This is a genomic window from Microbacterium sp. JB110 (genome assembly GCF_003335195.1).
Taxonomy (GTDB): domain Bacteria; phylum Actinomycetota; class Actinomycetes; order Actinomycetales; family Microbacteriaceae; genus Microbacterium.
The window spans coordinates 1-56,225 of sequence record NZ_QPGM01000005.1; the positions used below are offsets into that span (position 1 = coordinate 1).

The 56,225-nt window shown below is 69.1% G+C and carries 52 protein-coding genes and 3 tRNA genes (1 of these 55 running past the window's edge); 33 read left to right on the forward strand and 22 right to left on the reverse strand.

Annotated features, from left to right (window positions below; translation table 11 throughout):
* Positions 1 to 113: 113 nt before the first annotated feature.
* On the reverse strand, positions 114 to 1,007 hold the full coding sequence (gene trhO / locus CIK77_RS09890; protein ID WP_087054272.1) for an oxygen-dependent tRNA uridine(34) hydroxylase TrhO: 894 nt from the start codon (positions 1,005 to 1,007) through the stop codon (positions 114 to 116).
* A 203-nt stretch (positions 1,008 to 1,210) separates the two neighbouring features.
* On the opposite strand from trhO, the gene CIK77_RS09895 reads away from it, so the two are divergent.
* The 4 genes from CIK77_RS09895 to CIK77_RS09910 all read left to right on the forward strand — a co-directional run bounded on the left by CIK77_RS09895 (position 1,211) and on the right by CIK77_RS09910 (position 5,769).
* Entirely contained in the window at positions 1,211 to 1,738 is a 528-nt protein-coding gene (locus CIK77_RS09895) for a thioesterase family protein (protein ID WP_087054273.1), read from the forward strand.
* Between the two features lie 242 nt (positions 1,739 to 1,980).
* Positions 1,981 to 3,567: a variant leucine-rich repeat-containing protein gene (locus CIK77_RS09900; RefSeq protein ID WP_087054158.1), complete on the forward strand. Its 1,587-nt coding sequence runs from the start codon at positions 1,981 to 1,983 to the stop codon at positions 3,565 to 3,567.
* Between the two features lie 178 nt (positions 3,568 to 3,745).
* Positions 3,746 to 4,855: a hypothetical protein gene (locus tag CIK77_RS09905; RefSeq protein ID WP_140403497.1), complete on the forward strand. Its 1,110-nt coding sequence runs from the start codon at positions 3,746 to 3,748 to the stop codon at positions 4,853 to 4,855.
* On the forward strand, positions 4,852 to 5,769 hold the full coding sequence (locus CIK77_RS09910; RefSeq protein ID WP_087054160.1) for a hypothetical protein: 918 nt from the start codon (positions 4,852 to 4,854) through the stop codon (positions 5,767 to 5,769). Before CIK77_RS09905 ends, CIK77_RS09910 begins: the two co-directional genes overlap by 4 nt.
* 332 nt (positions 5,770 to 6,101) lie before the next feature.
* Here the strand turns inward: CIK77_RS09910 and CIK77_RS09915 are convergent, their stop codons facing one another.
* A complete protein-coding gene (locus CIK77_RS09915; RefSeq protein ID WP_114347248.1) occupies positions 6,102 to 6,875 on the reverse strand; it encodes a DNA-formamidopyrimidine glycosylase family protein in 774 nt (257 codons plus the stop codon).
* Between the two features lie 235 nt (positions 6,876 to 7,110).
* On the opposite strand from CIK77_RS09915, the gene CIK77_RS09920 reads away from it, so the two are divergent.
* The 3 genes from CIK77_RS09920 to CIK77_RS09930 all read left to right on the forward strand — a co-directional run bounded on the left by CIK77_RS09920 (position 7,111) and on the right by CIK77_RS09930 (position 8,565).
* Positions 7,111 to 7,839 (forward strand): DUF4287 domain-containing protein, encoded by a 729-nt coding sequence (locus CIK77_RS09920; protein ID WP_220224447.1) that lies wholly within the window; start codon positions 7,111 to 7,113, stop codon positions 7,837 to 7,839.
* Positions 7,840 to 8,020: 181 nt separating this feature from the next.
* Positions 8,021 to 8,290: an antitoxin of toxin-antitoxin stability system gene (locus CIK77_RS09925; RefSeq protein WP_087054163.1), complete on the forward strand. Its 270-nt coding sequence runs from the start codon at positions 8,021 to 8,023 to the stop codon at positions 8,288 to 8,290.
* Positions 8,287 to 8,565 (forward strand): type II toxin-antitoxin system RelE/ParE family toxin, encoded by a 279-nt coding sequence (locus CIK77_RS09930; RefSeq protein ID WP_087054164.1) that lies wholly within the window; start codon positions 8,287 to 8,289, stop codon positions 8,563 to 8,565. Before CIK77_RS09925 ends, CIK77_RS09930 begins: the two co-directional genes overlap by 4 nt.
* Before the next feature lie 19 nt (positions 8,566 to 8,584).
* On the opposite strand, the gene CIK77_RS09935 is transcribed toward CIK77_RS09930, so the two are convergent.
* On the reverse strand, positions 8,585 to 9,415 hold the full coding sequence (locus CIK77_RS09935) for an EamA family transporter (RefSeq protein WP_087054165.1): 831 nt from the start codon (positions 9,413 to 9,415) through the stop codon (positions 8,585 to 8,587).
* Positions 9,416 to 9,739: 324 nt separating this feature from the next.
* The gene (locus CIK77_RS09940) at positions 9,740 to 10,678 is read right to left on the reverse strand and encodes an oxidoreductase (protein ID WP_087054166.1); all 939 of its coding nucleotides are present in this window, start codon (positions 10,676 to 10,678) and stop codon (positions 9,740 to 9,742) included.
* A gap of 96 nt (positions 10,679 to 10,774) precedes the next feature.
* On the opposite strand from CIK77_RS09940, the gene CIK77_RS09945 reads away from it, so the two are divergent.
* Positions 10,775 to 11,446: a helix-turn-helix transcriptional regulator gene (locus CIK77_RS09945; RefSeq protein ID WP_087054167.1), complete on the forward strand. Its 672-nt coding sequence runs from the start codon at positions 10,775 to 10,777 to the stop codon at positions 11,444 to 11,446.
* Between the two features lie 60 nt (positions 11,447 to 11,506).
* Here the strand turns inward: CIK77_RS09945 and CIK77_RS09950 are convergent, their stop codons facing one another.
* The gene (locus CIK77_RS09950; RefSeq protein ID WP_087054168.1) at positions 11,507 to 12,310 is read right to left on the reverse strand and encodes a CPBP family intramembrane glutamic endopeptidase; all 804 of its coding nucleotides are present in this window, start codon (positions 12,308 to 12,310) and stop codon (positions 11,507 to 11,509) included.
* 235 nt (positions 12,311 to 12,545) lie between these two features.
* On the opposite strand from CIK77_RS09950, the gene CIK77_RS18135 reads away from it, so the two are divergent.
* A complete protein-coding gene (locus CIK77_RS18135; protein ID WP_087054169.1) occupies positions 12,546 to 12,962 on the forward strand; it encodes a DUF2255 family protein in 417 nt (138 codons plus the stop codon).
* Positions 12,963 to 13,065: 103 nt separating this feature from the next.
* Positions 13,066 to 13,497 (forward strand): MepB family protein, encoded by a 432-nt coding sequence (locus CIK77_RS09960; RefSeq protein ID WP_087054170.1) that lies wholly within the window; start codon positions 13,066 to 13,068, stop codon positions 13,495 to 13,497.
* 102 nt (positions 13,498 to 13,599) lie between these two features.
* On the opposite strand, the gene CIK77_RS09965 is transcribed toward CIK77_RS09960, so the two are convergent.
* The 3 genes from CIK77_RS09965 to CIK77_RS09975 all read right to left on the reverse strand — a co-directional run bounded on the left by CIK77_RS09965 (position 13,600) and on the right by CIK77_RS09975 (position 13,916).
* Positions 13,600 to 13,672, reverse strand: a tRNA-Phe gene (locus CIK77_RS09965).
* Between the two features lie 69 nt (positions 13,673 to 13,741).
* Positions 13,742 to 13,815 (reverse strand) — tRNA-Asp (locus CIK77_RS09970).
* A gap of 28 nt (positions 13,816 to 13,843) precedes the next feature.
* A tRNA-Glu gene (locus tag CIK77_RS09975) sits at positions 13,844 to 13,916 on the reverse strand.
* A 216-nt stretch (positions 13,917 to 14,132) separates the two neighbouring features.
* On the opposite strand from CIK77_RS09975, the gene CIK77_RS09980 reads away from it, so the two are divergent.
* A complete protein-coding gene (locus tag CIK77_RS09980; protein ID WP_258861466.1) occupies positions 14,133 to 15,557 on the forward strand; it encodes a peptidoglycan DD-metalloendopeptidase family protein in 1,425 nt (474 codons plus the stop codon).
* A 264-nt stretch (positions 15,558 to 15,821) separates the two neighbouring features.
* Here CIK77_RS09980 and ppa read toward each other — a convergent pair whose 3' ends face one another.
* Positions 15,822 to 16,313, reverse strand: coding sequence for an inorganic diphosphatase (gene ppa / locus CIK77_RS09985; protein ID WP_087054171.1), 492 nt, complete (start codon positions 16,311 to 16,313; stop codon positions 15,822 to 15,824).
* A gap of 90 nt (positions 16,314 to 16,403) precedes the next feature.
* Here ppa and tilS point away from each other — a divergent pair, with 90 nt between their 5' ends.
* From tilS to lysS, 11 genes are all read left to right on the forward strand, one after another.
* Positions 16,404 to 17,390, forward strand: a complete 987-nt coding sequence (gene tilS / locus CIK77_RS09990; RefSeq protein ID WP_087054172.1) for a tRNA lysidine(34) synthetase TilS — start codon at positions 16,404 to 16,406, stop codon at positions 17,388 to 17,390.
* Between the two features lie 89 nt (positions 17,391 to 17,479).
* On the forward strand, positions 17,480 to 18,031 hold the full coding sequence (hpt, locus tag CIK77_RS09995) for a hypoxanthine phosphoribosyltransferase (RefSeq protein WP_087054173.1): 552 nt from the start codon (positions 17,480 to 17,482) through the stop codon (positions 18,029 to 18,031).
* Positions 18,032 to 18,167: 136 nt separating this feature from the next.
* Positions 18,168 to 20,174, forward strand: a complete 2,007-nt coding sequence (gene ftsH, locus CIK77_RS10000) for an ATP-dependent zinc metalloprotease FtsH (RefSeq protein WP_087054174.1) — start codon at positions 18,168 to 18,170, stop codon at positions 20,172 to 20,174.
* A gap of 3 nt (positions 20,175 to 20,177) precedes the next feature.
* Positions 20,178 to 20,780, forward strand: a complete 603-nt coding sequence (folE, locus tag CIK77_RS10005; RefSeq protein WP_087054175.1) for a GTP cyclohydrolase I — start codon at positions 20,178 to 20,180, stop codon at positions 20,778 to 20,780.
* Positions 20,780 to 21,988, forward strand: coding sequence for a dihydropteroate synthase (gene folP, locus CIK77_RS10010; protein ID WP_170934066.1), 1,209 nt, complete (start codon positions 20,780 to 20,782; stop codon positions 21,986 to 21,988). The genes folE and folP overlap by 1 nt, the downstream gene beginning before the upstream one ends.
* 7 nt (positions 21,989 to 21,995) lie before the next feature.
* Positions 21,996 to 22,535 carry a 2-amino-4-hydroxy-6-hydroxymethyldihydropteridine diphosphokinase gene (gene folK / locus CIK77_RS10015; protein ID WP_087054275.1) on the forward strand — a complete coding sequence of 180 codons (540 nt, stop codon included), beginning with the start codon at positions 21,996 to 21,998 and terminating at the stop codon, positions 22,533 to 22,535.
* Positions 22,532 to 23,020 (forward strand): DUF3180 domain-containing protein, encoded by a 489-nt coding sequence (locus tag CIK77_RS10020; protein ID WP_087054177.1) that lies wholly within the window; start codon positions 22,532 to 22,534, stop codon positions 23,018 to 23,020. Before folK ends, CIK77_RS10020 begins: the two co-directional genes overlap by 4 nt.
* Positions 23,021 to 23,273: 253 nt before the next feature.
* Entirely contained in the window at positions 23,274 to 23,798 is a 525-nt protein-coding gene (locus CIK77_RS18145) for a PH domain-containing protein (RefSeq protein ID WP_441898351.1), read from the forward strand.
* Entirely contained in the window at positions 23,795 to 25,576 is a 1,782-nt protein-coding gene (locus CIK77_RS10030) for a PH domain-containing protein (RefSeq protein ID WP_249268490.1), read from the forward strand. The genes CIK77_RS18145 and CIK77_RS10030 overlap by 4 nt, the downstream gene beginning before the upstream one ends.
* Positions 25,576 to 26,277 (forward strand): DUF2520 domain-containing protein, encoded by a 702-nt coding sequence (locus CIK77_RS10035; protein ID WP_087054179.1) that lies wholly within the window; start codon positions 25,576 to 25,578, stop codon positions 26,275 to 26,277. The genes CIK77_RS10030 and CIK77_RS10035 overlap by 1 nt, the downstream gene beginning before the upstream one ends.
* Before the next feature lie 201 nt (positions 26,278 to 26,478).
* Positions 26,479 to 28,014, forward strand: a complete 1,536-nt coding sequence (gene lysS / locus CIK77_RS10040; RefSeq protein WP_087054180.1) for a lysine--tRNA ligase — start codon at positions 26,479 to 26,481, stop codon at positions 28,012 to 28,014.
* A 54-nt stretch (positions 28,015 to 28,068) separates the two neighbouring features.
* Here the strand turns inward: lysS and CIK77_RS10045 are convergent, their stop codons facing one another.
* Complete coding sequence (locus CIK77_RS10045; protein ID WP_087054181.1) at positions 28,069 to 29,253, reverse strand: DUF4192 family protein; 1,185 nt, start codon at positions 29,251 to 29,253, stop codon at positions 28,069 to 28,071.
* Positions 29,254 to 29,428: 175 nt separating this feature from the next.
* On the opposite strand from CIK77_RS10045, the gene CIK77_RS10050 reads away from it, so the two are divergent.
* A complete protein-coding gene (locus CIK77_RS10050; RefSeq protein ID WP_087054182.1) occupies positions 29,429 to 29,608 on the forward strand; it encodes a hypothetical protein in 180 nt (59 codons plus the stop codon).
* Between the two features lie 78 nt (positions 29,609 to 29,686).
* Here CIK77_RS10050 and CIK77_RS10055 read toward each other — a convergent pair whose 3' ends face one another.
* The 4 genes from CIK77_RS10055 to CIK77_RS10070 form a co-directional block, all read right to left on the reverse strand.
* Positions 29,687 to 30,352, reverse strand: coding sequence for a hypothetical protein (locus CIK77_RS10055; RefSeq protein ID WP_087054183.1), 666 nt, complete (start codon positions 30,350 to 30,352; stop codon positions 29,687 to 29,689).
* A 94-nt stretch (positions 30,353 to 30,446) separates the two neighbouring features.
* Entirely contained in the window at positions 30,447 to 30,725 is a 279-nt protein-coding gene (catC, locus tag CIK77_RS10060) for a muconolactone Delta-isomerase (protein WP_087054184.1), read from the reverse strand.
* Positions 30,726 to 30,787: 62 nt separating this feature from the next.
* Positions 30,788 to 31,891, reverse strand: coding sequence for an enolase C-terminal domain-like protein (locus CIK77_RS10065; protein ID WP_087054185.1), 1,104 nt, complete (start codon positions 31,889 to 31,891; stop codon positions 30,788 to 30,790).
* A complete protein-coding gene (locus CIK77_RS10070; protein WP_140403498.1) occupies positions 31,888 to 32,811 on the reverse strand; it encodes a LysR family transcriptional regulator in 924 nt (307 codons plus the stop codon). Before CIK77_RS10070 ends, CIK77_RS10065 begins: the two co-directional genes overlap by 4 nt.
* Before the next feature lie 316 nt (positions 32,812 to 33,127).
* Between CIK77_RS10070 and CIK77_RS10075 the strand changes: the two genes are divergently transcribed.
* Positions 33,128 to 34,678 carry an SLC13 family permease gene (locus CIK77_RS10075; protein WP_212647448.1) on the forward strand — a complete coding sequence of 517 codons (1,551 nt, stop codon included), beginning with the start codon at positions 33,128 to 33,130 and terminating at the stop codon, positions 34,676 to 34,678.
* Positions 34,679 to 34,871: 193 nt separating this feature from the next.
* Positions 34,872 to 36,275, forward strand: coding sequence for a cardiolipin synthase (gene cls, locus CIK77_RS10080; RefSeq protein WP_087054278.1), 1,404 nt, complete (start codon positions 34,872 to 34,874; stop codon positions 36,273 to 36,275).
* A 12-nt stretch (positions 36,276 to 36,287) separates the two neighbouring features.
* Here the strand turns inward: cls and CIK77_RS10085 are convergent, their stop codons facing one another.
* Genes CIK77_RS10085 through CIK77_RS10095 form a run of 3 tightly spaced genes read right to left on the reverse strand, consistent with a single transcriptional unit; the run spans position 36,288 to position 39,234 of the window.
* Positions 36,288 to 37,319, reverse strand: coding sequence for a diacylglycerol/lipid kinase family protein (locus CIK77_RS10085; RefSeq protein WP_087054187.1), 1,032 nt, complete (start codon positions 37,317 to 37,319; stop codon positions 36,288 to 36,290).
* Positions 37,320 to 37,372: 53 nt separating this feature from the next.
* Entirely contained in the window at positions 37,373 to 38,041 is a 669-nt protein-coding gene (locus CIK77_RS10090) for a ThuA domain-containing protein (RefSeq protein ID WP_087054188.1), read from the reverse strand.
* Complete coding sequence (locus CIK77_RS10095; protein WP_087054189.1) at positions 38,038 to 39,234, reverse strand: ROK family protein; 1,197 nt, start codon at positions 39,232 to 39,234, stop codon at positions 38,038 to 38,040. The genes CIK77_RS10090 and CIK77_RS10095 overlap by 4 nt, the downstream gene beginning before the upstream one ends.
* A gap of 128 nt (positions 39,235 to 39,362) precedes the next feature.
* Here CIK77_RS10095 and CIK77_RS10100 point away from each other — a divergent pair, with 128 nt between their 5' ends.
* From CIK77_RS10100 to CIK77_RS10120, 5 genes are all read left to right on the forward strand, one after another.
* On the forward strand, positions 39,363 to 40,883 hold the full coding sequence (locus tag CIK77_RS10100; protein ID WP_087054190.1) for a sugar ABC transporter ATP-binding protein: 1,521 nt from the start codon (positions 39,363 to 39,365) through the stop codon (positions 40,881 to 40,883).
* Positions 40,880 to 41,902 carry an ABC transporter permease gene (locus CIK77_RS10105; RefSeq protein ID WP_170934053.1) on the forward strand — a complete coding sequence of 341 codons (1,023 nt, stop codon included), beginning with the start codon at positions 40,880 to 40,882 and terminating at the stop codon, positions 41,900 to 41,902. The genes CIK77_RS10100 and CIK77_RS10105 overlap by 4 nt, the downstream gene beginning before the upstream one ends.
* A 51-nt stretch (positions 41,903 to 41,953) precedes the next feature.
* Positions 41,954 to 43,006 (forward strand): substrate-binding domain-containing protein, encoded by a 1,053-nt coding sequence (locus tag CIK77_RS10110; protein WP_087054191.1) that lies wholly within the window; start codon positions 41,954 to 41,956, stop codon positions 43,004 to 43,006.
* 99 nt (positions 43,007 to 43,105) lie between these two features.
* On the forward strand, positions 43,106 to 44,278 hold the full coding sequence (locus CIK77_RS10115; RefSeq protein ID WP_249268491.1) for a Gfo/Idh/MocA family protein: 1,173 nt from the start codon (positions 43,106 to 43,108) through the stop codon (positions 44,276 to 44,278).
* 92 nt (positions 44,279 to 44,370) lie between these two features.
* Positions 44,371 to 45,369 carry a sugar phosphate isomerase/epimerase family protein gene (locus CIK77_RS10120; RefSeq protein ID WP_087054192.1) on the forward strand — a complete coding sequence of 333 codons (999 nt, stop codon included), beginning with the start codon at positions 44,371 to 44,373 and terminating at the stop codon, positions 45,367 to 45,369.
* Positions 45,370 to 45,429: 60 nt separating this feature from the next.
* Here CIK77_RS10120 and CIK77_RS10125 read toward each other — a convergent pair whose 3' ends face one another.
* Genes CIK77_RS10125 through CIK77_RS10135 form a run of 3 tightly spaced genes read right to left on the reverse strand, consistent with a single transcriptional unit; the run spans position 45,430 to position 49,395 of the window.
* Complete coding sequence (locus tag CIK77_RS10125; protein ID WP_087054193.1) at positions 45,430 to 46,878, reverse strand: aldehyde dehydrogenase family protein; 1,449 nt, start codon at positions 46,876 to 46,878, stop codon at positions 45,430 to 45,432.
* 22 nt (positions 46,879 to 46,900) lie between these two features.
* Positions 46,901 to 48,058, reverse strand: a complete 1,158-nt coding sequence (locus tag CIK77_RS10130; protein ID WP_087054194.1) for an acyl-CoA dehydrogenase family protein — start codon at positions 48,056 to 48,058, stop codon at positions 46,901 to 46,903.
* Positions 48,055 to 49,395, reverse strand: coding sequence for an aminotransferase class III-fold pyridoxal phosphate-dependent enzyme (locus CIK77_RS10135; protein WP_087054195.1), 1,341 nt, complete (start codon positions 49,393 to 49,395; stop codon positions 48,055 to 48,057). Before CIK77_RS10135 ends, CIK77_RS10130 begins: the two co-directional genes overlap by 4 nt.
* Positions 49,396 to 49,496: 101 nt before the next feature.
* On the opposite strand from CIK77_RS10135, the gene CIK77_RS10140 reads away from it, so the two are divergent.
* Positions 49,497 to 50,627 carry a PucR family transcriptional regulator gene (locus CIK77_RS10140; RefSeq protein ID WP_170934067.1) on the forward strand — a complete coding sequence of 377 codons (1,131 nt, stop codon included), beginning with the start codon at positions 49,497 to 49,499 and terminating at the stop codon, positions 50,625 to 50,627.
* 24 nt (positions 50,628 to 50,651) lie between these two features.
* On the opposite strand, the gene CIK77_RS10145 is transcribed toward CIK77_RS10140, so the two are convergent.
* Together CIK77_RS10145 and CIK77_RS10150 are read right to left on the reverse strand one after the other, a co-directional pair.
* Complete coding sequence (locus CIK77_RS10145) at positions 50,652 to 51,803, reverse strand: CaiB/BaiF CoA transferase family protein (protein ID WP_087054197.1); 1,152 nt, start codon at positions 51,801 to 51,803, stop codon at positions 50,652 to 50,654.
* Positions 51,800 to 52,807: a LacI family DNA-binding transcriptional regulator gene (locus CIK77_RS10150; RefSeq protein ID WP_170934068.1), complete on the reverse strand. Its 1,008-nt coding sequence runs from the start codon at positions 52,805 to 52,807 to the stop codon at positions 51,800 to 51,802. The genes CIK77_RS10145 and CIK77_RS10150 overlap by 4 nt, the downstream gene beginning before the upstream one ends.
* A 164-nt stretch (positions 52,808 to 52,971) precedes the next feature.
* Here CIK77_RS10150 and CIK77_RS10155 point away from each other — a divergent pair, with 164 nt between their 5' ends.
* Positions 52,972 to 54,975 (forward strand): primary-amine oxidase, encoded by a 2,004-nt coding sequence (locus tag CIK77_RS10155; RefSeq protein WP_087054199.1) that lies wholly within the window; start codon positions 52,972 to 52,974, stop codon positions 54,973 to 54,975.
* Between the two features lie 137 nt (positions 54,976 to 55,112).
* On the forward strand, positions 55,113 to 56,225 hold the 5' portion of the coding sequence (locus CIK77_RS10160) for an ABC transporter substrate-binding protein (protein ID WP_170934069.1). It continues 498 nt past the right edge of the window; 1,113 of the gene's 1,611 nt are visible here — the first part of the coding sequence; the start codon lies at positions 55,113 to 55,115; its stop codon lies beyond the right edge, outside the window.

Genomic DNA, 56,225 nt, shown 5'->3' on the forward strand with positions numbered 1-56,225 from the left:
ATTCTTCATTTCTGGCACATCTCATGGGGCGCACAGCACCGGAAATGTGCCAGAAATGAAGAATTGAACCCGGTGACTTCAGGTCGATGCCGCGCTCCGGAACGTGGTGACGGCTACGCCTGCAGCGCCGCGGCGTGCTCGCGGCAGGCGGCGCGTTCGCCGCAGCTTTCGCACAGCACCACCCTGGCGCGACAGGCGTCGTCGGCGCAGTCGATCATCCGGTCGCTCGCCTCGCCGCACGAGGCGCAGCTGCCGATCACCTCGTCGCCGAACGCCAGCGACTCCCGACCGTCGAACACGTACAGCGAACCGCGCCACAATGCGTCGTTGCCGAACTTCTCGGCATAGCGCACGATGCCGCCGTCGAGCTGATACACCTCGCCGAAACCGCGCTTCAGCATCAGGCTCGACAGCACCTCGCACCGGATGCCGCCGGTGCAGTAGGTGACGATCGGCTTGTTCTTGAGATGGTCGTACTTGCCCGAGTCGAGCTCGGCGACGAAGTCGTGCGTCGTGGCGACGTCCGGAACGACCGCGCCGTCGAACCGGCCGATCTCGGCCTCGAACGCGTTGCGGCCGTCGAAGAACACCACGTCGTCGCGCTCGTCGACCAGCCGGTTCAGCTCATCCGGGGCCAGATGGGCGCCGCCGCCGACCACGCCCGCCTCGTCGACGACCAGCTCATCCGGAGCTCCGAACGACACGATCTCGTCGCGCACCTTCACCGACAGCCGTGGGAAGTCACGGCTCGCGCCGTCGTCGTCGAGCCCGGTGCCCTCCGACCACTTGAAGTCGATGCCCTTGAACGCGGCGTACTCCTTGGTCTTGCGCACGTACCGTTTCAGCGCCGACATCTCGCCGCCGAGGGTGCCGTTGAGCCCGTGCCGCGAGATCAGCAGGCGCCCGCGCAGCCCCAGCGACTCGCACAGGTCGCGCTGCCACAGCCGGATCGCGTCGGGGTCGGCGATCGGCGTGAAGACGTAGTAGAGCAGGATCTTCGCGTGCACGCTCCCAGAATACGAGAGCCGGATGGGCGACGGGTGTGACCGGATGAGACGGTCCGTCGGGCGCTCGAGCCGGGAGCGGGGCGCTGCTTCGTGCAGATCGTTGGTGCCGCGCAGACGGCTCTTCGCGTGCGAGCCGGGCACGATTTGTGCGACCTCGACGACGGCCGCACCGGATGTCGTCCGCTGCTGATGTACTGAGCGGTGTGAATCTGTACTTCCGGCTGCTCCTGCTCACCCTCCGTCTGCGCCGAGCGCCGCGCGTCTCGCTGTGGAGCCAGACGCGCACCCCGTTCCGGGTGTGGCCGACCGATCTCGACCCGCTGCTGCACATGAACAACGCCCGCTACCTCGGCCTGATGGATCTGGCGCGCACCGATCTCACGGTGCGATCCGGATACATGCAGGAAGTGACCCGGCGCGGCTGGTACCCCGTCGTCGGTGCGCAGACCATCACCTACAAGCGCTCGCTGAAGCTGTGGCAGCGCTTCGTGGTGACCACTCGCGTGCTCGGATTCGACGAGCGTGCGGCGTACATGCAGCAGGAGTTCCGCCGCGGCGGGAAGCTCATCGCCCGCGCCGTCGTGCAGGCGCGGTTCCTCAAGCGCTCGGGCGGAACGGTCAGCACGGCCGAGCTGCTGGAGGCGTCTGGCGATGCACCCGCCGACATCGAGCTGCCGTCGTGGGTCGCGGACTGGGCCGCATCCGTCCGGATCTCCTCGTCGGAGAGCTGAGCGCGCCGAGTTGCTCGGGTGCGGCATCCTGCCGCAGTGCCCGAGGCGTGGCGGCGATTCCTCGCACCGGAGCGGCTGGAGGTGCGGGGCTGTCGGGGCGTGGGGAGTTCTGCCCCTCCATGGCGTTGTCTGTGGGGCGATAGGCTTGCGGCGTTCGCCGTGCCCTCGGGTGCGGCGGTCGGCCGGTTCAGCCTCCGGTCGCAGCACGACCTGGGGGAATGATGCCTGACCAAGACCTTTCGATGTACACCGAGCAGGATCTGCTGCGTGACCCGCAGTTCGATCAGGCCACGCTCGGCCAACTCGCCACGGCACGGCCCGACCTGCGCCCTGCCGTGCTCGCGCACCCGAACTGCTACCCCGCGCTCGCCGACTGGCTGAGGGCGCACGGCGTGCAGGCGGCGAGCGCGCCGCAGGCAGAGACCCCGCCGGCGCAGCCGGCATACGGGCAGGCTCCGGATGCGGCAGCAGCCGAGGCGCAGAACGCGCAGTCGGCAACGGGCTACGGACAGCAGTCGCCGTACGGGCAGCAAGGCGCGTCTGGTCAGCACCCTGCGCAGCAGCAGAACGATGCGTCCTATGGCGCGGCAGCGCAACCGGGTGCCGCGCCACAGCAGCAGTGGGGCGGACAGCCGGGCTATCCGCCCCAGGCTGCGCCGGGCACCGCCGGTGCACCGCAGCGGCAACCGCAGGGCGAGCCGGGTAAGTCGCCGTACGGACAGCAGCCTGCACCTGGTCAGCCTTCGTACGCACAGCAGCCGACGCAGGGCGGTCAGCCGCCGTACGCGCAGCAGCCGACAGCGGGGCAGCAGCAGCCCGAGCGTCCGGGACCCATCAGCCCCGACCAGTGGGCAGAGGACTTCCGCCAGCGTGCGGGTCGTGACCCGAGCACGGCCGAGTACCAGGCGGCGGTCGCCGCCGGCCAGATCGGCCAGCCGCGGCAGCGGGACGAATCGTGGGAGAAGGTCTCCGCGGGTGCTCAGCAGATGGCGTCCGGCGCGAAGGACTTCTTCCAGCAGCGTGTGGCCCCGGCGGCACAGGGCGCGGCGAGCGACTTCCAGAAGGCCGTGAACGAGAAGAACACCACCCCGATGGCGAAGCTCGTCTCGATTGCGGGCTTCGTGCTCCCGGCGCTCGCGCTGCTGTCGATCATTCCGATCTTCCTGCCCGCCGTCTCGGTGTCCGCCGCGGGGATGTCACAGAGCGTCAACCTGTGGGAATCCGGCGGCGACGGCGTGCTGCTGCTGGTGGTCCTGGTGCTCGTGATCGCGGCAAACGTCGTCGCCATCGTGATGAAGGCGACCTGGGCCCGCATCACGGCAGCGGCTCTGGGCATGCTGGCTGCGGTGATCGGCATCATCGACTCGATCGCGGTGTTCAGCGGTGCAGGCGAAGCGGCCGGTATCGGCCTCGGCGTGAGCGCCGACGTCGGCTTCGGCGTGTACCTGCTGCTCATCCTGTCGATCCTGATGCTCGCTGCGGGCATCGCCATGGTGATGCCGACGCAGAAGAAGCAGCCGCGCTCGCCGCAGCCGTACCCGGTGCCAGGCCAGCCGGGAGCGGCGGCCTTCGGACAGCAGCCTGGCCAGCCGTATGCGGGACAGCCGCCGTACGCGCAGGGCGGTCAGGCTCCTGTGCAGCCACAGCCCGGCCAGCAGCATGGCCAGGCGCCGTACGCGCAGGGCGGTCAGCCGTATCCGGGCGGGGCGCCCTACGGCCAACCGGGTCAGCCTCCCGCTCAGCCGCAGGGAGAGCCGGCGCCGTACGGCCAGCAGCCCCCGCAGCAGCAGTACCCGCAGCCGCCGCAGAACCCGTACGGCCAGCAGTAGACCGCGTTCCGCAGAAGCGCCTCGCCCGATCATCCGGGGTGGGGCGCTTCCGCATTCCTGCGGCGCCGATCATGCGCTCGACTGCGGGCCCAGTGCCTGCTGACAGTGGACCCGGGGACTGCTAATCTCAGCCTCAAGACCGGTGGATTGCGATACTCCGGTATGAGAGGAACCGATGATGAGCGTTTCAGCGAGTCCATATCGCGGAATGTCCCCCGTTGCTCGCCGAAAGCGCAAGCGGGGAATGTTCATCTGGGGCATCGTCCTGCTGGTCGTGTGGTTCCTGTGCTCCGCGGCTCTTGCGAGCTTCCTCTCCTCCGCGCCGGAGGCGCCGCCCTTCGCGCAGACGTTCCTGATGAGTGGTTTCTTCGGCGGGCTGTTCTTCCTGCTCGGGCTCATCTTCTTCGTCATCGGGCTCGTCGCCGAGCTGCGGGCACGGGCGTTCGATCGCGAGGACCGCAGGCGTTCCATCGCTCTCACCCAGGCGATCGGTCAGCTCCTGAATCGTTCGCGCTCCGAGGCCTACGCGTCTGACGGCTCGCTCACGCACGTGAGCGGCGCGACAGTGATCGAGGTCGACCGGCACTTCGACCAGGACACGCAGGGGCAGGTGCTCACCACGATCAACACCACCACACGCACGTTCGGTGTGACGCACTCGTCGCAGTCCGGCACCGCGGTGCACGGCACAGGAGGTATGGGCACGAGCAGCGTGGCGCAGTCGAACTACTACGGCAGCTCCACAGGAGTGACCGACTCCACGAGCCGCACCACGGGCACCGAGGAGTCGGTGCTGTCGCAGACCACGCGGGCGAATCTGATGGGCGACGCATTGTTCTCGGTGTTCGAGACGACCGACGCATCCGGCCAGCGCGACACGATCCGCGCCATCTCGTTGTCGCGGCCTGCTGCGGAGGGCGTCATCCGGGATCTCGTCGGCGCCGTCTGCTATCGCGTGGGAGGCCCGGAGACGCACTCCGGTGGTGCCGTGTGGGCGTACGTCGAGAACGTCGTCGCGCAGTTCGCGCCCGGTGACATCTCGTATGTCACAGATCGCCTCAAAGCGATCCATTCCCGACCGATAGGCGAGCGGGAACCCGTTGCCATCGCGGGGATGGTGATGGGGCGCAATGCGCTTCTCGTCACGAGCCTCAGCATCAACGGTGCAGCCCGCCTTGAGACGTACCCGGCGCGCTTCCCCGAGATGCTCGCGCAGGCGCTGAGCGCGGCGACCACGGCCCCGTTGGCGGCGGCGGATCCGCGTGCGGCGATCGGAGCGGGGCGATGACCGGCGGCAGGCGCGCGGCCGCGCTGCTGGCGATTGCGGGCTTGGCGGTGGGGCTCGCCGCCTGCGCCGACACGGGGACGGGAAGTCAGGACCCGGATGAGAGCACGCCGACGCCGACGGAAGCGGCACCCACTGCGACGGCCGAGACCGAGCCCACCGGTCCCACAGAGGATGAGCTGCGCGCGGTCGTCGCGGACGCGGAGTGGCTGTACTCACCGGAGGGTCTGCGCGAACCGATCGCGGTGACGATCGCGGCGGGCGCCGCCACGGATGACATCGGCCGGATCTACACAGCGGGCGAGGAGGACGTGCCTGCCGACCTCAACGGCGACGGTCTGCTCGACCTCGCGGTGACGATCGACCAGCTCGACGGGAACGGATTCGAAAGGCTCTGGTATGTCTGGCTCGGGGCAGAGGACGGTTCCGCGTCTCAGCTGGAGTACCCGATAGCGCGGGCGTCGCGCTGCGGCGACTCGATCACGAGCGTGACCGCTGTTGACGAGGGGCTGCGCATCGAGGGCACGCTGTACGATCCCTCGCTCGGCATCGACGTGTGCGCCGACGGCAGCTCCGAGGAGTTCGCCCGCACCGTCGACGTGCGCGAGTTCGGCGGGGAGGCCTATCCGGTGCAGAGTGAGCCGATCGCGGCGTGGGGCGGGCACTGCCCGCGCAGCTCTTGGCAGGACGGTGAGGCGATGACCGAGACCGACGTCACAGTGGCTCCGGTCGAGGGTGCCGACACGGCCGTGGCCGCCGACAGCTGGTTCCTGCCGCTCGGTCTCTCCGATGCGCCGCGCGACGACCTCGCGCTGGTGTGGTCCGACGAGATGTCGTTCTTCGCGTTCATGCACGTCGAGCCTGATGGTGCCACTGCGTTCGGCGAGCAGGCCTGCGGCTTCACGGCTGCGCCCTGACGAGCGGATCGACGGCGGACAACGCTCGCACGAAGATCCGGATGCCGCGGGCCGGGTGCGAATCGGCCGCGGCATCCGGAGTCGAGGCGCGGGATGCCGCCCGATGCCTCAACACATAGTGATGTCGATCGCGCTCCACTCTGACGCAGCCCACGCCCCTCCGCAACCGCGCCGTCACGCGGCGCAACACGACGTGTGCGCGCCTTCAGGCGCAGCGGATCGTACTTCCCGGCGTCGCCGACCGCCTCCGGTGTGCCAAATTGCTCCAAAACCGCGGCGGTGGCGCACTTTCGGGAACCGGAACGTGCACGCCGCTCACCGCAGCCGCCCGATCACCGCTGGCAGGCTGGACACCAGAACACACGGCGCTGCGCATCAGGCCGAGCGCCGAGCGCGATCTCCTCGATCAGGGTGCCGCAGCGTCGGCACGGCCGGCCCCCGCGGTCGTGGATCCAGCGCCCCTGGCCACGGCGAGTGTCGCCGGTGAAGGTGCGCACGCGGCGGTCGAGATTGCTCCGGATGGCGCGGGCGCCGAGGTCGACGAGCGGCGCGACGTCGACGGCGGTCATCGGGGTGCGGGGGTCGATGCCGCGCAGGAACAGCAGCTCGTTGGCGTACTCATTGCCGAAACCGGCGACGTTGCCCTGGTCGAGCAGCGCGACGTGCGCGGGGCGAGGGTCGGCGCCGAGCCGGCGGACGGCCTCATCCGGGTCCCACGCGTCGTCGAGGGGGTCGGGGCCGAGGCGGTCGGTGATCTCGTGCTCGCGCTCGCGGGGGAGGAGTTCGACGATGCCGAGGTCGAAGACGACCGTGCTGCGCGTTGCCGTGTCGAGGATCGCTCTGGCCCGGAAGCCAGGCCGCCGCCAGCGCTCGCCCAGCCGGTGCACGTGCCACTCGCCCTCCATCTTGAGGTGAGTGTGCAGTACGGTGCTCCCGATCCGGTGCAGGATGTGCTTGCCCACCGCGCGCACGCTCTCGACGCGCTCGCCGCGGAGGTCGGCGGTCGCCACCCGGGGCACGCGCAGATCGAAGCGCGTGAGCACGTCATCCGCGAGAGCGGCGTGCAGCGCCCGCGCGGCGCGATGCGCACTGTCGCCCTCCGGCATGGTGGCTCCTTCCCCGGTTCAGCATAGGGCGAGGTCCCTACGGGCCGGCCTCGTCGTTTCCGTTGCCGTGCCTGTGGCGGTCCAGGTGCTTTGCTGGAGATCTCCTTGTGCGGTCTGCTGCTGCGGCTCTACTCTGAATGCAGGGCGGCGCGTTCCGCCCGACCTCCGACCCGGTGCTCGCGCCTCCGGGGCCGCTCCGGCGGCGGAGGCAAAGGGGATCTCGAATGCTCGACGTGTGGAACATCGAACCGTGGGCGATGCGGTGTGCCGGGCGCGAGTCGGTGACGGCGTCGCGGAACACGGAGTGATGATGACCACGCAGGAGAGCTTCAAGAAGCGCATTCGAGCCCGGATGGCCAAGACCGGCGAGCGGTACAGCGCCGCGCGCCGGGCGCTGATCGAACAGACGCAGGGGCCTGCCGCCTGGGTGTCGCAGCCGGAGGCGAGCGAGGAGGCCATCCGGAAGAGCACCGGTCACGGCTGGGACGAATGGGTCGCACTCGTCGACGCCGGCCCTGGGCGCGACGCCGGGCACACGGCGATCGCGACATGGGTGCGCGATGAGCACGGCGTCGGGTCGTGGTGGGCGCAGAGCGTGACGGTCGGCTATGAGCGGATCACCGGCATCCGGCTGCCGGGCGAGATGACCGACGGCACATTCACGGTGAGCCGCACCCGCGTACTCGATCTCGATGCTGCCGACTTCCGGGCTGCGCTGCTCGATGACGCGCGCCGGGGCGAGCTGATTCCGGATGTCGCCACGACGCTGCGCTCGAAGTCCACGGCGAAGAGCCTGCGCTTCGACGCGGCGCACGATGACGAGCCGGTGGGCATCGTCGCCTTCGCACTCGACCCTGCGAAGGACAGGGTGCGACTGACCGTGACGCACGAGAAGCTGCCGACGCCGGATGACGGCGAGCTGTGGAAGGCGCGCTGGGCGGACTGGCTCGCCGGGCTGGGCTGACGCGGGGCACCGCGGCCTCCGCCGAGATGATCGCGATCGCTTGCGGCATGACCGGCTCAGCTACGGCCGTCCGGTATGGGGTGGTTGTGCCCGTTTCGCGGTGCCGAACAGACATCGCCCGTGACGATCGCAGCACGTATGATGATGTATATACGTCGTGTATACGCAAGGAGTCGAAGCGATGGCGAAGCAAGCGGTCTTCACGATGAAGCTCGAGGAAGAGCTGCGCGACGAGTTCATGGCGGAGGCGGCGGCCGCACATCGCCCCGCATCGCAGATCGCCCGTGATCTGATGCGTGATTTTGTGCAGCGGCAGCGCGAGGCTCGCGACTATGAGGCATATCTCGAAGCGAAGGTGCATGCAGCGCGTGCGTCGATGTATTCGGGCGAAGGCATCTCGAATGACGACATCGAGGAGGAGTTCGCACGCCGTAGGGCGAATGCGGCATGATCGTTCGTTGGGCGCCCGGCGCGCGCGATGATCGCGCCGCGATCTGGGAGTACGTCGCGGCTGACGACCCGCGGGCAGCCGCGCGTCTCGACGAGGAATTCAGCCGTGCGGCCGCGGCGTTGGCAGATTTCCCGACCATGGGGAGGTCCGGACTGATCGCCGGTACGCGTGAACTCTTCCCTGTGCCGCGATACCGACTGGTGTATGAGGCGGTCGACGAGGAGATCCGGATCCTCGCGCTGGTGCATACGTCGAGGCGGTGGCCGGGCCGGTGACGCACCATCCGGCACCGTCTCACTCCGGTGCGGGCTCCCGCTGGCGCGCACCGTCGCGCTGAGCGGCCGCGCCGGCGACGATGACCAGGGCGATGCCCACCAACTGGAACACCGCCGGGGTCTGACCGAGCACGAGCAGGCCCATCAGAACGCCGAACGCGGGTTCGATCGACAGCAGCGTTCCGAATGCCGTGTGCGTCATCCGCCGCAGCGCCGCCATCTCGAGTCCGAAGGCGATCACGGGCGTGATCAGGGCGATGCCCGCGGCGGCGGGGAGCACCCACCAGGCCAGGTCGCCTGTGACCACCTGGGTGAGGCCGAGGGGGAGGGTGACCACGGCCGAGATCGGGATCGTCAGCGCCAGGCCGCTGAGTCCAGAGAACCGGTCGCCGACGTGCTGGGTGAGCAGGTTGTAGAGCCCCCAGCAGATTCCCGCGATCAGAGCGAACAGCACGCCGAGGAGGTCGATCCTGCCGTGCCACGGTTCGGTCAGCAGCACGACTCCGATGAGCGCGAGAACCGGCCAGAGGAGTGCCTTGCGGTTCTTGCTGGTCAGTGCGGCGACGGTGAGCGGGCCGAGGAACTCGATTGCGACAGCCGTGCCGAGCGGGATCCGGTCGGCCGCTGAGAGGAAGAATGTCGTCATCCCGCCGGTGGCGGCGCCGAGCGCGAGGAGCGCCGGCACGTCCTTCCGGCGCAGATTCCGGATGGATGGGCGCGCGATGAGCACGAGGAAGACGGCGCCGAAGCACATCCGCAGCCAGGTGGTGCCGGCGGGGCCGACCTGCTCCACGATGTTCATCGAGAGGGCGTTGGACAGTTGGATCGCCAGCATCGCGATCACGGCCATCGACCACGGTGGGACGGCCGTTGATCCGCGACGACCGATCACGGGGCGACCGCCCGTGCGTGCGGGAGGGGCATCCGGATCGTCATGCGCGCGAGAAGGGGCTCGGGCCCCCGGAGGCTCCGACCGGTGCCCGCGCGTCGGTCGCGCGAGGGCGACTCGGTGCGTTCGTATCCACAGAGTGCAGAATAGTGAATCCGAACAGTGAATCCATCGGGCACCGCGTCGCGGCGGGCGGGTTCCTGCGATTCGCATGGAACCGCAGGAACCCGACTCCAGGGTCCGCTTCTCGCACCGAGCCCGTCGTCGGTGCGCGGACGCGCGTGCTCAGCGCTGCGCGCCGGCGGCGATCCCGTCGAGCGTCGCGAGCTCCTCGTCCGTCAGGCGGATGGCGCCGGCGGCGACGTTCTGCTCCAGGTGCGCGAGGTCGCCGGTTCCCGGGATCGCGAGCACGTTCTCGCCCTGGTGCAGGGTCCAGGCGAGGCGGATCTGCGTCGGCGTCGCGCCGTGGGACTCGGCGATGGCCGCGACCTCGTCGGCGCCCGTCTCATCGGCCTCCGCACCCGGAACGGCGTTCGGCAGCGAGCGGCCCATCGAGAAGAACGGCACGAAGGCGACCCCGCGCTCGCGGGCGAGGGCGAGCACGCCGTCATCGTCGCGCTCGGTCAGACCGTAGCGGTTCTGCACGCTCGCGATCGGTGTCGTGTCGATGGCCTCGGCGAGCTGCTCGGTCGAGACGTTCGAGACTCCGATGCTGCGCAGCAGGCCGGCGTCGCGCAGGTCAGAGAGTGCGCCGACGTGCTCGGCGACCGAGCCCGACTCCTTGCCCATGCCGGCGCCCCAGCGCAGGTTCACCAGGCCCATCGCGTCGACGCCGAGCTGGCGGATGTTCTCCTCGACCTGTTCGCGCAACTGGTCAGGGCGGGCGTACGGCTCGAACTCGAAGGACCCTGATCGGGGTCGTGCGGGGCCGACCTTGGTGGCGATCAGCACGTCATCCGGGTACGGGTGCAGTGCGGTGCCGATGATCTCGTTGGCGGAGCGGGTGGGAACGAAGTAGAACGCGGCCGTGTCGATGTGGTTCACGCCGAGCTCGACGGCCCGGCGCACGACGGCGATGGCGGCGTCGCGGTCGCGGGGCTTCTCGTCCCACGGCATGCCGGTCAGGCGCATCGCGCCGAAGCCGATTCGATTCACGGTGTGGTCGCCGATGGTCCATGTTCCGGAGTCGCGGGCGGTGAGGGTGGGTGCAGTCTGTGCGGTCATGCCGATACTCTGCTCGGAAGCGCAGGGGAATCTCTCCGTCTGGCAGGTTGTTGCCACCGGATGTCGGGGCACACCGGCCGCGATCAGAGTGGAGGCATGCAGACCATGACGCGAACCGGAGAAGCCGTCACCGTCGTGCACGGCGAGCAGGAGGTGTTCCGCCGCACTGCGCACCTGTTCGAGAGCGCGACGGAGATCACCTGCGCCGCGAACGATCTCGCCGGCTGGGGATGGCGCCACGGCACCGCCGGTGGCAACGCGTTCGGTCACACTCCGACGCACGATTCGCGAGTGCGCAAGCTGTACCGCAGCAGCGCGCTGCTCGAACCCGGATGGGACCAGCGGATGTCCATCATCCGGGATCTGCCTGGCGAGATCGACGTGCGCGTGACGACCGAGGACGTCAATGAGACGATCATCCTCGACGGGCGGGTGGCGATCCTCGCCGGAAGCCGCCGTGCGGGTGAGCGCTCGTACAGCATCCTCACCCTGCCGGACACGGTGCGCAGCGTCGAGTCACTGTTCGAATCCGCGTGGCGCGCATCCACCGACCTCGACGCGTACGACGCGCAGGTTGCGGACATCCGGATGCTCGCCCCGCGCGTGCTCGATCTGCTCAGCGAGGGCGTCAAGGACGAAACGGCGGCGCGCACGCTCGGGATGAGTGTGCGGACCTATCGGCGCAGGGTCGCTGAGCTCATGGCGGCGCTCGGTGCGGAGTCGCGATTCCAAGCGGGCTCGCGGGCGCGGGAGCTCGGTCTGGTCTGACGCGGCACGACGGACGTGTCCTCTGGCGGAACGCGCTGCCGCGACCGGAACGCTGAGCGGTCAGCGACGGAGACGGCGCAGGCCAGTGCTTCGTCGCGAGGCGAAGCGCAGCAGCACCAGCACGGCGACCGCTGTCCCGGTCGCGGCGACGGCCGAGGCGAGTGTGACGCTCATCGTGCCGACCGCGTCGCCGGCCAGAACGTGCAGGGCGAGATTGACGAGCCAGTGGATCGTGCCGGCGATCGCCGCGCGCTGCCACCAGGATCCGCGAGAGACCCAGCCCAGCAGGATCGACAGGGCGACGGCTGACGCGATGAACAGTGCAGCGAGGAGGGGATCCGTGAGGAACTGCACGTGCCAGAAGCCCCATACGAGCCCGGTGGCGACGCACGCCCACACCCGCGCCAGGCGCGCTTCGAACAGCGGCTGCAGCACGCCGCGCCACCCGATCTCTTCGCCCAGCGCGCCGAAGAGCTGCAGAAGCGCGAAGAGAGCGAAGGGCACGCCGGCGACAGGATCCGTTCCCACGAGGTTGCCGGCGGCGACGGCAAGCAGTGCTCCGGCGAGCAGAGCGGCGTACACGGCGCTGGCGCCGAGCGCGAGAAGCATGTGCGCACCGAGTCGTCGATGCGGAACCGCGTGCGGAAGGAGAGCCCCCAGTTCGCGCCTCCCGACAGCGAGGGCGATGAGCGCGCCGATCGCAGGGGCGAACTGCACGAGCGCAAGCACTCGCCCATCGATTCCGAGCAGCGCCTGCGCGCCGAGGAGCGCGAGGCTCGACAGTGCCGTCGCACCGAGGAAGACGATGACAGGGCGCGCGATGCGGGCGGGCATCGACTCAGGTCCAGAGGCGCGGTGGATCATGCGCACGACGCTACGCCGCGCGGTGGAACCGCGGATCCCTCTGCGGAGGGATCATCCGGTGCGTGCGCTCCAGACCAACGGCATGCAGCGCATCGCCTCTCTCCGCTCGAAACGTCTCCTGCGTCCGTCTTCCGGAGCCGCGGCATCGTCATCCGTCACACGCTCAGGCGAGGTCGTGGCGTACGGGTTGTCACGGTCCGCGCCGACCCCCGTGATTGCGCGGTAGCGTCGTGCTATGGCCTTCGAACATGTGGTGAAGCTGCTGAATGAGACGGATGTCGTCGCGATCGTCACGACGCGGAAGAACGGCGAACGGGCGGCGACGGCGATCTGGTCGATGGTCGTCGACGGTGTGCCGTACGTGCGCTCGGCATTCGGGCCGGAGTCGTGGTGGTACCGCCATGTCGTCGCGGGGCGCCCGGTCTCGTTCGTCGACGGCGACGGCAGCATCGCCGAGCGCGACCGCGCCTCGGCGCTCGACCTGCCGCGTGTCGATGTCACGCTCGTCGAGGTGGCGTCGGACGATGCGATCCAGCCCGCGCTCGACGCCGAGGTCGAGCGCAAGTACGCCGCGGCCGAACCTTCGTCCGTGCGTGCGATGCTCACTCCGGAGGCGCTGGACTGCACCTTCCGTGTGGAGCCTGCGGCGTAGCCCTATTCATCGGCCGACGGGCGTCGGCTCGAGAGCGCATCCGGCTGTTGTTCGGCGCCCGCGGGTGCGGCTGCTGCCGCGCTGCCGCAGTAGATTGAATCGTGTGACCTACAGTGCATTCGAGGAGTTCGCTGCCGAGTCGGGGATCTCAGCGCAGGTCTCCCCGGAACTGCAGAACAGCGACTACGAGTCAGGCACGGTGGAGATCGAAGGCCGGATGTGGCACATCCGGACGGCACGGAACACACCGACCAAACCGGGCGCGTTCGTTGCCTTCTGGCGACGGAATGGAGACGCGAAGACCGAGCCGTTCGGCTCCGACGATCCGGCCGCAGGCTTGCTCGTCTTCGTGAAGCAGGAGGGCCGGCGCGGAGTGTTCCGATTCACTGCCGACCATCTCGCGGAGTTGGGCGTCACTTCGGCGAGAGGCTCAGGCAAGCGCGGGTTCCGTGTGTACCCGAGCTGGTGCGACGGGCTGAACCGGCAGGCTGCGGCTGCGCAGCGAGCTCAGGTGGCGGCGTTCCGGGAGTACTGAGGCGGGACGGTGCGCTGGTGGCGGTTCGCGAGCGGGCATCCGGTCGGAGAACCCGGAAATCGAAGAAACCCCCGCGATGTAGAAGCTACGCGGGGGTCCCAGTGGCTCCGACCGGCGTCGATCCGGTGACCTTTCGATTTTCAGTCGAACGCTCTACCAACTGAGCTACAGAGCCATGCGGCAATCATCTATCTGCCGCATCCTACGCAAAAGGCCTCCTCGAAAGAAGGCCCGTCGCTTGGAGCGACCCTGACGGGACTTGAACCCGCGACCTCCGCCGTGACAGGGCGGCACGCTAACCAACTGCGCTACAGGGCCATGATTATGAAGTTGTCGTTCGGTACGGTGACCCCAACGGGATTCGAACCCGTGCTACCGCCGTGAAAGGGCGGCGTCCTAGGCCGCTAAACGATGGGGCCGGGAGTGAACCGTGTGGCTCACCGTTGCCGACAACCAAGCATACGTACATCCGCCGCGAATCTTCAAATCGAGGGCGCGCCGACGTCTGCCCGGGAGTGTCGCCGGGCAGGATGGGCGTGCGCTCCGTGCTCACCGCAGTCGGCGTGCGAGAGAAAATCTGCCGGTCCGCGCCCAAATCAGGTACGTTTGTGAATGGTGTTGTTATTGTGACTCGTGTGAAAGAGGCGGTGAAGGACTCGATGGACGCTGCTACCGAGGTGGATTGCGGGTGCGCCCCGACCGCGGCCGAGCGTCGCTCGCTCTGGGGATCGGTCACACGACGCGTCGCTCTTGCCGCAGGCGCTGTGGGTGTCGCGGCCGGCAGTGTGTCGGCGTTCGCGAAGCCGGCCGCCGCGTACGATCCGGATGACTATCCGACCTGGGGCGACGTGGAGTCTGCTCGCAGCAGCCAGTCGGCCAAGGCGGCGGAGACCCGCCGCATCGAAGGGCTGATCTCTCAGCTCAAGGAGAACGTCGCGGCCGCGCAGGCCCGTGCCGAGCGCGCCGCAGACGCGTACTACGAGGCACAGCAGGACGCGTTCGCCGCAGCTCAGCGAGTCGAAGAGCTTCAGGAGCAGGCCGACGAGGCCGCGAAGGCAGCCGACGAGGCCGAGCTCGCTGCAGCACGCCTCGCCGCGCAGCTCACCCGCACGAGCGGGAGCGAGACCTCCCTCGGCGTGCTGTTCGCCGACTCCGGCGCGAGCGCGGACGATCTCCTCGCGCGACTCGGCCAGATGGACAAGCTCTCGGAGCAGAACGAGGCGATTCGCGCAGACGCTGTCGCCGCGCGCGACTCCGCGCAGGCGCTCAGCGACCAGGCCGAAGTGGCACGCGAGGAGCGTGACCGGCTGCAGAAGGTCGCCGAGAAGAAGCTCGAGGAGGCCCGCGCCGCGCAGCAGGAGGCCGAGGCCGCTCTTGCGCAGCAGGAGGAGCACCTCGTCACCCTCGAAGCTCAGCTCGAGGCGCTGAAGGGCAAGACGAGCAAGACCGTCAAGGAGTACAAAGAGGGCGTCAAGGCCAAGAAGGAGTACGAGGCCGAGCAGCGCCGCAAGGAAGAAGAGCGTCGCAAGAAGGAAGCCGAAGAGCGCGCCAAGAGGAACAAGAACAGCAACAACGGCGGTGGCGGCGGCGGTGGCGGTACGTCCACCGGAGACACCGGCGGTGGTGGCGGCGGAGGCGGCGGCTCCAGCTCCGGATGGGTCCGCCCCAGCGGCGGACGTCTCACCTCAGGATTCGGCCCTCGAATGGTGCAGTGCGGCACCGGCTACTGCTCCAGCGGCTGGCACATGGGCACCGACCTCGCTGCCGGCTGCGGGTCACCGCTCTACGCTGCGTTCTCCGGAACGGTGGTCTGGGCGGGCGGACTCGGCGGGTACGGCAACTTCGTCAAGATCGATCATGGCAACGGCATCGCAACCGGATACGGCCACCAGTCGTACATCGCGGTCGGCTACGGCCAGCGCGTCTCGGCCGGACAGGTGATCGGCTACGAAGGGAACACGGGCAACTCCTTCGGATGCCACCTGCACTTCGAGGTCTTCCAAGGCGGTGGGCAGATCAACCCGGCGCCGTTCATGGCGGCACGAGGCGTCTACCTCTGACGGCGCTCCCGGATGCCCGACATCCGGATGAGCGGATGCCGTCGGTGTCGAGGCCCGCAGGCGAGCGGCGCTGAGCAACTGCATTTTCGCTGAGACACGGCGTAATCCGGCTGATTCTGCCGCGGTTCGGCGATTCTGCCGTGCCTCAGCGACCCCGCGCACCCGCTGGCCCACGCCATCCGGAGCCCGCCTCGCACCGGCCCCGCGGGAGCGCGCAAAAGGGGAGGGCCCGCCGAAGCGGACCCTCCCAGAAGAAGCTGCGGCTCAGTGGCCCTGCGTCTTGGCGCGGTCGAACGCCTCGGTGACCAGCCGCTCGGCCTCGGCCGCGCCCGCCCACTCGTCGACCTTGACCCACTTGCCCGGCTCGAGGTCCTTGTAGTGCTCGAAAAAGTGACCGATCTCCTTCCGCGTGTACTCGGGAAGGTCCTCGACGTCCTGGATGTGATCCCAGCGAGGGTCCTTCGCGAGCACCGCGACGACCTTGTCGTCGCCGCCGGCCTCGTCGCTCATCTTCAGCACGGCGACGGGGCGAACCTTCGCGCCGACGCCGGGGTAGACCGAGTGATCCATCACGACGAGCACGTCGAGCGGGTCGCCGTCCTCGCCGAGAGTGTTCTCGAAGAATCCGTAGTCGGAGGGGTAGCCGAAGGTCGTGTACAGCACACGGTCGAGGAACACCCGACCGGTCTCGTGGTCGACCTCGTACTTCACGCGACTGCCGCGCGGAATCTCGATGACAGCGTCGTATGCGCCCATGCCTGATAACTCCTTGAAAGTCTGCCGATCTGGCGCGCTCAGCCTACCCGGCGACGTCGCGAAACAGCTGAGGCGTACTACCGTGAAGCCATGCTCGACCCCGCGATCGCCGCCTGCCGCCTCGCCGTGCGCGAGTCGCTCCGCCCGTTCTCCGACAGCGGGGCGACTGTGCTCGTCGCGCTCTCAGGCGGCGCGGACTCGCTCGCGCTCGCCGCGGCCGCGGCGCACGAGGCGCAGAAGCTCGGTCTTCAGATCGCGACGGTGACGGTCGATCATGGGCTTCAGGCTGCCTCGGACGAGGTGGCGGAGCGCGCGGCAGATCAGGCTCGGGCGCTGAAGATCCCGGATGCTCGGATCGCGCGCGTCGAAGTCGGTTCCGACGGCGGACCGGAGGCTGCGGCGCGCGATGCCCGCTACGGCGCCATCGCACGCGTCGCATCGGAGACGGGAGTGGTCGCCGTGATCCTCGGCCACACGCTCGACGACCAGGCGGAGACCGTGCTGCTGGCGCTGGCCAGGGGCGCGGGAGCGGGCAGCCTGCAGGGCATGGCGTCGCGTCGCGTCGACGAGCGCGGGCTCGCCTGGGTGCGGCCGCTGCTCGCGCTGCGCCGTGACGACACCCGTGCGTTCTGCGCGGCATCCGGAATCGAGCCGTGGCACGACCCGCACAATGCCGACGACCGCTTCTCGCGGGTGCGCGTGCGCGAACGCGTGCTGCCGGTGCTCGAGACCGAGCTCGGGCCGGGCATCGCCGAGGCGCTCGCCCGCACGGCGGAGCAGCTGCGCGAAGACAACGAGGCCTTCGCCGACATGATCGACGAGACGATCGAGGACATCGTCGAGCACGCGGAGGCGGGCATCGCGATCTCAGCCGCCGCGCTCGAGGCGAACCCGCCCGCGATCCGGAACCGGATCATCCGGCTCGTCGCGCAGAGCGAATTCGGCGCGAGCCTCACCAGGCGGCAGACCCTCGAGATCGCGCGCCTGGTCACCGACTGGCACGGCCAGGGCCCGATCGACCTGCCCGGCTTCACCGCCGAGCGCCGCTCCGGCCGCGTCGTGCTCGCTTCGCGCTGACAGCTCTTCACCTCTCCGCCTTCCCCGCTGCGGGAGACGTGAAGAGTTCCGGGCGGGCGCGCGGGGGCGGGCCTTCTACACTTGAGGACATGCGCGCCGCGGACATCACCGATCAGCTCACAGACGTTCTCGTCACAGAAGAGGACATCAACGCCAAACTCGCCGAGATCGCTCGTCAGGTCGAGTCGGACTACGCGGGCAAGAAGCTCCTGCTGGTCGGCGTGCTCAAGGGCGCGGCCACGGTCATGGTCGACTTCTCCCGCCACCTCAGCCGCGAGATCGAGATGGACTGGATGGCCGTCTCCAGCTACGGCGCAGGCACGAAGTCCAGCGGTGTGGTGCAGATCCGCAAGGACCTCGACACCGACCTTGGCGGCTACCACGTGCTCATCGTCGAGGACATCATCGACTCGGGCCTGACGCTGAGCTGGCTGCTGAAGAACTTCGCCGAGCGCGGCGCCGAGTCCGTCGAAGTGTTCGCGCTGCTGCGCAAGCCGGAGGCGGTCAAAGTCGAGATCGACTGCCGCTACCTCGGCTTCGACATCCCGAACGAGTTCGTCGTCGGCTACGGACTCGACTTCGCCGAGAAGTACCGCAACCTGCGGGATGTCGCCATCCTCGCCCCGCACGTCTACCAGTAGACCAAAGGCCAGCAGGCGCCGCGTTACGCCGGGGGCGAATCACAGTCGCGCCATAAACGCGGCGCGATAGCCTTTTACGAACGCGCCGCGGCGCGTCGCTGATCGACCCCAAGGGAGCCGGGCCTGCGCCCACACCATGAACGCCAAGAAGCTCACCCGCAATCCGCTGATCTATGTGCTGCTGATCGGCGTGCTGCTGATCGCCGGTTTCATCCTGATCAACAGTCTCGGCGGGCCGAAGCAGATCACGACCCAGGAGGGCTTCGAGCTGCTCGACAAGGGCGCAGCCACCGAGGTGATGATCACCGACGGCAACCAGCGCGTCGACATGCACCTGTCCGAGGCGTACGAGGGCGCGGAGGACGTGCAGTTCTACTACGTCAGCGCCCGCGCTGACGATCTCGTCAACGCCGTCGAGAGGGCCGCGCCGGCCGATGGCTATGACGACGACGTTCCGCAGCAGAGCATCTTCGGCAGCCTGCTGACGTTCCTGATCCCCGTGCTGCTGCTCGGTCTGCTGTTCTGGTTCCTGCTCGCGAATGCGCAGGGCGGCGGCCGGATGGCCCAGTTCGGCAAGTCGAAGGCGAAGATCGCGAACAAAGAGCATCCGGATGTGACATTCGTCGACGTCGCAGGGGCGGACGAGGCGCTCGAGGAGCTGCAGGAGATCAAGGACTTCCTCGCCGACCCGTCGAAGTACCAGGCGGTCGGTGCGCGCATCCCGAAGGGCGTCATGCTCTACGGCCCTCCCGGCACGGGAAAGACGCTGCTCGCGCGTGCGGTCGCCGGTGAGGCAGGCGTTCCGTTCTACTCGATCTCCGGCTCGGACTTCGTGGAGATGTTCGTCGGCGTCGGCGCCAGCCGCGTGCGCGACCTGTTCAACCAGGCCAAGGAGAACGGCCCGGCGATCATCTTCATCGACGAGATCGACGCCGTGGGCCGCCAGCGCGGCGCGGGCATGGGCGGCGGTCACGACGAGCGCGAGCAGACGCTGAACCAGATGCTCGTCGAGATGGACGGCTTCGACCCGAAGGTCAATGTCATCGTCATCGCCGCGACGAACCGTCCGGACATCCTCGACCCCGCGCTGCTGCGCCCCGGCCGCTTCGACCGCCAGATCGGCGTCGACTCGCCCGACCTCGCCGGCCGCCACCAGATCCTCGAGGTGCACGGCCGGGGCAAGCCCCTCGCCGACAGCGTCGACCTCAACTCCGTCGCACGGAAGACTCCGGGCTTCACGGGCGCCGACCTGGCGAACGTGCTCAACGAGGCCGCGCTGCTCACGGCGCGCTCCAACGCGCAGCTGATCGACCACCGCGCCCTCGACGAGGCGATCGATCGCGTCATCGGCGGCCCGCAGCGCCGCACCCGCGTGATGAAGGACAAGGAGCGCCTCATCACGGCCTACCACGAGGGCGGCCACGCGCTCGCCGCGGCGGCGATGAACTTCTCGGACCCGGTCACCAAGATCACGATCCTGCCGCGCGGCAAGGCCCTCGGCTACACGATGGTGCTGCCGCTCGAGGACAAGTTCTCGATCACCCGCAACGAGCTGCAGGACCAGCTCACCTATGCGATGGGCGGCCGCGTCGCCGAGGAGATCGTGTTCCACGACCCGACGACGGGTGCCTCGAACGACATCGAGAAAGCCACGTCGACTGCCCGCAAGATGGTCACCGAATACGGCATGACCACGGCCATCGGACCTGTGAAGCTCGCAGGCGCCAGCGGCGAGGTGTTCATGGGCCGCGACATGGGGCACGGCCGTGACTTCTCGGACGGTTCGGCTTCGGCGATCGACGCCGAAGTGCGCGCGCTGATCGAGCAGGCCCACGATGAGGCGTACGAGGTGCTCACGGCGAACCGCGACATCCTCGACGGACTCGCCCACGAGCTGCTCGAGAAGGAGACGCTCGACCACCATCGCCTCGACGAGATCTTCGCGAACGTGCGGAAGCTGCCGAAGCGCCCGCAGTGGCTCTCCAGCGACGGTCGCCCGGTCTCGGATCTGCCGCCGGTCGACGTGCCGCGTCGTGCCAGCGAGCAGGTGCCGGTGGCGGCCAGCGCGGCCGAGCCGCAGGCGGCGTCAGGCGACGCCCAGCCCCGCCCGGCATCCGGTAACTCGCGCCCAGCCACGGCCTGAACCATGGCTGGCCCGGAGGGCGTGGACCGCGACAGGGTCGCCGAGCTCACGCGCGAGCTGCTGATCGCCATCGGCGAGGACCCGGATCGTCCGGGCCTGACCCGCACGCCGGAGCGGGTCGCGGAGATGGTCGCCGAGATGTTCGGCGGTCTGTCGCAGGACCCTGCGGCTCCGTTGGCCTCGACCATCAGCGTCGCCTCAGGCCCCGCTCCCGAGACGCAGCCGTCGGGAGCGGTGATCGTGCGGGGCGTCCGGTTCCGCTCGGTGTGCGAGCATCACCTGCTGCCCAGCCACGGCACGGCGCATGTGGCGTACCTGCCCGGCGAGAAGGTGGTCGGGCTCGGTGCGTTCACGAAGGTCATCGACATCCTCGCCAACCGGCCGCAGGTGCAGGAGCGCCTCGGCGAGCAGATCGCCGACACGATCGCGCAGGCCCTCGCCGCCCGCGGCGTCGTCGTCGTGCTCGACGCGGTGCACCAGTGCGTGACGATGCGCGGAGCGCAGCAGACCGACAGCTCCACCGTCACGATCGCCACGCGCGGCGAGCTGGCAGACCCCGCTGCCAGGGCGGAGATCATCGCGCTGATCGGGAAGGGTGAGGGCTGATGGAGATCTGGGGAGTCGTCAACGTCACGCCGGACTCGTTCAGCGACGGCGGCGAGTTCTTCTCGCACGACGCCGCGATCGCGCGCGGGCGAGAGCTGCGCGAGCAGGGAGCGACCGTGCTCGACGTCGGCGGAGAGTCGACCAGACCAGGCGCCCACCCGGTCGGCGCCGAAGAGGAGCTGCGACGCGTGCTCCCCGTGATCGAGGCGCTCGCATCCGACGGCGCCGTCGTGAGCGTCGACACCTACCGGGCCGATGTCGCGGAGCGCGCGATCGCCGCCGGCGCGAGGATCGTCAACGACGTCTCTGGCGGCCTCGAGGACCCGCGCATCTTCGACGTGGTCGCCGCAGGCGACGCCGAGATCGCGATCGGCCACTGGCGAGGGCCGTCTGCCGACATGTACGCGATGGCGCAGTACTCGCGCGTGGGAGACGAAGTCGCGGTCGAGCTGCTGCGCCGCGTCGAGGCGGCGAGGGCCGCCGGAGTGCGAGATGAGCAGATCATCCTCGATCCGGGCGTCGGCTTCGCGAAGACGCCGGAGCAGAGCTGGGCGGCGCTGCGCCAGCTCGACGCGATCAGCGCACTCGGCTTCCGCGTGCTGATCGGTGTCTCGCGCAAGCGCATGCTTGCGGCAGCCCTCGGCGACGATGCCTCGACCGGACGCCGCGACCTGGCCACGGCTGTGGCGAGTGTTCTCACAGCCAGGTTCGGCGCCTACGGCGTGCGCGTGCACGATGTGGTCGGCACGGTCGACGCGCTTGCGGTGCTCGACGCGTGGGACGGTGCTCCGGATGCCGCGAGCACGAAGGCGCCGACCGCCGACGGTTCCGGCATGATCGAACTGACTGGATTGCGGGTGTTCGGGCACCACGGGGTGCTCGATTTCGAGCGCGAGAACGGCCAGGAGTTCGTGGTCGATCTGCACATCTCGCTGCCGATGGCGCAAGCGGCCGAGACCGATGACGTCACCGACACCGTGCACTACGGCGAGGTCGCCGACCGAGTCGCCGCGATCGTCGCAGGCGAGCCGGTGAATCTGATCGAGACGCTCGCTCACCGCATCGGCGGCGCTGTGCTCGCTGACGAACGGATCGAGTTCGTCAGCGTCACGGTGCACAAGCCGCAGGCGCCGATCGAGCAGCGCTTCGACGACGTCTCCGTCACGGTGATGCGCATGCAGGGTGCGCCCCGAGCGGTCAGGCGGTGAGCGAGCGATGACCGCCGAAGCGGCGGGAACGGCCCCGCAGCCCGCGCCCGCATGCGCACGTACCCCCGTCGACGCCGTCGTGGCGTTCGGGGCGAACCTCGGCGACCGGTACGCGACCCTTGCCGCTGCCGAACGCGAGATCGCCGCGCTGGGCGGGGTGACGGACATCCGGATGTCGACGCCGCTGGAGTCGGTGGCGATCACGCCGACGGGCCCCGATCCGGACAAGCCCGGCTACCTCAACGCCGTCGCGCTGGTGCGCACGACGCTCGCTCCCGCCGCGCTGCTGGCGGCGCTGCACGACATCGAGAACGCCAACGGGCGCGTGCGCGAGGAGCGGTGGGGCGACCGGACCCTCGACCTCGACCTGATCGCCTACGGCGACGTGCGATCCGCAGGCCCCGAGATGACGCTGCCTCACCCGCGCGCCCACGAGCGCGACTTCGTGCTCGAGCCGTGGCTCGAACTGGACCCGGATGCCGCGGTGCCCGGCCGAGGACGGGCGGACGACCTTCTCGCCGACCTGCGCGACGAGGGGGCGGCGTGAAGCGCACCGATCCGCTCGCCCTGATCGTCGCCGCGGTGCTCGGCGGCGGCGCGGGGTTCGTGATCGATCAGGTGCTCACGACGAGCGGACATCCCACCTTCACGCCTCCGATCGGCCTGACCATCCTGCTCGTCGTGCTCGGCGGCGCGTGCATCGCTCTGGCCTGGCCGATCCGCCGATCGGTGAGAGACCAGAAGGCGCCGCGCGTCGACCCGTTCCGCGCACTGCGCATCGCGGTTCTCGCGAAGGCGTCGAGCCTCGTCGGCGCGGCCGTCGGCGGTGCGGGTCTCGGTCTCATCGTGTTCCTCACTACCCGACCTGTCGCTGCGCCGATAGGGTCGATGGGAGCGATCATCGCTGCGGTGGGGGCGAGCATCGTCCTGGTCGTCGCGGCCCTGGTCGCGGAACACATGTGCACGCTGCCGAAGGATCCAGATGACCGAGAGCACCCCGACGCCGGGCCAGGAGCCGAACCCACCAGCTGACGCGCAGGGTCCGGTCATACCGCCCCGCCCGCCGGTGCCGCCGGCCGCACCAGCGCCGGCTGGCTCGCCCGGACCAGCCGAGCCGCCGCTGTACGCCCCGGAACCACCGGCATCCGGAGCGCCGATTCCTCCCCGCCCCGAGCATCCGGATGCGGCACCAGTGCCGCCGCTCTCCGGGCAGGCCCCTGCGCCATCCGGAACTCCCGCTTCCGGCGCCCCCACGCCATCCGGGGGCGCGCCGTCGGCGTCGCCCGTGCTCGATGACGGCACGTACACGCAGCTGCGCGAGCCGCGCAACGACGGCAGGCTCGCGCTCGACGGCCGGTGGCATCAGATCTCACCCAAGTACGTCGTCTCGCAGACCGTGCAGAACGCGATCTTCGTCGCCGTCGTGCTGATCGCCGCGACAGCCGTGCAGGTGTTCGCCGAGCAGTGGTGGGGGTGGATCGCGGCCGGCGTCATCGTGCTGATCACGGTGATCACGCAGATCGTGCTGCCGCGGCAGGCCCGCGCGCTCGGGTACATGCTGCGCGACGACGATCTCGTCTTCCGCAAGGGCATCCTGTGGCAGCGCATGGTCGCCGTGCCGTACGGGCGCATGCAGCTCGTCGACATCTCGCACGGGCCGATGGACCGCGCCTTCGGCATCGCGAAGCTCAAGATGATCACGGCAGCCGCGACGACCGGCGTCGAGATCCCCGGGCTGTCGCAGGCGGCGGCAGAGTCGTTGCGCGACACCCTGATCGAGGTCGCCGAGACGAGGCGGACCGGCCTGTGAGCGATCAGACGGCTTCCGCACCGGCAGCGACTGCCGCGCCGCTGAGCGGGGGAGGGTCATCGTCGCTGGCCGACGGTCGGTGGCACCGCCTGCATCCGCTCACTCCGCTGTTCCGCGGAGGGCTCGCCCTGGTCATCATCGTGGGCATCGTGCTCGCGAATCTGCGCGAGCGGATCATCTACTGGTTCATCTCCATCTTCGACCGCGAGCACGCGATCGACATCGACTACGAGGACGGCGACCCGGTCGGCCAGGCGATCGACTGGACCGTCGCCAACAACCTGATCCTGCTCGTGCTGCTCGGCGTGCTCGCATTCGTCGCGCTGCTGTGCGGGCTGTTCTGGCTGAGCTGGCGCAAGCACGAATTCCGGATCACCGGTGAACACGTCGAGGTGCGCCGCGGCGTCGTCTTCCGCACGCAGCGCCGCGCACCGCTCGACCGCGTGCAGGGCGTGAACCTGACCAGGCCGTTCATCGCACGCATCGCGGGCATGGCGAAGCTCGAGGTCGACGGTGCGGGCACCGACGCGAACGTGCCGCTGGAGTATCTCGGCACCAAGCGCGCCGAGGAGGTGCGAGCCGACATCCTGCGGCTGGCATCCGGCGTGCGCGCAGCCAGGGCGCAGGCGCGCGAGGCCGCGGCGAACGGTGAACAGGCAGGCGTGCGCCAGGTCGTCGCCTCCACCGTGAGCGAGGGAGTGCAGGGCCTGATCGACGGCGTCGACACGCAGGACGTCGCGCCGGAGAGCCTCGTGCGGATCCCCACCGGCCGTGTCATCGGCGCGCAGGCGCTCGAGCTGCTGTGGGGGCTCGGAATCGCCCTGGTGGCGTACGGCATCTTCTTCGGCATCATGGCGCCGTTCGTGTTCTCGAACGACGACGGGCCGGGCGAGGGCTTCATGGTGCTGGGCATCACGACCCTCGTGACCTTCGTGCCAGGACTGATCGCACTGGGGGCCGTGCTGTGGACCAAGGTCTCGCAGTCGCTGCGCTACTCGATCGCCGAGACCCAGAACGGCGTGCGGATCACCTACGGGCTCACGACCACCACGACGCAGACGATCCCACCGGGCCGTATCCACGCGCTCGAGGTGTCGCAGCCGATCCTGTGGCGCCCGTTCGGCTGGTGGAAGATCAAGATCAACCGGATGTCGGGCAAGAGCCAGTCGCAGCAGCAGTCTGGGCAGTCGCAGCAGTCGGCACAGGTGCTGCCGGTGGGAACCCGTGCCGATGTCGAGCGGGTGCTGCGCGTGTGCCTGCCGTACCTGCCGGTCGCCGACCTGCCGCTGATGGTCGACAACGGCATGTACTGGCCGGCTCCGGATGCCGCTGACCCCTATCGCACCATGGCCAAGCGCGGATGGTGGCGGCGCCCGTTCTCGTTCAAGCGGCACGGCTTCGCGGTGACCGGCTACGGGCTGTTCCTGCGCCGCGGCACGATCTGGCGCAAGCAGGCCGTGTTCCCGCTCGCCCGTCTGCAGGGCGTCTCGATCGCTCAGGGGCCGATCGACCGGATGCAGCGCGTGGCGTGGGCGCAGGCGCACGCCGTCGCCGGTGCGGTCTCCGGCCAGATCGTCGGGCTCGACCGGGACGACGCCACGGATCTGCTCGACCAGGTGCGCCGCGCCGCGGTCGTCGCCGCCGCGAACGACCAGACTCACCGGTGGGGCACGGCGGAGCCCGCACCTGGCACCGTCTCGGCGCTGCCGCCGATGATGGCTGCGGCACCGGCCGGGCTCTCGCATCCGGGCCCGCCGGCCCCCGGGGCAGGGGCGTGATGCGCGACGGACGGCTCGGCGTCGGCGTGGTGGGATCGGGCCGGGTCGGGCCCGTGCTCGCCGCCGCGCTCGCCGGGGCGGGGCACTCGCTGACCGGACGCACCGCGGCCAGTGACGACGACCGCGCCTCGGCACTGCTGCCAGACGTGCCGGTGCTCGATGCACCGGAGGTGCTGCGCCGCAGCGAGCTCGTGCTGATCACCGTGCCGCGTTCGCAGCTCGCGGCGACGGTGTCGGGCTTCGCGGAGGCAGGGCACGTGCAGATGGGGCAGCTGGTGCTGCACACCGATGCTGCACACGGCATCGAAGCGCTGCGTCCCGTCGCGGAGAAGGGTGCGATTCCGCTTGCCCTTCACCCCGCGATGACGTTCACCGGCACCAGCATGGACCTGCGCCAGCTGGCAGCGACGTATGCGGGCGTGACGGCGCCTGGGCCGGTGCTGCCGATCGCGCAGGCGCTCGCGGTGGAGATCGGGCTGGAACCGATTGTGATCGAGGAGGTCGATCGCCCGGCGTACGCAGAGGCGATCGCGACGGCCGCGGAGTTCTCGAGCCAGATCGTGCGGCAGGCGACGGGGATCCTGCGCGGCATCGGCGTGCAGAACCCCGGCGGCTTCCTGTCGTCGCTGGTGCGATCGACGGTCGACCACGCTCTCGCCGAGGCCACCCCCGCCGTCCCCGACTTCCCTGAAGACGCGTAGCGCGCGGCGCCGAGCACAGGCTGCCGAGATGCGCACTTCTCGTCGAGATGCGCAGGTTTTTACGGGGTCTTGTCGAAAGAGTGCGCATCTCGGCAGCGGGTCGGGGGCGGGCGGCCGCTCAGTCGACGGGCCATAGACTGGGACGACCGCGACCGCGCGCCGCGGATCGCCGCCGCACACCCCGCACGAGGAAGCACCCGCATGCCTGAGACGCCCGCCGAGAACGCCGACGCCACGCCGGAAGACGATGTCATCCAGCAGAAGGCGGTCCGCCTCACCAAGCGTGAGCGGCTGATCTCCGAGCGCGAGTCGGCCGCGGGCGGTGCGTACCCCGTGTCGCTGCCGATCACGGCGTCGATCGCCGAGCTGCGTGCGCAGTACGGCGACGGCGGTCCGGATGAGCTGGAGGCGGGCGCCGAGTCCGGCACGATCGCGGGTGTGGCCGGACGCGTCGTGTTCAGCCGCAACACGGGCAAGCTCTGCTTCGCCGCGCTGCAGGCCGGCGACGGCTCGCGCATCCAGGCGATGGTGTCGCTCGCGAAGGTCGGCGAGGACGCGCTCGCGGACTGGAAGGAACTGGTCGACCTCGGCGATCACGTGTTCGTCTCCGGCGAGGTCATCTCGAGCCGCCGCGGGGAGCTGTCGATCATGGTCGAGACGTGGCAGATGGCGGCGAAGGCCGTGATGCCTCTTCCGAACCTGCACAGCGAGCTGAGCGAGGAATCGAGGGTGCGCCAGCGCTACCTCGATCTGATCGTGCGCGATCAGGCGCGCAGCAGCGTCATCGCCCGCGCGAAGACGAACCAGTCGCTGCGCGAGACCTTCGTCGGTCACGGCTTCACCGAGGTCGAGACGCCGATGCTGCAGGTGCAGCCCGGCGGCGCGACGGCCCGCCCGTTCGTGACGCATTCGAACGCCTTCGACACCGAGCTGTTCATGCGCATCGCGCCCGAGCTGTACCTCAAGCGCGCCGTCGTCGGCGGCATCGACCGCGTCTTCGAGATCAACCGCAACTTCCGCAACGAGGGCGCTGACTCCACTCACAGCCCCGAGTTCGCGATGCTCGAGGCGTACGAGGCCTACAGCGACTACAGCGGCATCGCCGACCTGACCCAGGAACTGATCCAGAAGGCGGCCGTTGCCGTCGCGGGTTCGACGACCGTGACCTGGGCGGACGGCACGGAGTACGACCTCGGCGGGAACTGGGATCGCGTGTCGATGTACCCGTCGCTGTCCGAGGCCGCCGGTGTGGAGATCACCCCGGAGACCTCGTTGGACGATCTCCTCGCGCTCGCCGGGAAGGCCGGCGTCGACGTGCCGCCGCACGTCACGCACGGAAAGCTCGTCGAGGAGCTGTGGGAGCATTTCGTCAAGACCGGCCTGAAGCGGCCGACCTTCGTGATGGACTTCCCCGTCGACACCAGCCCGCTCGTGCGCGAGCACCGCACGGTGCCAGGGGTCGTCGAGAAGTGGGATCTGTACGTGCGCGGCTTCGAGCTCGCCACGGGCTACTCGGAGCTCGTCGACCCGGTGATCCAGCGCGAGCGCTTCGTCGAGCAGGCCAAGCTCGCCGACCGCGGTGACGCAGAGGCGATGCGCATCGATGAGGACTTCCTCCGTGCCCTCGAGCACGGCATGCCGCCCACGGGCGGGATGGGCATGGGCATCGACCGCCTGCTGATGGCGATCACCGGTCTCGGCATCCGCGAGACCATTCTGTTCCCGCTGGTGAAGTAGGCGGGCAGGGGCGAAGCCTCCGCCCCGCGTCGGTGTCGCCCACCGGCCGACCGCTCAGCGATCGTGTGCGGCTGCGCCGTCCGGTTCTGCGGGCGAGGCGAACGCCCATGCCGGGAGCACGCCGGACTCGGTGATCGTCGTCATGATGCCCGCCAGGCCGTGCCCCGGCTCCATGCCGCGGGCCTGCTCCGCGTATTCGGACGCGTGCGTCGCGTTGCCCAGCGCCCACGACAGCCACGACGCCGCAGCCAGTGCGCCCGGCCTGGCTCGGCGCGGAGCCGAGGCGGCGATCTGCCGCGCGAGTGCAAGCCCCTGGCGCAGTCGCCATCCTTCTGGCCGCGGCCCCTCGCCCGCCAGCCGCACGGGCCCCTCCGGCAGCGGTGGGGCTGCCCCCGGTGGAGCCGGCCGCCACGCGAGCTGCCAGGCGAGCACCGTGCGCCCGCCCTCGAGATCCGTCGACCACTGCGTCAGCAGTGAGTCGCGCAGCAGCGGCGTCTCGAAGGCCAGGGCCAGCAGTCCTGCATCGGAGGCTTCGAGATGCGACGCGTCCCACGCGAGCGCTTCCTCGAATGCGTCGGGGAGCGCGCTCGTCGTGCCCAAGCGGCGCGGGGAATCCGTGCTCGCGGCATCCGACAGCGCCATCGGACGTTCCTCGTCGCCCGCGCGTGCGCGGTGCAGCAGCGCGGCGGCGAACTCGTGCTCCAACCGACCGAGTTCGGCGGCGACCGCTCGCCGCCTGCTCTTCGACGAACGCGGCAGCTTCGTGCCGTCGTGCTGATCGTGGGCGAGCGCCTCACCGGCTTCCGGCACGATCTGCGACAGCGGGAGCGGCGCGGCGACATCGCCGTACGCACCCCAGCCGTCCTTGGCCACGAGATAGGCGCCGTGCACGTGCAGGCCGCAGGCGTCCGCGCGATCGATCACGCGCTCGACCAGGCTCTCGCGAGGGAGCGGCCCGTCGGGAGGCCACTCGGCGTCGCTGTCGTATGCGACGACGGCGACGCCCTCGGTCTCCGGAACGCGGCACACCATGCCGATGGCGGTCGCGGCAGCGTGCTCGTCGCCTGCGCCATCGGCGGGCAGATCGATCCGGAGCGCGCCGGTCGCATGGGCGTCGCGCAGCGGCACGACCACGAGACTGTGCCGCGGGGTGCAGTGCGTCAGGCGCGGCACGTTCTGCAGGAAGCGCGCGGCATCTCGGATGGGCTGTGTGATCGGGGGAGGGGCTGTGGTCGTCATGTCCTGATCGTGGCAATCCCACCGCAGGGATCGGAGTTCTCCACAGGACGGCTCGGCGCATTCACCGCCATCACGGGGGTGTGAGGGGAAGGACGGTCGACCGGAACCGGCTGCGCTGTTGTCGCCTGCCGGTTCCTCCCAGCCGTTGGAGAGCGCCCACGGCTAGAATCGTCGCGTGGACTCCTACTGGCTCGCCGTGGTGTATTCGGTCGCCCCGACGATCGTGCTCGCGGGGGCGTTCTGGTGGATCATGCGCTCGATCCTGCGCATGGACCGCACCGAGCGCCGCGTCTACAACCGCATCGAGGCCGAGGAGCGCGCCAAGCGCGGACTCCCGCCCAAGACGCAGGCCTGATCTCTCTGCTCAGCAGATGATCGCTTCGACGCTCACCTGAGCATCGAAGCGCACAGCGAACCCGCCCTCGGAGTCTCCCTATCCGACGTCGCCGTCGAAGATCCCGCCGTCGAGAATCCAGTTGTACCGCAGCCGAAGCGCCCGCTCAGTGCTCGCCAGGAGCGTCACCACCAGAAGCGAGATGTTCATCCACGCGGGAAGCTGAATAGGGCTGACGAACGTGCCGATGGCGTCGGCGACCGGGGGGATGTGGGTGACCTGCTCGACGAGCTGCGGCACGCCGAGCACGAGAGCGACGACGAGCAGCACCACGGAGACGGTCCCGATCGAACGGCTCAGCACCGGACGATCCCGGTCAAGGCGGGCGCGCAGCCCCTCGGCTGAAGCCGGATCCGGTGCCAGCTGCCGCTCTGCCCCGTCGTAGGTCACATAGTGGCAGCGCTTGAGGCCGAAGCTGCTCGCATGGACCTCGATCGTGCCGCCTGGCACATCGAACGCCGCCGGCAGCTTGGACCGCGCCTGATTGACGCCGTCTCGGTAGAGCTTGGCCCACACCTCTCCGTCCGAGTCGCCCCCGAGTCGAACGTCGATCGTCCAGGTCTCCGGTGCACCGCCGATGCCTCGCAGACGCAGGTGGAAGAGGCTGCGAGAGAACAGCTGCCACCACCGGTAGCGCTGCAGCGCGTGGCCGTCACCTGGCTTGACCTTGCGCGCCGCCCGGCGCCGCCTTCCCTCGGAGCTCATCAGTCATACCCTACGAGACGGGAAGCTCGGTCTCGCCGTGGGGAGAGGCGATGATCGAGCCCCGAGCATCACATGGTGCGTCAACAGATGCGGCTCAGGTGATCGCATTCGGATGCTGCGCGAGTGGTGTGACCTTCATCGTCATATAGGGGAACAGCGGAAAACTGCTCAGCAGGCTGTGCAGCTCGTCGTTGGACGCCACATCGAAGACCGAGTAGTTCGCGTACTCGCCCACGACGCGCCAAAGGTGGACGAAGCGGCCGTCGCGCTGAACCGACTGCGAGAACGCCTTCTCAGCCTCCTGCAATCTGGAGCGCTCTTCAGCAGGCATCTCCTGCGGGAATGTCACGTCCATGCGGACCAAATACAGCATCTCGTCTCCTTCGGGTGCGGTGACACATCAAGCGTCGAACGGGTTGCAGTCGCGCGACGTGCCTAGCGGTCACTGCGGTACGCGGCGAGTTTTTCCTCGTCGATGTCGGCACCCACACCGGCGGTCTCGCGCACAGAGATCCGTCCGTCGCGGATCGCGATCGGGTCGAGGATGAGGTCGTCCGACATGTCGAGAAAGTTCGACAGCTCGCCTGCCCGGCGGCTGGTCGCCTCGTGCGCCGCACCGAAGGCGACGGTGGCAAGCGACCCGATCTGCGTGTCGATCTGATTGCCCATGGTGACATCGACTCCGAGACCGGTGCACAGACCGAGGATCTCCGTCGCCTCGGTGAAGCCGCTCCGCGCCGTCTTGATGCAGATCGCCGAGCATCCACCGTTGAGGAGCTCTCTCGATGCATCTCCCGCCGTCGGTGCCGACTCGTCAGCGACGACAGGGATAGGCGACCGATCGACCAGACGACGGCGACTCATCGCTTCTTTCGCGTCGCACGGCTCCTCCAGCATCGTCAGATCGCAGTCCGTGGTGTTCCTGAGCACCTCTGCGGCTTCGTTCGCAGTCCAGCCGCGATTGGCATCGAGGTACAGCTCGACCTCGTCGCCGAGGGCTCCGCGAAGCGCCCGGATGGTCTCGATGTCGAGTGAGAGCGGACGGCGTCCGACCTTGATCTTGAAGGTGGTGATGCCGTAGTCCTCACCCATCCGGTGCGCATCGTCGACGAGCTCGGCGGCGGGACGGAATCCGAGCATGTGCGAGACGCGCATCGAATCGGTGTAGCCGCCGAGCAGTCGATGCACGGGCTGGCCGACCGTCTTTCCGATCGCGTCCCATATCGCGATGTCGAGCGCGCCCTTGGCGACTTGGTTGTGAATCGTGCGGCGCATCACGGCATGGATCTTCTCGCGGTCGAAGATGCTCGTGCCGACGAGTGCGGGCGAGAACAGAGATCCGATCGTCTCCATGATGGAGGACTGCGTCTCCCCGTATGTGTACGGGCGAGGCGGGGCGTCCGCACTGCCGACGACGCCGTCGGTCGTAGTCACCCTGACCAGGACGTGGTCAGCGGTGCTGACCGAACCGGATGCGAAAGCGAGCGGATGCGTGTAGGGGATCTCGTAGGGGATTGTCTCAATGGAGGCGATCTTCATGCGGGGACTTCCTGTGAGGCGTCGATGAGGTCGGGGCCTCGGAAACGCATGGCGAGCCGGAGGAACGACGCGAGCAGACGCGAATCGTCGTCCTGCCGCCATACGAGGCTCAGATCGAGTGTTGGCGAATCGTCGAGGGAGAAGAAGAGGAGCCCGACGTGGGCAGCTGATCGTGCACTCTCCGGAACGATCGCCGAGCCGAGTCCTGCAGCGACGAAGGAGAGGACGGTGCTCGTCTCGGCCATTCGATGGACGATGCGCGTGCGCACACCGAGTCTTTGCGCGTGCTGGGTCGCGATCGTATCGACGACCGATCCGCGCGGATAGCCGATCAGATCTTCGTCGGCGAGCTCCGTCAACGGAATCGTGGCGGAGTTGGTGAGTCTTGTGGCAAGATCGGATCCGGGCGCTGTCGCGATGACGAGTCGCTCTCGCAGAAGCGGTCGGACGGCGAGTTCGGCCGAGTGCACGGGCGGGCGGAGAAGAGCCACATCGAACCGGCGCTCGGAGAACGAGCGCTCGATCTGCGGGGTGAGCATTTCGCTCTGCACTTGGAGATGCAGGCCGGGCAACTCGACACCGGCCATGGCGACGATCTTTGGGAGCAGCCAATAGGCAGCCGTGCCGACGCACCCGAGGCGGAGGATGCCGCTGGCACCGGAACCCACCTCGCGGACGTCGTCGACGAGCGCGTCGAACTCACCGACGAGCACGGCGGCCCTCGTGAGGAAGAGCTCACCGGCCGGAGTGAGCTCCACCCTGCGCGTTGTGCGTTCGAGCAGGGCGACACCGAGGTCTTGCTCGAGCTGCTGAATGCGCTGCGTCAGTGAGGGCTGCGCCAGGTGAAGCCGGTCCGCAGCTCGACCGAAGTGCCGTTCCTCGGCAACTGCCAGAAAAGACTGAAGGTGTCGGATGTCCACGTTGGCCTTCCCGCTCGGAGCGTCGGTCGCGATAACAGTTTCTGCGCACACATCATCGTAGCCAACATATCTGCCTACATTAATCGTATAAAGCGATCAATGTGATGCTTGCGTGAATCGGATGGGGTCGAGTGTGTCGATGCTTCGATGTGGCGCGCTGAAAGAGGCCGACTCGAAGGGGCAGAGAACTACTGATTGATGCTAGCGATCAATGGAGGTGACTTTACTATTTCCGTTGATGACTGACTAGCGCCTACTCTGTCGATGCCGAGGCGCAGACGTCTCGCACTCCGTTGACCAAGGAAATGGGCCGTCGATGATGACGAACAACAGCCGGTTCTCTGCTGGCCCGAGCGCGGCCGATCGCGCCAAGGGCACAGGGGCGATCACTCCGGCGCCCCGGCGCAACTGGTGGGGCTTCGCCGCCGGGCCGCTCGCGGGCCTCGCGCTCGCTCTCGTTCTGCCGAGCAGTCTCCCGTTCGAGGGCCGCGCGGCCGCCGGGTGCGCCCTGCTGATGGCGATCTGGTGGATGACCGAGGCGGTTCCGATCGCGGTGACCTCATTGCTGCCGCTCGTGCTGTTCCCGCTGTTCGGTATGGCACCGCTCGGGGACGTCGCTGCCCCCTATGCGAGCGGAATCATCTTCCTTGTCATGGGCGGCGTGATCCTCGGCCTCGCCGTGGAACGCAGCGGTCTGCACAGTCGCGTTGCGCTGCTCACCATTCGCGCTGTGGGGACGAAGCCCGCTCAGATGGTCCTCGGTCTCATCATCACGTCCGCCTTCATCTCGGCATGGGTGTCGAACACAGCAACGGCAGTGATCATGGTGCCGATCGCCGTGTCGATCGTGCGTCTCGTGCGGTCGATCGACCCTGAAGTGGGGACGACGAAGTTCGGCATCAGCATGCTGCTCGGTGTGGCTTATGGCGTGACGATCGGATCTACGGCGACCCTCATCGGGCAGCCGCCGATGGCGTACATGCGGGCTTACCTCTCCGAGGAGCAGGGGACGGAGATCGGGTTCGCGCAGTGGATGGCCGTCGGAGTGCCGTGGGCGATAGTGATGAGTGCGCTGGCTTGGCTCGTGCTCGCGAAGATCGTGTTCCGCACGCAGAATCGTCGCATCGCTGGGGGACGAGAAGCCATTCGCGACGAACTGCACAACCTCGGTGCGATGACGACGGCGGAGAAGCGGGTCTCCATCATCTTCCTCCTTGCCATCTTCTTCTGGGTCGTGGTGCCGTTCATCGCAGGCATCCCATGGGTGGCCGAGCATGTCCCGTTCCTCAGCGCTATCGAAGATCCTCAGGTCGCCATGGCCGCTGCTGTCGCGACCTTCATCGTTCCCGCTGAGCGTCGGCGGGCTGATCCGTCACAGGCCGCGCTGCTGCCGTGGTCGGCTTCGAAAGACATCCCGTGGGGACTGCTGCTCCTGTTCGGCGGTGGTCTCAGCCTCTCCAAGATGTTCACGGCCACGGGACTGTCGGCGTGGATCGGCGATCGAGTCGAGGGCCTCTCTGCGCTCCCGCCGATCGTGATCATTCTTGCCGTCATGATCATCGGCATCGTGCTCACGGAGCTCACGTCGAACACGGCCACCAGCGCGGCGTTCCTGCCGATCATGGGCGCCGTCGCGGTGGGCGTCGGAATCGACCCCGTGTTCATGACGATCGCGATGACCCTCGCGGTCTGCTCCGCGTATATGCTGCCGGTCGCCACGCCGTCCAACGCGGTAGCGTTCGGGTCCGGCGAGGTATCCATTCGGCAGATGGCGCGCGCCGGCGTATGGCTGAACCTCATCACGATCCCCGTCATCGTGCTGACTCTCTACACGCTCGTCCCGCTGGTGTTCGGGGTGTCCTTCTGACGCACCCGAATCCGACCGTGTGATGTCCGTCGGGCGGATCCCTGCCGGGTCCGCCCGACGCACACGTGCATGTCGTCCGCTCCCGATAGTCTGAACCCCAGGTCAGACGGGGGTACAGGTGCAGGAACTGTTCGAGCGGATCTATGCGATCCTCGATACCCCATGGCTCACGACGAGCATCTGGATCCTCGATATGGCCATCCGGATCGCCGCGGTCGTCGTCGTTCCCCGCAATCGCAAGCCCACCGCGGCGATGGCGTGGCTGCTGGCGATCTTCCTGCTCCCCGTGCCTGGCGCCTTCCTGTTCATCCTGATCGGAAACCCGCGGCTGCCGCGGCAGAAGCGCCGGATGCAGGAGCTGATCAACGGATACCTGCGCGACGCGAACGACATCCTCGAGCGGGGAGGGCTGCGGCCGCACGAGCCGAACTGGTTCTCGTCGCTCGTGCGCATGAACCGCGAGCTCGGCGCGCTGCCGATCTCCGGCGACAACGGCGTGCACCTCATCTCCGACTACCAGCGCAGCCTCGACGAGATGGCGGAGGCGATCCGCGGCGCGGAGCGCTACGTGCACATCGAGTTCTACATCCTGAAGTCCGACGCGTCGACCGACAACGCCTTCCGGGCGATGGAGGAGGCACGCTCGAGGGGCATCCCGGTGCGTGTGCTGCTCGACCACTGGGCCAACCTGTCCAAACCGCTGCACAGGCAGACGCTGGATCGGCTGACCGAGATGGGTGCGGAGTGGCGCTTCGCCCTTCCGCTGCAGCCGCTCAAGGGGAAGATGCAGCGCCCGGATCTGCGCAATCACCGCAAGCTGCTCATCGTCGACGGCGAGGTGGCGTTCCTCGGCTCGCAGAACCTCATCGACCGCACCTACAACGTGCCCAGGAACATCAAGCGCGGGCTGAAGTGGGTCGACATCATGGTGCGCCTCGACGGTCCGGTCGTCTCCAGCGTCGACGCCGTGTTCCTCTCCGACTGGTACGGCGAGACCGAGACGATCCCCGACATCGACCTGCGCGAGATGAACTCCGGCTCGGGCGACCTCGACTGCCAGGTGGTGCCGTCGGGGCCGGGCTACGAGACCGAGAACAACCTGCGCATGTTCCTCGCCCTCATCTTCGCCGCGGAGCGCAAGGTCGTCATGGTCAGCCCGTACTTCGTGCCGAACGAGGCGATGATGGCGGCCGTCGCGATCGCGTGCAGCCGCGGTGTCCACGTCGAGCTGCTCGTGTCGAAGCTGGGCGACCAGGCCGTCGTCTACCACGCACAGCGCAGCTACTACGAGGCGCTGCTCGAGGCCGGGGTGCGGATCTGGCTGTACGAGGCACCGTACATCCTGCACACCAAGAGCCTGTCCATCGACGACGAAGTCGCCGTGATCGGCTCGAGCAACATGGACGAGCGCTCCTTCGGCCTCAACTTCGAGGTCTCGCTGCTGGTGAGGGGCGGGGAGTTCGTCGAAGAGCTGCGCGTCGTCGAGGACGTCTACCGCAGCAGCAGCACGGAGCTCACCCTCGACGAGTGGCGCAAGCAGCCGCTGCGCTCGACGGTGCTCGACAACCTCGCCCGCCTCACCTCCGCGCTGCAGTAGTCGAGCGGCTGCTCAGTCCGCCAGCGCGTGCCCGCGCGGCACCGTGACGGCAAGGCCTCCCGGATGCACGGTGCAGTACATGCGGGTCGCCTCGCCGAGCCCGTCGCCGTCGAGCTGCACTGGCCTGGCCTCCGGCACCGCCGTCTCGATGCCGACGCTCGACAGGTAGCGCACCGACGTGCTCTTATGCCGTTCGACGATCCGCCGTCCCGCGCGGAACCGGCGCAGCACCGAGTTGTCCCACCACACCTTGCGCCACACGCCGAGCCATCCGAACGGACCCGACGGCTGGATCAGCGCGATGTCGAGCACTCCGTCGGCGACGGAGGCATCAGGCACCAGTGAGATGCCAGCAGGCAGCGCGCCGCAGTTGGCGATCAGCACGCTGTGCACCTTCACGGAGTGCAGCTTCGACTGCGTCTTCCTCTCGTCGATCGTCGCGTCGTCCTGGTCGTCGGAGAGCAGCTGATACACGATCCGGAACGCCTTCGCGTCCTTCAGGGACCGTGCGGCACCGTCCACGTACGCGACCCAGCCGACCTGCTTCTTCAGCGTGGGGCGCGTGTTCGCGATCATCGCCGCGTCGAGCCCCATCCCCGCCATCACGACGAACGCGTGCTGCTGAGTTGCGCCATCTGGACGGCGCAGCATCGCGATGCCGACATCGATGTGCGCGATCTCGCCCTCGAACGCGGCCCGGATGATCGTCTCCGGGTTCTCGAGCGGAAGGTGCAGATTGCGCGCCAGCAGGTTTCCCGTGCCCGACGGCACGATGGTCAGCGGCACGCCGGAGCCGTCCATCACCTCGGCGACCGCACGCACGGTTCCGTCGCCGCCGGCGACGAACACGCTCGTCGCGCCGTCGGAGAGCGCCCACCTCGTGATGCCCTGCCCCGGATCGGCGACGCTCGTCTCCAGGAAGACCGGGTCAGCCCATCCGGCGCGAGCGGAGTGCATCGCGACGAGCGATTTCAGGCGGGAGCCGTCGACCTTCGCGGGGTTGAACACCAGGGCCGCACGCTTTTCTGTGCCCATGGTCCCCATGCGCTCACTCTAAGCGACCCCGCAGCCACAGCGCTGACCGACGAAGAGGCGGGTCAGCGGGGGCGTGCGGCCCAGATCAGGCCGCGGCCGATCATCGTGCGGATCTCCGGGATCGACAGGTCGTCGACGCCGTGGCCGACGGTGCAGGCGAAGACTCTGCCATCGCCCCATTGGCGGGTCCACGCCACAGGCACGGTCGCCGGCTCCTGCCACGGGGCATCAGGGCGGACATCGTGCGTGGTCGTGACGAGCACGTCGCAGAGCGGGTCGGTGTGCACCCAGTACTGCTCGGTGGTCAGCCGGATGCGCGGGCCGAGGCCCGCGACGATGGGGTGGTCGGCGCGCTCCGGGCGCACCACGATCTCGTGGTCGACCATGTCTCCCGGATGGGCGACGAACTGGCCGCCGACGATGTGCTGGAAGTCGGTGGCGTTGCGGAACGCATCGAGCACACCGCCGTGCCATCCGGCCAGGCCGGCGCCGTTCTCGACGGCGATGCGCAGGCCGTGCATCTCGTCGGCGAGGATGTCGCCCATGGTCCAGCTCTGCACGATCAGGTCGACGCCCGACATGGCGGTCTCGTCGGCGTAGACCTCGAGGGAGTCCTCGACGGTCACATCGAATCCCGCCTCGCGCAGGTGGGGGATGAACACGTCCGTGGAGCCGACGGGATCGTGTCCCTCCCAGCCTCCGCGGACGACGAGTGCTCTCTGCGTGGTCACATGTCCTCCTTGACGGTGATGAGTGCATCGATGGAATGAGGGGCGAGAAAGCGGTCGGTGACGAGGGTGGCGGCGCCGACGACCCCTGCCTGAGCACCCGCGCGCGACGTCGTGATCCGCAGGTGCTGGGTCGCCAGCGGGAGCGAGCGCTGGTAGACGACCTCCCTGATGCCGGCGATGAGGTGTTCGCCGGCGCCGGAGAGCATGCCGCCGACGATGATCCGCGACGGGTTCAGCATGCTCACCGTTGCGGCCAGCACCGCCCCGATGTCGCGGCCCGCCTGACGAACAGCCTGGCCTGCGGCGATGTCGCCGGCGCGAACGAGGTCGACGATGTCCTGGGTCGTGTCGATCCGCGCGCCGCCTCGTCGCAGCACGTCGGCGATCGCCCCGCCACCGGCCACGGCCTCGAGGCAGCCGGTGTTGCCGCAGCGGCACGGGGTCTCTGCGGCACCCGGCACGGCGATGTGGCCGATGTCGCCGGCGGCGCCCTGCGCACCGCGACGCAGCTCGCTGTCCATCACGACGCCCGCCCCGATGCCCGTGGCGACCTTCACAAACAGCAGATTCTGCACATCCGGGCACACCGTGCGGTGCTCGCCGAGCGCCATCACGTTCACGTCGTTGTCGACGACGACGGGGGCGCCGAGGAGCTGGTGCAGGATGCCTGGGACGTCGGTGCCGTCCCATCCCGGCATGATCGGCGGGTTCACCGGGCGACCGTCGGTGTGGTCGACGGGACCCGGCAGGCCGATGCCGATGCCGGCGAGCTCGTCGAGGCTCCGCCCTGCCTTCGCGACGAGCTGCGTGCCCGTCTCGGCGACCCAGGACAGTACGTGCTCCGGATGATCGGTGATCGCCAGCGGTGCCTGCATCGATGCGAGGGCATTCGCTGCGAGGTCGGTGACGGCCAGGCGTGCGTGGGTGGCGCCGAGGTCGACGCCGAGCACGATGCGGTTCGCCGGTGAGAAGGCGAAGGTCGACGGGGGGCGTCCTCCCGTGCTGGTGGCCTCGCCTGCCGGAGCGAGCAGCCCTGCGGCGCTCAGCGCGTCGATCCGCGCGGCGACCGTCGAGCGCGACTGTCCGGTCTCGGAGACCAGGGAGGCTCGGGTGCGCGGGGCGCCGTCACGGAAGAGCTGGAACAGTTCCCCGGCCCCGGTGGGGCGTGGTGGAAACTTCTGCAACGCTTCCATGAGCACAGTAAACCACGCCCTTTCGGCTTCGATGTTCTGTTGCTCGCTGTCTATCACGAGCGGGTAACGAGATCAAAGTTCCCACACTTTTGCTTGACGGGCAACAGAAGTCCAGATACCTTCGCCATATGGTCAGTGAGGACTCCGCAGCGCCGCTGCTGCAGATGCAGGGCATCGTGAAGGTCTTCCCGGGAGCGCGCGCACTCGACGGGGTCGACCTCGACGTGCTCCCTGGCGAGGTGCACTGTCTGCTTGGGCAGAACGGAGCGGGCAAGTCCACGCTCATCAAGGTGCTCGCCGGCGCCCATCAGCCCACTCATGGCACGATCCTGATGGACGGCGAGCGGATCGAGATCCCGAATCCCGTGGCCGCGCTCGAACACGGCGTCGCCACGATGTACCAGGAGCTCGACGTCGTCGACGGGCTCACGGTTGCCGAGAACATCTACCTCGGCCACGAGCTCGCCACGGCGGGTGTGACTCAGCGGCGGGAGGCCACGAGCCGCACGCGTGAGCTGATGCAGCGTCTCGGGCATGCGGAGATTCCTCCGAACCGACTGGTGGGGGACCTCTCCGCCGCGGGCAAGCAGGTCGTGTCGATGGCGCGTGCGCTCTCCCGCAACGCGCGAGTGATCGTGATGGACGAGCCGTCGGCCGTGCTCGATTCGGGCGAGGTCGACAACCTCTTCCGCGTCGTCGACGACCTCACCGCTCAGGGCATCGCGATCATCTACATCTCGCACCGGCTCGAGGAGATCCGCCGCATCGGCGACCGGATCACCGTCATCAAGGACGGTCGCACCGTCGAGCGCAATCTGAGCGTCGAGACGACGCCGACGGACGAACTCATCCGGCTGATGACAGGCAAGGAGGCGGGCATCGCGTTTCCGGAGCGGCCAGGTGTCGCAGACGACGCTCCCGTGCGTCTCGACGTCACCGGCCTGTCGGTGGCAGGCGAGTTCTCCGACGTGTCGTTCACGGTCAGGGCAGGGGAGGTCGTCGGGCTGGCAGGTCTCGTCGGATCCGGACGCTCCGAGATCCTGGAGGCCGTGTACGGCGCCCGCCGCACCACCGCGGGCGTCGTCGCACTCGACGGAAAGCCGGTGCGGAAGGGCAGCGTGTCCGGCGCGATCCGTGCCGGCATCGGCCTGGCGCCGGAGGAGCGCAAGAGCCAGGGCCTGCTCCTCGACGAGCCCGTCTATCGGAACATCACGCTGTCGTCGTTCGCCCGGATGGCCACGGCCGGATGGCTGAACGAGAAGCAGGAGAAGACAGTGTCGGCCGAGCAGGCCACAGCGCTCGACCTGCGACCGACCGGCGTCGAGCGCGCGATCAGCACACTGTCGGGAGGGAACCAGCAGAAGGCGATGCTCGCCCGCTGGCTGGTGCACGGCTGCGACGTGCTGCTGCTCGACGAGCCCACCCGTGGTGTCGATGTGGGCGCCCGCGCCGAGATCTACGCACTGGTGCGCCGTCTCGCCGATGCCGGCACCGCTGTGCTCATGGTCTCCAGCGAGATCCCCGAGGTGCTCGGGCTCGCCGACCGCGTGCTGGTCGTGTCGGAGGGGCGGGTCGTGCACACGTCGCCGGCGCAGGACATCGACGAGCACCAGGTGCTCGACCTCGTTATGGAAGGAACAATCGCGTGAGCGAACAAGCCACTGCTGCGGCGGGGAGCACCGAATCCCGCGAGAAGGGCAGAATCCGATCGCTGCTGTCCGGTGCGGCCGGCCACAATCTCGGTCTCGTCGTGGCGCTGATCCTGCTGTGCGTCGTCGGGGCCGTCACGGGAGGTGAGCGCTTCGTCGATGTCGGCAACCTGCTCACCATCCTGCGTCTGGCCGCGGTGTTCGGCGTTCTCGCGGTCGGGATGACCTTCGTCATCACATCCGGCGGCATCGACCTGTCGGTCGGCTCCGTGATGGGGCTGGCGACGGTGTGGGCGACGACGTGGTCGACGCAGAACATGGCGGAGAGCTTCCACTGGATCATCATCGTCATCACGGCGCTCGTCGTCGGCACGGCGGCCGGACTCATCAACGGCGTGATCATCGCCTACGGAAGGGTCGTGCCGTTCATCGCCACACTGGCGATGCTCGCCGGTGCACGCGGCCTGGCGGAGCTGATCTCCGACAGGCAGACCCAGCGCGTGACGAGCACCGAGTTCGTCGACTTCTTCCGGATGGACCTGCTCGGGGTGCCGATGCTGGTCTGGATCTTCGCCGTCGTCGCCGTGGCCGGCTGGTTCCTGCTCAACCGCACCACCTTCGGCCGCCGCACCGTCGCGATCGGCGGCAACGCCGAGGCCGCACGCCTGGCCGGCATCAAGGTGCGCCGCCACACCCTGTACATCTACGCGCTGGCCGGCCTGGCCGCCGGCATCGCCGCCGTGATGATGCTCGGCCGCACGGGCGCCGGAACCTCGACGCACGGCATGCTCTACGAGCTCGAGGCGATTGCGATGGTCGTCGTCGGCGGCACCCTGCTCGCCGGCGGACGCGGCACCATCTTCGGCACCGTGCTCGGCGTGCTCATCTTCACGCTGCTGCTCAACATCTTCACGCTCAACAACATGTCGTCGTCGGCGCAGCTGGTCGCCAAGGGCGCCATCATCGTGGTCGCCGTGCTTCTGCAGCAGCGACTCTCCCGACGGGCCAGATCGAGCTGACCCCACCCGCATAGTCACACACCACATCCGGATCGAATCGAGGAAGATCACATGTCCGAACGCATCACATGGCGCAAACTGGTCGCCGTTCCCGCCGCGCTCGCCGCAGGCGCGCTGCTGCTCACCGGCTGCATCGGCAACGAGCCGCCGGAGGAGGAGACCGACGGCGGTACCTCCGTCAACAGCGGCACCTCCAATGACGAGACGGGCGACACCGTCACGATCGGCTTCTCGGCGCCGGCAGCCGACCACGGCTGGATGGGTGCGATCACGAGCGCCGCGCTCGAGACCGCCGAGTCGTACGACGACGTCGAACTGCTCCAGGCCGAGGCCACCAACGACGTCAACGCACAGATCAGCCACATCGAGACCTTCATCAACGACGGCGTGGACGCGATCGTGCTGCTGCCGTTCGACGGCGATGCGCTCACCGAGGTGGCGCTTGACGCGATGGAGGCGGGAATCCCCGTCATCAACGTCGACCGAGAGTTCTCCAGCCCGTTCGCGTCGCGAGCGACGATCCTGGGCGACAACTACGGCATGGGCGTCTCAGCCGGAACGTACATCTGCGAGCAGCTCGACGGTCAGTCCGACGCCGTCGTCGCCGAGATCCAGGGCATCGCGAACCTGCCGCTGACGCAGGACCGCTCGCAGGGCTTCGCCGACGCGCTCGACGACTGCGGCCTGTCGGTCTCCACCCAGGTCTCCGCCGACTTCACCATTCAGGGCGGCGAGACGGCCACGTCGAACCTGTTGCAGGCAGAGCCCGAGATCGACGCCATCTGGAACCACGACGACGACCAGGGCGTCGGCGTGCTCGCCGCGATCGACAACGCAGATCGCGACGAGTTCTTCATGGTCGGCGGCGCCGGTTCGCTCGATGTGATGGAGATGATCGAAGCCGGTGACACGGTCATGCACGCAACGGTGGTCTACCCATCGACTCAGGCGGCTGACGGCGTGAAGCTCGCTCGCCTCGTGGCGCAGGACAAGAACCTGGGCGACCTGGTCTCGGCCGACGTGCCGCGCACGATCCAGCTGCACGCACCGGTCGTCACGGAGGACAACGTCGACCAGTACATCGACCTGGGCTTCCGCTCCTGACCTGATCTTCGACCAGCGGCGGGCGCCGTGCGCCCGCCGCTGCGGCCCGGCGCGCCCATGCGGGCGGCTGGCCGCACCCAGCTAGGAAGGACATCACACATGGGTGAAGCAGCACGCCCTCGCCTCGGCGTCGGTATGGTCGGCTACTCGTTCATGGGCGCAGCGCACTCGCAGGCGTGGCGCACCGCGCCGCGTTTCTTCGACCTGCCGCTGAGCCCCGAGATGACCGCCGTCGTCGGCCGCGATGCCGCACGCGTCGCCGACGCGGCGGAGCGGCTCGGATGGCAGTCGGCCGAAACCGACTGGCGCCGTCTGCTCGAGCGGGACGACATCGACCTCGTCGACATCTGCACGCCGGGCGACACGCACGCCGAGATCGCCATCGCCGCCCTCGAGGCAGGCAAGCACGTGCTCTGCGAGAAGCCGCTCGCGAACAGCGTGGCCGAAGCGGAGCGGATGGCCGCCGCCGCCGAGCGGGCTGCGGCATCCGGCATCCGGTCGATGGTCGGGTTCACGTATCGGCGGGTGCCGGCGATCCAGCTGGCGCACCAGCTGGTCGCCGACGGCCGGATCGGCGAGATCCGGCACGTACGCGTGCAGTATCTGCAGGACTGGCTGTCCGATCCGGATGCGCCGCTGTCGTGGCGACTCGACAAGGAGAAGGCCGGATCGGGTGCGCTGGGAGACATCGGCGCGCACGCGGTCGATCTCGCCCAGTTCATCACGGGTGAGTCGCTGGTCGGGGTCGCCGGGCTGATGGAGACCTTCGTCACCGAGCGCCCGGTCGCCGCGTCGTCGAGCGGCCTGTCGAGCACGGCCGGCCAGGGGAGGGGGAAGGTGACGGTGGACGACGCCGCGCTCTTCTTCGGCCGACTGTCGGGGGGAGGGCTCGCCAGCTTCGAGGCGACCAGGTTCGCTTCGGGGCGCAAGAACGCCATCCGGGTCGAGATCAACGGATCCCGAGGATCGGTGTCGTTCGACTTCGAAGACATGAACGTGCTGCACTTCTTCGACGCCGCAGATCCTGCGGCGACAGCAGGATTCCGCAGGATCGTCGTGACCGAGCCCGACCATCCGTTCATCGCGGCTTGGTGGCCGCCCGGCCACGGCCTCGGCTACGAGCACGCGTTCACGCACCAGGCGGTCGATCTGGTCGGCGCGATCGCCGCTGGGCAGGACCCCGCGCCGTCGTTCGCCGACGGGCTCGCCGTGCAGCGCGTGCTCGACGCGGTCGAGCGCAGCGCCGCCAGCGGTTCGTGGCTCGAGGTGTGAGCCCCGCATCACGCTTCGGCGGCGCCGGCCGGGCAGCCGCATCGCATGACCCACGACCAGGTCTCCATCCGGAGACGACGGAAGGAACTGACATGACTCGACCGATCTCGCTCTTCACCGGCCAGTGGGCCGACCTGCCGCTCGAGGAGGTCGCGCGCCTGGCATCCGGATGGGGATACGACGGCCTGGAGCTGTGCTGCTGGGGCGACCACCTCGACGTGACGCGCTGGAACGACGCGGAGTACGTGCAGGGGCGCATCGACCTGATGGCCAGGCACGGGCTGAAGATCGTCGCGATCTCGAACCACCTCACCGGTCAGGCCGTGTGCGACGACCCGATCGATCGGCGGCACCAGGAGATCCTCTCGCCCGAGGTGTGGGGCGACGGCGACCCGGAGGGGGTGCGACAGCGTGCCGCCGAGGCGATCAAGGACACCGCCCGGATGGCGGCGAAGCTGGGTGTGCGCACCGTGGTCGGCTTCAGCGGCTCGTCGATCTGGAAGACCGTGGCGATGTTCCCGCCGGTGCCCGCCGACATGGTCGAGGCCGGCTATCAGGACTTCGCGGATCGCTGGAACCCGATCCTCGACGTGTTCGAGGAGGTCGGGGTGCGCTTCGCACTCGAGGTGCACCCGAGCGAGATCGCCTACGACTACTGGACGGCCAAGCGCACGCTCGAGGCGATCGGACACAGGGAGTCGTTCGGCCTGAACTGGGACCCGAGCCACATGGTGTGGCAGGACGTGGACCCGGTCGGCTTCTTGTGGGACTTCGCCGACCGCATCTACCACGTGCACTGCAAGGACACGAAGAAGCGACTGAACGGGCGCAGCGGCCGGCTCTCCTCGCACCTGGCGTGGGCGGATCCGCGCCGCGGCTGGGACTTCATCTCCACCGGCCACGGCGACGTGCCGTGGGAGGACGCGTTCCGGATGCTCAACGCGATCGGCTACGACGGCCCGCTGTCTGTGGAGTGGGAGGACGCTGGCATGGACCGCCTCGTCGGCGCCGCCGAGGCCGTCGGGTTCGTCCGCACCCTCGCCTTCGACGCCCCAGACGCCGCCTTCGACGCAGCGTTCTCGTCGAACTGACGCGGCACCGACGCAGACGAAGGGCGCCGCCATCGAGGCTGCGCCCTTCGTCTGCGTTGCTCAGGCGCCCTGGAGGTAGACGGTCGTCGTCTCGGTGACGAACTCGCGGGCTGCTGCGCCCTGTTCGCGGGGGCCGAGGGCGCTGCCCTTCATGCCGCCGAACGGCACGTGCAGGTCGGCACCGGCCGACTCGCTGTTCACGTGCAGCACGCCCACATGCAGGTCGTCGATCGAGGCCAGCGCACGCCCGAGGTCGCGTGTGAACAGTGCGGCCGACAGCCCGTATACGCTGTCGTTCGCCAGGCGCATCGCGTCGGAGGTGTCGCTGGCCCGGCGCACGGCGACGACGGGGCCGAACACCTCGTCGCGCCAGAGCGGGTGCGACTCGTCGGCGAGCTCGAACACCGTCGGCGGTACGAAGTACCCCTCAGCCAGTGCGCCGGATCCGTACGGCTCCGGCGCGTGCACGGGGCGCAGGCCGCCGTCCCTCGCCCCGGCGATCGCCTCGAGCACGCGGTCGCGGGCACGGCCGTCGACGAGCGGGCCCATGTCGACATCATCCGCGATCGAGTCGCCGACGCGCACCTGGGCCGCCCGCGCGGCGAACCGCTCCAGGAAGTCGTCGGCGACGGCGTCATCCACGACCACGCGAGAGGTCGCCGTGCACTTCTGACCCGCTGCGCGGAAGGCACCGCCGGCGACCCGCTCCACGGCGAGGTCGAGGTCAGCGTCGGCGAGCACGACGGAGGCGTTCTTGCCGCCCATCTCGCCCGCGAACGGCACCCCGCGAGCCGCCAGCCGTGCCGCGATCGCGCGGCCGACCGCCGTCGACCCCGTGAAGGTCACCGCGTCGATGCCGGAGTGCTCCACGATCGCGGGGCCGACGTCAGGCTCGCCGACGACGAGGTTCAGCACACCGGCAGGCAGGCCCGCCTCGTGCAGCTTCTGCGCCAGGCGGAGGGCGAGCAGCGGAACCGTGATCGCGGGCTTCCACACCAGGGTGTTGCCGTGCACCAGCGCCGGCGCCATCTTCCATGCCGGAATGCCGATCGGGAAGTTGAACGGGGTGATCACGCCGATCACGCCGACGGGGCGGCGCACGACCAGGATGCGCTCGCCGGGCCGCGGCGACGCATACACTTCACCCTGCTCGCGATGCGCCTCATTCGCCGTGTAGCGCAGAATGTTCGCCGCGTTGCGGACCTCGCCGATGCCCTCGGCGCGGAGCTTCCCCTCCTCGCGGGCGAGCTCCGTTCCCAGTGCGTCGGCGTCGGCGTCGATCAGGCCTGCCGCCCGCTCCAGCACCGCGGCGCGCTCGGCGATCGGCGTGCGCGCCCAGCCGGGTGCGGCAGCGCGCGCCGCGGCGACGGCGTCGTCGACCTGCTCGGGCCCGGCGGCCGTGCCCTCGGCGAGCAGCTCATCCGGTCGGCTCGGGTTCTCGTCGAGAATCCGCGGACCCGAGCCGTCGACGAAGCTGCCTCCGATGAAATGCGTGAGCGTGACCGTCATGTCTTCTTCTCCCTGGGGTGGATCAGCGGAATGCTTCGAGGCCCGTGATGTGCCGGCCGAGTACGAGGGTGTGCACTTCGTCCGTGCCCTCGTAGGTGCGCACCGACTCGAGGTTGTTGGCGTGGCGCAGCGGCGAGTACTCAGCTGAGATGCCGTTGCCGCCGAGGATCGTGCGCGCCTCTCGCGCGACGTCGATCGCGTCACGGGTGTTGGAGAGCTTGCCCACAGAGATGTGGTGCGACTGCAGTCGGCCGTCCTCCTTGAGTCGGCCGAGCCGCAGCGCCACGAGCTGCCCGTGCGTGATCTTCACCGCCATGTCCGCCAGCTTCGCCTGCGTGAGCTGGAACGACGCGATCGGGCGATTGAACTGCATCCGGCCCTGTGCGTATGTCAGCGCCGTGAGGTAGCTGTCGCGCGCGGCGCCGAGCACGCCCCACGCGATGCCGTAGCGCGCCTCATTGAGGCAGGAGAACGGACCTCGAAGGCCGCGCGCCTCCGGCAGCATCGCCGATTCGGGCAGTCTGACCTCACTCATCCGGATCTCGCACTGCACGGAGGCGCGCATCGACATCTTCGGTTCGATCGGCGTCGCAGTGAAGCCGGCCGAATCCGTCGGAACGACGAAGCCGCGCACGCCGTCGTCGGTCTGCGCCCAGATGACGGCGATGCCGGCGATCGAGGCGAGGCCGATCCAGCGCTTGGAGCCGTTCAGCACCCAGTCGTCGCCGTCGCGCCGCGCAAAGGTCGTCATGCTGCCTGGGTCGCTCCCCGCGTTCGGCTCGGTCAGACCGAAGCAGCCGATCAGCTCGCCTGCGGCCATCCGTGGCAGCAGCTCGGACTTCTGCTCCTCGGAGCCGAACTTGTGGATCGCACTCATCGCCAGCGAGCCCTGCACCGACACGGCGGTGCGCAGACCGGAGTCGCCTGCTTCGAGCTCCATCGCCGCGAGGCCGTACTCGACGGCGCCGCGGCCGGGGCAGCCGTAGCCGTCGTAGATCATGCCGAGCGCGCCGAGGCGGCCCAGTTCCGGCATGATCTCGGCGGGGAAGTGCGCCTTCTCGTACCACTCGGGGATCGACGGGCGGATGTCGTCGACGAAGGACCGGATGGCCTCGCGCGTCGCGCGCTCGGCATCGGTGAGCTGATCGTCGAGATCGAGCAGGTCGGCTGGTCCAGTCATGCTGCGGCCTCCTTGATGGCGGTGACGAGGATGTCGACGCCGCGTGCGACCAGCTCCGGCTCCGCGATGAGCGGAGGGAGCAGCCGGATGACGTTGCCGTGCGTTCCCGTCGTCAGGGTGAGTACGCCAGCCGCGTGGCAGGCGCGAGAGATCGCCGAGGTGAGCTCCGGCAGCGGCGACAGATCGGCGTCGGCGAACTCGATCGCGAGCATGGCACCGCGTCCGCGGACGTCGGCGACGACGCCGAGCTCGTCGACGAGCGGATCCAGCCTCTCGCGCACCGCCTGCTCGATGCGGGCGACGTTCTGCAGCGTCTCGGGGTCGTCGAGCACCTCGAACACGGCGAGCGCGGCCTCGCACGCGACGGGATTGCCCGCATAGGTGCCGCCGAGGCCTCCGGTGTGCACGGCGTTCATGATGTCGCTCCTCCCGGTCACCGCCGAGATCGGCATCCCGCCGCCGAGCGCCTTGGCCGTCAGCGTCAGATCGCCCGCGATGTCGTCGTGCTCGCTGGCGAACAGGCGTCCGGTGCGGCCGAGTCCCGCCTGGATCTCGTCGACGACGAACACGATCCCGTGGGCGCGGGCGAGGCCGGCGAGCCCGGCGAGGAACCCCGGCTGCGGCACGTTGAAGCCGCCCTCGCCCTGGATCGGCTCGACCACGAGCGCCGCGAACGACTCAGGGCCGTGCGCCTGCAGCACGCGTTCGACCTCCGCGAGCGCGGTCTCGGTGTCGAGGCCGCTGCGCAGCGCGTTGCCGTTGGTCGCGCGCACCACCACGTCGTCGGGCAGCGGGCCGAACCCCGAACGGTACGGGTGCTCCTTCGCCGTCATCGCCATCGTCAGCAGCGAGCGGCCGTGGTACGCCTCGTCGAGCACGAGCACTCCGGGGCGACCCGTGTGCTTCCTGGCGATCTTCACGGCGTTCTCGACGGCCTCGGCACCGGTGGAGAAGAGCGCGGTGCGCTTGTCCCACTCGCCTGGCACCCGCGCGTTCAGCCACTCGGCCACGCGCACGTACGACTCGTACTCGGTGACCATGAAGCAGGTGTGCGTGAAGCGCGCGGCCTGCTGCGCGATGCGCTCGGCCACACGAGGGTGTGCGGCGCCGACGCTTGTGACGGCGATGCCGCTGGCGAGGTCGATGAACCGGTTGCCGTCGACGTCCACGAGCACTGCGCCCTCGGCATGGTCGACGAACACCGGCAGCACCGTGCCGAAGCCGCTCGACACGGCGTTCTCGCGCTCAGCGTGCAGCTCGCGCGAACGCGGACCGGGGATCTCGGTGACGACGGAGGGCGCCGACAGGCGCGCAGCATCGGGAGGAGCGAACGTCATGCCGCCACGCTATGGGCGATGCCTCACGTCCGGTATGGATGAAACGTCCCGAAATGCGGAAAGCATGGATGTTCCATCCTGCTTTAAGGCAGAATGACCGGATGGTGTCCCTTGCGCAGCTCGTGACGGAGGCGGGCAGCGCACTGCGCCCCGTCGGCCCGCTTCCGCTCCCCTCACCGCAGGTCAGGGGAGTGCACGTCTCGGAGCTCGTCGATCCGACGACGTTCCTCGACGGCGGCGAGCTCGTGCTCACCACGGGCGTGCCGTTCACCGTGCGCGGCGAGCGGCCGGGCCCCTACGTCGATCGTCTGGCGCGGATCGATGCGGCCGGGATCGTGGTGGGGCTCGGGCAGGGCATCGACGAGATCTCGAGCGGCCTGCGCGAGGCCTGCCGCCGCAGCGGCGTGCCCCTGCTGGTGGTGCCGCCCGAGGAGCCGTTCCAGCGGGTGACGCGCGCATACTGGGCGCTCGTCGCCGGAACCGATCGCACCGCCGCGGTGCAGTCGCTGAGCGCGCAGTCGCGGATCGTGCGGGCGATCGCGGCGGATGAGCCGGCGGCGCAGATCGTGCGGATCGTGGCACAGTCGCTGGGCGGCTGGGCCGCGTTCCTCCCGCACGACGACGCGGCAGAGTCAACCGGATGGCCCGCATCCCGCTCCGGGCTGCTGCCCGCCGTGCGCACCGAGGCGCGACGGCTGTTCGCCGGCACCGAGCTCGCCGCCGCGACGTTCGCGGTCAGCGGCCACGACGTCGTCGCCTACCCCGTTGCGCCGACCGGCGCCCTCGCCGTCGGCGCAGGACGCCCGCTCTCCGCCGAGGATCGCCTGCTCGTCGTCACCGCGCAGGCCGCGCTCGAGACCGCGCTCGCCGCTCGCACAGAGGAAGAACCGGATGCCGAACGGGGCATCGATGAGGTGATCGCCGACCTCGTCGGCGCCGGTCACATCGAGGCGGCACGTTTCGTCGCCCGCAGGCGTCGCCCGCGCCCACCCGTCGACGCAGAGCACGTCGCTCGCTGGGTGGACGATCTCGCGGCGGCCCGCGGCACGCTCATCGACACGGTCGCCGAGCATCTGCGGGGCGGCCGGAGCTGGGAACGCACCGCGCGCTCGCTCGACGTGCACCGGAACACCGTGCGCTCGCGGATCGCGCAGGCGGAGCAGATCATCGGGCGCCCGCTGTCCGACCCCGACGTGTCAGCGTCGCTCTGGCTCGCGCTGCGCGAGCTGTGACGACAGGCGCGACCGCTGTGCGGATCAGGCCTCGTCGAGCCACGCCCTGACGTCGTCGCCGTGCTCGTCCAGGCGAGGCGAGGCCGTCGCCGGAGGCTCGAACCGCGGCTGCCACAGCACCGGATGGCGCACCTGCCTGCCGTGCGATGCGCCGTCGGCGCCGGTGACCTCGATGGTCGGATCGAGGCCGAGCCGCTCGGCGTAGGCGATCCCGTCGGCGATGTCGCCCGCCTGGCCGGCCGGCACTCCCGCCGCGCTCAGCGTCGCCTGCCAGTGCGCGGCCGTCTCGCGGGCCAGGGCGCCCTCGAGTTCCTCCCGCAGCTCACCCCGGTGCGCCACGCGCAGGGCGTTGGTGCGGAAGCGGTCATCGTCCGCGAGCTGCGGTGCGCCGATCGCGACCGCCAGCTTCGCGAACTGGCGGTCGTTCCCGCACGCGACGGCGAGCGGGCCGTCGGCGCAGCGCAGCAGTTCGTACGGCGCGATCGACGGATGCACATTCCCGAGCCGAGCGGGGGAGGCACCGGCGCCGAGGTGGGCGGATGCCTGATTCGCCAGCGCCCCCTGCAGGCTGCTCAGCAGCGAGATCTCCAGCCTGGCTCCCGACCCGTCGCGCTCGCGGCGGCGCAGCGCGGCGAGGATGCCGATCGTCGCGTCCTTGCCTGTCAGCACGTCGACGACGGCGACGCCGGCTTTCATCGGGTCGCCGTCCGGCTCACCCGTGATGTGCATCAGCCCGCCGAGCGCCTGCACCACGAAGTCGTAGCCGGCCAGGCGCGCGCCGCCGGCCGAGCCGAAGCCGGTGATCGAGGCGTACACGATCGACGGGTTGATGCCTGAGACTTCGTCGTAGCCCAGCCCCATCCGGTCCATCGTGCCCGGGAGGAAGTTCTCGATGACGACGTCCGCTCGCGCGGCCAGCCGCCTCGCCCGCTCGAGGTCGCCTTCGTCCTTCAGATCGAGCGCGACCGATTCCTTGTTCCGGTTCACACCCTCGAAGTACGTCGCGGCGTGCTCGCTGTACGGCGGACCCCACGCGCGAGTGTCGTCCCCGGTGCCTGGGCGTTCGACCTTGATGACGCGCGCTCCCAGATCCGCGAGCGTCATCGTGGCCAGCGGTCCGGCCAGCACGCGCGAGAAATCAGCGACCAGGATGCCCTCGAGCGGAGCGGAGGTCATCGCGCCGCACCTTCCTGCGTCGACGCCCGTCCGACGACGGCGATCGGGTGCTCCCGCTCGATGGGCGCCTCAGCGCTCCCGCCGATCAGATCGAGGATCAGCTCTGCCGCGGCCACACCGGCGGCGTGCGGGCGCAGGTCGACAGCAGTGACGGGCGGGTCGACGAACTGCAGCGCCGGATAGTCCACGCACGAGGCCACGGCGATGTCGCGACCGGCGACGAGACCGGAGCGGTTGAGCACGGACAGCACCTCCACGGCGCCGCCGTCCGGACCGACGACGACCGCATCGACATCCGGATGATCGGCGAGCAGCCGCTCGGTCGCCTCACGCACCTGGTGCGACGGCGCCTCGAACGAGGTGTACCTGATGATCGGTTCGACGCCGCGCGCCGTGCAGTCGTCGCGGAAGGCGTGCGCGAGCGACGCCGACCAGTCGGTGTCGTCGGCCGCGACGATGAGGGCGGGGCGGGCGAACCGGGTGCCGTCGAGGTGCGCCATCAGTTGGGTCATCGCAGCCGCGTGATCCGAATAGACCACGCCATCCGGCTTCGGGCCCTCCAGCACGTGCTCCGTCGTGACGACCGGCGTCGGTTCGGCGATCAGCCGCTCCGCAACGGGGTCGCCTCTGCGGGGGTCGGCGATGATGATGCCGTCCGCGCGCAGGCGGCGCGGTCGCTGCTGCCCCTGCGGGCGCGTCACGACCGTGACGTCGTAGTCCGCGCGCGCTGCGGCGCTGATCACCCCGAACGCGAAGGTCATGTAGTACGCGGACCGCGCTGAGACCTCGGGCAGGATGATCGCCAGCGTCCCGGTCGCCGAATGCCGCAGGTGCTGCGCTGCCGTGTTCGGCGCGTAGCCGAGATCGGCCGCGGCCGTCAGCACTGCGTCCCTGGTGGCCTCCGAGATGCGGCCGCGGCCGGACAGAGCGTCCGACGCCGTCGTCTTTCCGACGCCGGCGCGCTTGGCGACGTCGATGAGCGTTGGTCGTCCGGAATCGCGCATGGGGGCGATTCTTGCACACCGGATCGGCGGGGATCGTCCTGGCGGAACGCACGAACATCGCGTAGCATCCCCTGCATGCCGGAACGTTCCGGCATTTGATGGGCTCGCATCGATCGACGAACCGCTCGGTGCGAGAGACGACGGATCACTGCGGATGGAGCGATATGGCCTGCAACTGTGCGACCACGACATCGGTGGGTGTGATCGGAGACGAGCGCACACCCTTCGCGTCACTGAGCAGGCTCGAAGTCGAACGCGTCGGCGAGATCCTCCGCGCGGAGGGCGTGCTGAACGGCGAGCGTCGGATCGCGTATCTCGGCGTGGCTGAGCCCGATCGCCGCGCCGCCGCGCCGGCAGGGCGCCGGGCCCTCGCGCAGCTGCTCGACGGGGCGTCAGGACTGGAGACCGTGGTCGACCTGGGCTCGGGAGCAGTCGTCTCGACCAGGGCCATCGACCCGATCGACGAGGGCCAGGTCCCCCTCCTGAGCGAGGAGCACGTGCTCCTGCGCGAGGTGCTCGGCGCCGACGACGGCTGGGCCGCCGCGCTGCGCAGGCGCGGCATCGACGACCCGTCGACGGTGGCGCTCGCCGGGCTCAGCGCCGGGCGCTACGACCGGCCCGACCTGGCGGGAAAGCGACTGGCGCGTGTGCTCGCGCACCACCAGCCGACGCCGGAGACGATGCCGTGGGCGCACCCGATCGACGGTCTGCTCGCCGTGGTGGATCTCGCCGCGGCCGAGGTGGTCGAGATCGTCGACACGCACCAGCCGGCCATTCCGCAGGAGCACGGCGACTACCACGTTCATGGCGCCTTCGGTCCGGAGCGCACGACGCAGCGACCCATCGAGATCACCCAGCCGGAGGGACCGAGCTTCCGGATCGACGGCGATGAGCTGACGTGGGAGAAGTGGTCGCTGCGCGTCGCGTTCGACATGCGCGAGGGGCTCATCCTGCAGGACATCGGCTTCGACGACGCCGACAGGCGGCGTCCGATCCTGAACCGCGCATCGATCGCCGAAATGCTCGTGCCCTACGGCGATCCGGGTCCCGTGCGGTTCTGGCAGAACTACTTCGACACCGGCGAGTACATGCTCGGCCGCCTGGCGAACTCGCTCGAGCTCGGCTGCGACTGCCTCGGTGAGATCGCGTACCTCGACGCGGTGATCCCCGATGCGACAGGCGGCGCGCGCATGCTGCGCAACGCCGTGTGCATCCACGAAGAGGACGCCGGCATCCTGTGGAAGCACACCGAGCAGTTCACCGGCACCACCGACGTGCGCCGACAGCGCCGATTGGTGGTGTCGTTCTTCACCACCGTCGGCAACTACGACTACGGCTTCTACTGGTACCTGTACCTCGACGGCCGCATCGAATTCGAGGCGAAGGCCACCGGCCTCGTCTTCACCGCGGCGTATGACGAGCGCACCAGCGACTACGCCTCCCAGCTCGCCCCGGGCCTCGCAGCGCCCTACCACCAGCACCTGTTCTGCGCGCGGCTCGACGTCGCCGTCGACGGGGAGCGGGCGAGCGTCGACGAGGTGGACGTCGTGCGCGTGCCGACCGGGCCGAACAACCCGTGGGGGAACGCGATCGCGAATCGTGCCACCCGGCTGCGCACCGAGCAGGAGGGCAGGCGACGCGCCGATGCGTCCGTCGATCGCACCTGGCACGTGTCGAACCCGGATGCGAGCAACCGGATGGGCGGGCCCGTCGCGTACGTGCTCCAGCCGGAGGGCAGACCAGTGCTGCTCGCGGCAGAGGACTCCGTGATCGCCCAGCGCGCCGCATTCGCCGCCGACCACCTCTGGGTCACCGCATACCATGCGGACGAGCGCTATCCGGCCGGCACCATCGTCAATCAGAGCGCGCCGGGCGGTGGGCTGCCCTCCTACATCGCCGATGACGAGAGCATCGACGGCGAACGGCTCGTGCTGTGGCACACGTTCGGGCTCACCCACTTCCCGCGGCTCGAGGACTGGCCCATCATGCCCGTCGACGCGACGGGGTTCAGCTTCGCGCCGTACGGATTCTTCGACCGGAATCCGACGCTCGACGTGCCGGCGATGACCGCGTCGCACGGCGCATGCGGGTGCGAGAGATCCGGGCACGACGACGCAGGCCGCGCACAGGCGCACGGATGCGGGGCGGGCGGTCATGGCCACCACTGAAACTGTGAAATCTGTGTTTCGAGATGCCGTGGGGGCTTGTGCCCGGCCCGTTCGGCTTGTACCTTCCCAACAATGCCGGAACGTTCCTGCAACCCGACCGGGGCCGCCATGAATCGGCCCATTCCCGAAGGAGCCTCATGAAGAAGCGCGCTTTCCTCGCACTCACCGCGGTTGCGGCCGTCGGCCTCACCGCGTGCGGCGCACCCGCAGACCCCACTGGCGGCGGAGGCTCGGCCGAAGAAGTCGAGCCAGGCTACCTCGCCGTGGCTGACCCCGACTTCGCCGCAGGCGGCGAGCTCACCGTGCAGGTCGACTACGACGTCGACGAGGTCGGCGGCCTCGACCCGCAGGCCGCGTCGGCTGCCCGCGGCTGGATGGTCGAGGGCCTGGTCTACGAGACGCTCACCACGATCGACGAGAACCTCGAGGTCCAGCCGGGCCTCGCAGCCTCGTGGGAGCAGCCCAGCGACACCGAGTACGTCTTCCAGCTCGACACCGACGCGACGTTCTCGAACGGACGCGACATGACCGTCGACGACGTCGCGGGCAGCCTGCAGCGACTCGTCGACACCCCGACCACGTGGACGGGCCAGCTCGGGCCGATCAGCTCGGTCGAGGCGACGGGCGACGAAGAAGTCACCGTCACACTGGCCGAGCCGTACACGCCGTTCCTCGCGGCCCTGGCGAACACCCCGGCGGCGGTGCTTCCGATGCAGGAGATCGACGCAGGCGACATCGACGTCGCCACCGAGATGCTCGGCACGGGCCCCCTCGTGGTGGCGGAGCACCGCCAGGACGAGTACTGGACGTTCGAACCGAACGAGCACCACCAGGCAGCGGACGAGCTCGGCTTCTCCGGGCTCCGCCTCGAGGTCGTCTCAGACGAGTCCACCCGCGTGGCCGCATTGCGCGACGGCAGCGCCGATCTCGCCATGCTCAACTCCGTGGACTCGGCCGACGCGCTGGCCGACGCCTCGGATGTAGCCGTGGTGAACCAGCAGAACACCGACTTCCACTACCTGATCATGAACTCGATCGCCGGCGACGAAGCCCTGCAGGACGAGGACGTGCGATTCGCGATCAACACCGCGATCGATCGCGACGCGATCAACGAGCTCGTGCTCGGAGGAACGAGCCAGTCGACCGGCGTCACGCCGGCGACGCTGCCCGACGCCTGCGTCGCGGAGGATCTGCCCAGCGCTCAGGCCGCGGTCGAGGACGCGAAGGCGGTCATCGACGACCTCGGCGGT

Excerpts from the sequence above, each read along its gene's own strand:
- CIK77_RS09900 (WP_087054158.1), top strand. The coding sequence starts at position 1,981 with ATGTACACCGAGCAGGATCTGCTGCGTGACCCGCAGTTCGATCAGGCC.
- CIK77_RS09905 (WP_140403497.1), top strand. The coding sequence starts at position 3,746 with ATGAGCGTTTCAGCGAGTCCATATCGCGGAATGTCCCCCGTTGCTCGC.
- CIK77_RS09910 (WP_087054160.1), top strand. The coding sequence starts at position 4,852 with ATGACCGGCGGCAGGCGCGCGGCCGCGCTGCTGGCGATTGCGGGCTTG.
- CIK77_RS09915 (WP_114347248.1), bottom strand. The coding sequence starts at position 6,875 with ATGCCGGAGGGCGACAGTGCGCATCGCGCCGCGCGGGCGCTGCACGCC.
- CIK77_RS09925 (WP_087054163.1), top strand. The coding sequence starts at position 8,021 with ATGGCGAAGCAAGCGGTCTTCACGATGAAGCTCGAGGAAGAGCTGCGC.
- CIK77_RS09930 (WP_087054164.1), top strand. The coding sequence starts at position 8,287 with ATGATCGTTCGTTGGGCGCCCGGCGCGCGCGATGATCGCGCCGCGATC.
- CIK77_RS09935 (WP_087054165.1), bottom strand. The coding sequence starts at position 9,415 with ATGGCCGTGATCGCGATGCTGGCGATCCAACTGTCCAACGCCCTCTCG.
- CIK77_RS09940 (WP_087054166.1), bottom strand. The coding sequence starts at position 10,678 with ATGACCGCACAGACTGCACCCACCCTCACCGCCCGCGACTCCGGAACA.
- CIK77_RS09945 (WP_087054167.1), top strand. The coding sequence starts at position 10,775 with ATGCAGACCATGACGCGAACCGGAGAAGCCGTCACCGTCGTGCACGGC.
- CIK77_RS09950 (WP_087054168.1), bottom strand. The coding sequence starts at position 12,310 with ATGATCCACCGCGCCTCTGGACCTGAGTCGATGCCCGCCCGCATCGCG.
- CIK77_RS18135 (WP_087054169.1), top strand. The coding sequence starts at position 12,546 with ATGGCCTTCGAACATGTGGTGAAGCTGCTGAATGAGACGGATGTCGTC.
- ppa (WP_087054171.1), bottom strand. The coding sequence starts at position 16,313 with ATGGGCGCATACGACGCTGTCATCGAGATTCCGCGCGGCAGTCGCGTG.
- tilS (WP_087054172.1), top strand. The coding sequence starts at position 16,404 with ATGCTCGACCCCGCGATCGCCGCCTGCCGCCTCGCCGTGCGCGAGTCG.
- hpt (WP_087054173.1), top strand. The coding sequence starts at position 17,480 with ATGCGCGCCGCGGACATCACCGATCAGCTCACAGACGTTCTCGTCACA.
- ftsH (WP_087054174.1), top strand. The coding sequence starts at position 18,168 with ATGAACGCCAAGAAGCTCACCCGCAATCCGCTGATCTATGTGCTGCTG.
- folE (WP_087054175.1), top strand. The coding sequence starts at position 20,178 with ATGGCTGGCCCGGAGGGCGTGGACCGCGACAGGGTCGCCGAGCTCACG.
- folP (WP_170934066.1), top strand. The coding sequence starts at position 20,780 with ATGGAGATCTGGGGAGTCGTCAACGTCACGCCGGACTCGTTCAGCGAC.
- folK (WP_087054275.1), top strand. The coding sequence starts at position 21,996 with ATGACCGCCGAAGCGGCGGGAACGGCCCCGCAGCCCGCGCCCGCATGC.
- CIK77_RS10035 (WP_087054179.1), top strand. The coding sequence starts at position 25,576 with ATGCGCGACGGACGGCTCGGCGTCGGCGTGGTGGGATCGGGCCGGGTC.
- lysS (WP_087054180.1), top strand. The coding sequence starts at position 26,479 with ATGCCTGAGACGCCCGCCGAGAACGCCGACGCCACGCCGGAAGACGAT.
- CIK77_RS10045 (WP_087054181.1), bottom strand. The coding sequence starts at position 29,253 with ATGACGACCACAGCCCCTCCCCCGATCACACAGCCCATCCGAGATGCC.
- CIK77_RS10055 (WP_087054183.1), bottom strand. The coding sequence starts at position 30,352 with ATGAGCTCCGAGGGAAGGCGGCGCCGGGCGGCGCGCAAGGTCAAGCCA.
- catC (WP_087054184.1), bottom strand. The coding sequence starts at position 30,725 with ATGCTGTATTTGGTCCGCATGGACGTGACATTCCCGCAGGAGATGCCT.
- CIK77_RS10065 (WP_087054185.1), bottom strand. The coding sequence starts at position 31,891 with ATGAAGATCGCCTCCATTGAGACAATCCCCTACGAGATCCCCTACACG.
- CIK77_RS10075 (WP_212647448.1), top strand. The coding sequence starts at position 33,128 with ATGATGACGAACAACAGCCGGTTCTCTGCTGGCCCGAGCGCGGCCGAT.
- cls (WP_087054278.1), top strand. The coding sequence starts at position 34,872 with ATGGCCATCCGGATCGCCGCGGTCGTCGTCGTTCCCCGCAATCGCAAG.
- CIK77_RS10085 (WP_087054187.1), bottom strand. The coding sequence starts at position 37,319 with ATGGGGACCATGGGCACAGAAAAGCGTGCGGCCCTGGTGTTCAACCCC.
- CIK77_RS10095 (WP_087054189.1), bottom strand. The coding sequence starts at position 39,234 with ATGGAAGCGTTGCAGAAGTTTCCACCACGCCCCACCGGGGCCGGGGAA.
- CIK77_RS10100 (WP_087054190.1), top strand. The coding sequence starts at position 39,363 with ATGGTCAGTGAGGACTCCGCAGCGCCGCTGCTGCAGATGCAGGGCATC.
- CIK77_RS10110 (WP_087054191.1), top strand. The coding sequence starts at position 41,954 with ATGTCCGAACGCATCACATGGCGCAAACTGGTCGCCGTTCCCGCCGCG.
- CIK77_RS10115 (WP_249268491.1), top strand. The coding sequence starts at position 43,106 with ATGGGTGAAGCAGCACGCCCTCGCCTCGGCGTCGGTATGGTCGGCTAC.
- CIK77_RS10120 (WP_087054192.1), top strand. The coding sequence starts at position 44,371 with ATGACTCGACCGATCTCGCTCTTCACCGGCCAGTGGGCCGACCTGCCG.
- CIK77_RS10125 (WP_087054193.1), bottom strand. The coding sequence starts at position 46,878 with ATGACGGTCACGCTCACGCATTTCATCGGAGGCAGCTTCGTCGACGGC.
- CIK77_RS10130 (WP_087054194.1), bottom strand. The coding sequence starts at position 48,058 with ATGACTGGACCAGCCGACCTGCTCGATCTCGACGATCAGCTCACCGAT.
- CIK77_RS10135 (WP_087054195.1), bottom strand. The coding sequence starts at position 49,395 with ATGACGTTCGCTCCTCCCGATGCTGCGCGCCTGTCGGCGCCCTCCGTC.
- CIK77_RS10140 (WP_170934067.1), top strand. The coding sequence starts at position 49,497 with ATGGTGTCCCTTGCGCAGCTCGTGACGGAGGCGGGCAGCGCACTGCGC.
- CIK77_RS10145 (WP_087054197.1), bottom strand. The coding sequence starts at position 51,803 with ATGACCTCCGCTCCGCTCGAGGGCATCCTGGTCGCTGATTTCTCGCGC.
- CIK77_RS10150 (WP_170934068.1), bottom strand. The coding sequence starts at position 52,807 with ATGCGCGATTCCGGACGACCAACGCTCATCGACGTCGCCAAGCGCGCC.
- CIK77_RS10155 (WP_087054199.1), top strand. The coding sequence starts at position 52,972 with ATGGCCTGCAACTGTGCGACCACGACATCGGTGGGTGTGATCGGAGAC.